Raw genomic sequence first — 57671 nt, forward strand, 5'->3', positions numbered from 1 at the left:
CTCGGTGAGTAGCTGGCCGGAGGCGTAAAACGCCACCGCCTGCGGCCCCCAGGTGTCGATAATCGCCCGCAGCCGCTCGCCGGCCGCGCTTAACGCCTGCGGCCAGTCCACCTCCAGCCCGTCCACCACCGGGTGCAACAGCCGCCCCTGCAGGCCCGTGGTTTCACCTAACGCCGCGCCTTTGACGCACAGCCGTCCAAAACTGGCGGGATGGCGTTCATCGCCGCGCACCGTGACCTTGTCGCCCTCAACCCGGGCCACCACGCCGCAACCGACGCCGCAGTACGGGCAGGTTGTTCGGGTTTCATTCATGATGCCTCCGCACGGACCAGCAACGCGTCGTTCCCCACCCACACCTTGCCGTTTTCGATTTTCACCGGCCAGGCGCGCACCGCAGGCTCACCGTTATCCACCTGGCAGCCGTCGCGCAGGCGAATACGCTGTTTATAGAGCGGCGAGATGACCACCGGCTCACCCGCCGCATCGCCAAGAATACCGCGTGACAGTACGTTCGCATCGCTGCCTGGCTCCTGATCGTCAAGGGCATAGACCGATTTGCCAAAACGGAACAGCGCGATCGGCTTACGCCCCAGCCGGGCGCCGATCCCCGCCTGCTCCGGGATCTCATCCAGACCGCAAATTTCCTGCCAGCGTTTGTTCTCTTCCGTCGCCGGACCGTTCACCGCCGTGCGGAACAGCGCCAGACGGTTCGGATCGTTAAGTGTGGTCTGCCATTCACACTGATACGTTTCCACCACACGGGCCATCTCCTGCTCAAGCTCCTGCGCAATACCGAGGCTATCGTCGAGGATCACCTCCCGCAGATAGTCGAGACCGCCTTCAAGGTTGTCCATCCAGGTGCTGGTCCGCTGCAGGCGATCCGCCGTGCGAATGTAGAACATCAGAAAACGGTCGACGGTACGGATCAGCGTCTCTTCATCCAGATCGCTGGCGAAGAGATCCGCGTGTCGCGGCTTCATGCCGCCGTTGCCGCATAGATAGAGATTCCAGCCCTTGTCCGTGGCGATCACGCCGACATCTTTGCTTTGCGCCTCGGCACACTCGCGGGTACAGCCGGACACCGCCATTTTGATTTTGTGCGGCGCGCGCAGCCCCTTGTAACGGTGCTCCAGTTTGACCGCAAGGCCGGTGGAGTCCTGCACGCCATAGCGGCACCAGGTTGACCCGACGCAGGATTTCACGGTCCGCAGGGATTTACCGTACGCATGCCCGGTTTCAAATCCGGCCTCCACCAGCGCCTGCCAGATCTCCGGCAGTTGCTCCAGCGTGGCACCAAACAGGTCAATACGCTGGCCGCCGGTGATCTTGCTGTACAGCCCGTAGCGCTTTGCGATCTGCCCGATAGCAATCAGCCCGTCGGCCGTTACTTCCCCGGCGGGCATGCGCGGAACGATGGAGTACGTTCCGTCCTTCTGAATATTGGCAAAGTAGCGGTCGTTGGTGTCCTGCAACGGCAAATGCGCCGGTTTCAGCAGGTATTCGTTCCAGCAGGAGGCCAGCACTGACCCCACCAGCGGTTTACAGATCTCACAGCCGTGCCCTTGCCCGTAGCGGCTAATCAGCTGGTCGAAGGTACGAATATGGTTGACGCGCACCAGGTGGTATATCTCCTGACGCGAGTACGGGAAGTGCTCACAGATATCTTTTTTCACCTCCACGCCCTGCTCAGCCAGCTGGAACTCCATCACCTGTTTCACCAGCGCGCTGCACCCACCGCAGCCGGTCGCCGCTTTGGTGCACTGCTTGATGGCGCCGATCTCCGTCGCACCGGCGCTCACTGCCTGGCAGATATCGCCTTTGCTGACGTTATGACAGGAGCAGATCTGCGCGCTGTCCGGCAGCGCCGCCACCCCCAGCGCTTTTGGCGCGCTACCGGAGAAGGCTGGCAAGATGAGCGTTTCAGGCTCTTTTGGCAGACTGATTCCGTTAAGCATCATCTGCACCAGCGTGGCGTATTCGCTGGCATCCCCCACCAGCACGCCGCCGAGCAGGGTTTTGTTGTCATGGCTGACGACAATTTTTTTATAGATTTGCTGCGGGCCGTGGGTCCACTGGTAGCTCAATGCTCCCGGCGTACGGCCATGGGCATCCCCAAACGAGGCCACGTCCACGCCCAGCAGCTTAAGTTTGGTGCTCATATCCGCGCCGGTGAAGGATTTCTCCTCACCCGCCAGCGTGGCCGCCGCCACGCGTGCCATCTGGTAACCCGGCGCCACCAGACCGAAGATTTTACCTTCCCACAGCGCGCACTCCCCGATGGCGAAGATGTCCTTATCTGAGGTCTGGCAGGCGGTATCAATGCAGATCCCGCCACGCTCGCCGATCGCCAGGCCGCTGCTGCGCGCCAGCGCATCCTGCGGGCGGATCCCGGCAGAGAAGACCACCATATCGGTGTCCAGCTGTTCACCGTCGGCAAAACGCAGGACCAGTCCGTCGTCAGCGGCCGCAATTTCAGTGGTGGCTTTGCTGGTGTGAACCCCGACGCCGAGCGCTTCAATTTTTTTACGCAGCATCGCCGCACCGTCGTTGTCGAGCTGTACCGCCATCAGGTTGGGGGCGAATTCCACCACGTGGGTTTCTAGCCCCAGCTGTTTGAGGGCGTTGGCCGCCTCCAGCCCGAGCAGGCCACCGCCTATGACCACGCCGCGTCGGGATCCCTTCGCATGCGCGGCAATGTTATCGAGATCGTCCAGCGTACGGTAGACAAAGCAACCCGGCAGCGTGTTGCCCGGCACCGGCGGCACAAACGGATACGAGCCGGTCGCCAGCACCAGTTTGTCCCAGTGGATTTCGTGACCGCTGGCGGTACGTACCACGTGCGCGTCGCGATCGATGGCGATAATTTGCTGCGACAAACGCAACTCTATGCCGTGTCTGGCAAAGAAATCGCCCTCCACCAGCGAGAGGGACTCCGCGCTGCGGCCGCCAAAATACTCTGAGAGATGTACGCGGTCGTAAGCGGCATAACGCTCTTCGCCAAAGACGACAATCTGGTATTGCTGATGCAGATTGCGGTTTACGCAGTCTTCAAGAAAATGGTGGCCGACCATACCGTGCCCAACCACCACCAGAGTAGGTTTTGTCATAGCGTTCTGTCCTGCAACCTGCGGTTGCGTCGTAGTGAATCGATCGAACAGCCAGTCCACGTGTGCGGGCGCAGCCGTTGCCAGTAAATCGGTAAATGTTGCCGCGCTGCGGCAATCTCCCATCAGCAGTACGCCAGCCAGCGCACCGCGATGAATCAGTAAGCGACGGTAGTGACGGGTCAGCGGATCCCACGCGTCCCAGACCGTATCCTCCGGTTGCGCCGTTACGCGCCCAGCGCTGAAGAGCTCCACACCGGTGACCTTCAGGCGCATCCCGCTGTCGGTATGGGCAAAAGGCACAGGGGCGTCCCCTGCCAGCCGGGCGGCGAGAATGTCCGCCTGTGCCAGGCAGGGGGCAACCAGGCCAAACGTCTGACCGTCGATTTCGCAGCACTCCCCAATGGCGCTAATAGCCGGGACGGAGGTCTTCATCTGCTGGTCGACCACAATGCCACGGGCGCAGCGAATACCGCTGGCGCTTGCAAGGGCGATGTTGGGCTGTACGCCAGTGGCCAGCACCACGCGCGCGGCGCTAACCTGGCGTCCGTTGTGTAGCGTCACTGAATCCGGCGCGATTGCCGCGATCCCGGACGACAGCTCGCAGCGCACGCCGCGCTCCGCCAGCGCAGCCTCCAGCAGCAGCCCCGCCTGCCGATCCAGCTGTTGTTCCATCAACCACGGTCCGCGATGCACCAGCGTGACATTGTCACAAGTTTGTGCCAGCGCCGCTGCCGTCTCAACGCCCAGCACGCCACCGCCCAACACCACCGCTGGCCCCGGGATCTGCGCAATGGCTCGCGTATCCTCAAGGCGGCGGAAGGTAAAGACGTGTGGCGCATCGCCCCCGGGGATCGGCGGCACGAACGGTATCGACCCGGTGGCGAAGACCAGTTCATCCCACGCCAGCGTGGTCTGCGCGGTACGGATTTCCCGTTTCGCCACGTCCACGGCTAGCACCTTTTGCCCCCTGAGCACCGTGACGCCGCGCTCGCGGTACCAGTCATCGTCCTGCAGGCGGATCTGTTCCGGACGTTTTTCCCCACCCAACACCGGCGAAAGCTGGATGCGGTTGTACGCATGCTCAGGCTCCTCACCCAACACGGTGATCGCGAAGCGGCCAGGCGCACGCCCGGTCAGCGAGGCAATCAGCCGTGTTGCTGCCATTCCATTGCCGATAATGACCAGTCGCATCGTGGTGCCCCCACTACGCCGCTTTGGGCTGTTTTTCATAGAGGAAATGGAGGATCTGCTGGCGCATGTGGTGGTAGCGGCTGTCGTCCGCCAGCTGCACCCGGTTACGCGGACGCGGCAGGTCAACCTCCAGGATTTCGCCGACGGTCGCCGCCGGGCCGTTGGTCATCATCAGCACGCGGTCAGAGAGCAGCACCGCTTCGTCCACGTCGTGGGTGATGAGCACAATGGTGGTGTTGAGCACCTGCTGGATTTGCATCACGGAGTCCTGCAGATGGGCACGCGTCAGGGCATCCAGCGCGCCAAACGGTTCATCCATCAGCAACACTTTCGGCTTCATCGCCAGCGCACGGGCAATGCCCACGCGCTGCTTCATACCGCCTGAGATCTCCCCCGGGCGTTTATGCAGGGCGTGCCCCATCTGCACGCGATCGAGGTTGTGTTCAATCCACTCACGACGCTCCGCCTTGCTCATGGTGTGGCGGAACACCTGATCGACCGCCAGCGCAACGTTGTCGAAACAGGTCAGCCACGGCAGCAGGGAGTGGTTCTGAAAGACCACCGCACGCTCCGGTCCCGGACCCGCAATTTCACGGTTGTCACAAATCAGTCCCCCTTCCGTCGGCAGGGTGATCCCGGCGATCAAGTTCAGCAGCGTTGATTTGCCGCAGCCGGAGTGGCCAATCAGGCTCACGGTTTCCTTTTCGTGGATATCAAACGAGACGTTCTGCAGCGCCAGAAATTCACCGCTGGCGGTAGAAAAACGCTGGCTTACGGCCTGGACCTGAATGATTGGTTTCATGTTCGCTCCTTATTTTTCCTGCCAGCTAAAGCGACGGGCGATCAGCATCAGCCCCTGCTCCAGCAGTAACCCGACCACGCCAATGATGACGATGGCGATGAGAATGTTTTCGACGTTGAGGTTGTTCCACTCATTCCAGATCCAGAAACCGATCCCTAAGCCGCCTGTCAGCATTTCGGCGGCGACAATCACCAGCCAGGCGATACCGATGGAAAGACGTACCCCGGTCAACACCGCCGGCAGCACCGCCGGGAAGAGGATCCGACGCAGAATGGTCCACTCAGAAAGCTGCAACACGCGGGCGACGTTGAGGTAATCCTGCGGAATACGGCGTACCCCTTCGGCGGTGTTAATCACCATTGGCCAGATCGAACAGATAAAAATGGTCCAGCTGGAAGCCGGCTCTGCTTTCTGGAACAGCAGCAGGCCGATAGGCAGCCAGGCCAATGGGCTGACCGGGCGCAGCAGCGCAATCAGCGGGCTGAACATGCGTGAGAAAAAGGTGAAACGGCCAATCAGAAAACCGAGCGGGATACCGACTAACGCGGCCAGGCCAAAGCCCACCGCCACGCGCTGCAGGGAGGCAAGCACGTTCCAGCCGATCCCCATGTCGTTTGGCCCGTCGCGATAAAACGGATCGGCAAACAGGGTGATGGCAGAATCCAGCGTGCTCAGCGGCGTCGGGAAGCCTTTGCTGTTGATTGCCGCCAGTTGCCAGAGCACCACCAGCAGCCCCAGCCCCAGCAGCGCCGGAATGATACGCTGGAGCACGTCGTTAATCCGGCGGGCAATCGCCGGAGGACGACGGCGAACCTGAACCGGTGGCAGGGTAATCACCTCGCCACTCACCGGCGTCTCGTGTTTTGCTTTCGTGCTGTGCAGATGCTGCATAATCAGGCCCCTTTACGGTGAATAGCGAAGCGGTTGGCATAGCCTTCAGGATCGGTACCGTTCCAGACGGTGCCGTCCATCAGGGTGCTACTGCGTAGTGGTGAAGTCGGTGTGGTAATGCCCCCCACCGCGGTGGCGGCATCCTGCCAGACCGCGGTCTGGTTAATGCGCTGCGCGATGCCCGCGTAGTCCGGCGCGGCTTTGAGCAAACCCCAGCGGCGGAACTGGGTTAAGAACCACATGCCGTCGGAGAGATACGGGTAGCTGACGGCGCCGTCGTTGAAGAAACGAATCGGATGCGCGTCCTGCCAGCGCGTGCCCACCCCGTTGTCGTACTCACCCAGCATCCGTCCGGTGAGGTACTGCTCTTTGGTGTTCAGCCATGCGCGACGCGAGAGGATCTGCGCCGTTTCACGTTTGTTTTCCGGTGAAGCGTCGATCCAGCGCGCGGCTTCCAGTACTGCGCTCACCAGCGCCCGCGCGGTGTGCGGATTTTTCTCCACCCAGTCGCGACGGGTACCGAGGATTTTTTCCGGGTGGTCAGCCCAGATAGACTGCGACGTTGCAGCGGTAAAACCGATGCGATCGTTAATGGCCCGGGCATTCCACGGCTCGCCGACGCAAAAGCCGACCATATTGCCAATGCGCATGTTCATCACCATCTGCGGCGGCGGTACCACCACGGTGCGAACATCGTCAAACGGGTTAATGCCCGCACTGGCCAGCCAGTAGTAGAGCCACATGGCGTGCGTGCCCGTCGGGAAGGTATGCGCGAAGGTGTACGTGCCCGGTGCCTGCTGACCAATCAGTTTCTTCAGCCCGTCGAGATCGCGAACGCCCTTCTCTGCCAGATCGGCAGAGAGCGTAATCGCCTGGCCGTTCTGGTTGAGGGTCATCAGATTCGCCATCTGCTGTGGCTTACCGGCGATCCCCAGTTCCAGTCCGTACAGCAGACCGTAAAGAATGTGCGCCGCGTCCAGCTCCCCCGCGACTAACTTGTCGCGCACGGCCGCCCAACTCGCCTCTTTGGTGGGCACGATGGTAATGCCATGCTTTTTATCGAACCCTTTCAGCGCCGCGATGACCACCGGAGCGCAGTCGGTCAGCGGGATAAACCCGATGCGCACCGTCTCCTGCTCGGGTTTATCCGAGCCTGCCGCCCACGCGGCCTGCATGACACCCGGTAACAACATTGCACTGCTCGCCAACACGCTGGCCTGCAAAAAACGCCGTCTCGACAAATCCGCCATGACCACTCCTGAAAAAAAGACAAAAAAAAGCGCCCGACAGTGCCGAAGCACCGCTGGACGCCTTTATCCCGAAGACTGATGCACCGCCGTTGGCGCACCGTCAAAATTGGTTACTGAAATAATGCAAAGCGAATGCCAGGTTTTAATGCCTTGTTTTTATGGCTTTTGCCCCACTGGCTCTGCAAAAACGCACCTCAATCAGGCACAACGTGCCCACTGATTGTGCAGCTACTCCTTAGGGGTTAGCTGCCACAATCGCTTCACGGTAAGCAGCGCGCGGGCGATATCCACCATGCGCTGGTTCTTGTCCATCGCCATTTTGCGCAGCGCCGTCCACGCCTGTTCCTCACTCATGTTGTGGTGGGTCATCAGCACGCTTTTGGCTTTATCAATGGTCTTGCGCTCTTCCAGCGTATCGCGCAGCGTCGCGAGCTGGCGGGAAAGCTGTTCTATTTCACGAGCCTGCTGGCGAACCAGCGGCAGCAAAGGTTTGTCCGGATAAAGCGCGAGCGGATCGTCATTCTCATCGGCACTTACCGGATGTTGAGGGTCATGATGGATACGCTCATCAACCGCCAGCATCAGGTCGGCGATAACCATCTCCTCCAGGGTACGCAGGTGCTCAAGACGCGACGTTTGCAGGGCGAACCAGTTCAGCGCCGTGTCGCCATTATCCGCAGCAGGCTGGCGGGTACAGGCCACACGCCGGAGTTGCTCCGTCTCGCGGTCGGGCTGGCAGTTCCGGGAAAAGGTGCTCTGCACATCCGCCGGGCTGTGGCTTAAAAAGATCTCAAAACAGGCCTGCTGCCCGTCAATGCGATCCACCAGCCTCTGGCGGGTGACATCATCAAAAAAACCCTGCGTGAAGCCAATGGCCCCCAGCGCCCGCTCTTGTCCCGCCAGCTCTTTGCCCTGCATCAGGCTGTACAGGGCAACAAAACGCCCCGCCAGTTGCGGATCGTCAATGCTGTCGTTGAGCTGCGGCACGATACTGAGCAGATGGCGAAGCATGCGACAATAATGCTCCATCGCCTGCGGGGCGGTAACGGTTTGTTGATTCACCCCTTCTCGCAGGGCGCGGAGTGATTCAAGGCTCTGCAACGCAGCGGCGATGCGCTCACATACGGCGCTGCCCGGCACTGGGGAGTGTTTATCCAGAATGCCATACAGTATGGTGAGATTTTCATCCACCAGCGCCCGGCTGGCTTTGCATTCGGGGGCATAGAGCTTACCCTGTGAGCAGAGCCAGACGTTTGATGCACCGCGCTCGCACTGTAGCATATGCACCAGTTGACTAATGCCATTCACCAGTACGCCCAGCTGTGCCAGCTTGCTGAGCTGCTCCTGACGCAACGCTTTTGCGCGCTGGAGCCATTCGGTTGCACCCGACGAATTGCCAGCCATTAATGTCATGCTTACTCTCCCGGATAACCCTACCTGGGAGAATGAAGCAATATTCGTGCCTTAATATAAACAGGAGTTAACATGCAGAAGATTGTGATCGTCGCCAACGGGGCGGCCTACGGCAGCGAATCCCTTTTTAACAGCCTGCGTCTGGCCATAGCATTGCGCGATAACGCGAGCGAGCTGGATCTGCGGATCTTTTTGATGTCCGACGCGGTCACCGCCGGTCTGAAAGGCCAAAAACCGGCAGAGGGCTACAACATTCAGCAGATGCTGGAGATCCTGACGGCGCAAAACGTGCCGGTTAAGCCCTGCAAAACCTGCACTGACGGGCGCGGTATCACCGGGCTGCCGCTGATTGAGGGCGTGGAAATTGGCACACTTGTCGAGCTGGCCGAGTGGACGTTAGACGCCGATAAAGTATTAACTTTTTAATAATAAAGCCGTAAAAATATTATTTTCTTATGGACGCGGTTTCAGCATCAAGTTTACCTGCGGGGTTGCCGATAGGCATGGAAACAACACAGCAGGTATTTCACTTATGTTCAGATCGATTCGTGCTCGCATCATTGCCGCGACGACAGGCTGTCTGGTCGTCGCCCTTCTTCTCAATACCGTCATTAATTTCCAGGTCACGCGCCAGGATAATCAGCAGTCGCAGCGTGACATTCTGACCAGCACCAGCGCCAGCCATAACATGGCGATTGCCGACTGGGTGAAAAGCAAAATGACGGTCATTACCTCCGCCCAGAGCGTGGCGCTGAGTGACGACCCGGTACCGGTCTTTAAACAACTCGCCCAGGCGGGAGGCTTCACCAACGTCTATGTGGGCTATGCCACTAAAACGGCGAAATTCTCTGAGCCTGCGGGCGTGCCTGCGGATTATGACCCGACCATTCGCCCCTGGTATCAGCAGGTGGTCAGCCAGGACGGACCGGTGGTGACCGCGCCTTACGTGGACGCCGGAACCGGAAAACTGGTGGTAACTTTTGCGGTGCCGGTAAAAGAAAACGGGACCCTGAAAGCAGTGGTGGCGGGCGATGTGGCCATGGATAGCGTGGTGGCTAACGTGCGCGGCATTCACCCGACCCCGGCCAGCAGCGGGTTACTTCTGAACAGCGACGGCAGCGTTATCGCCGCCAACGATCCGGCCCTGACGTTAAAACCGTTTGCTGAGACCATTACCGGCACCGATTTAGCGACCCTGAAAAGCGGTGAACCGGTTGATGGCACATTTGACGGCGGTGATAAAACCCTCGTCGCCACGGCCGTTCCGGGAACAAACTGGATGCTGGTGGTCGCGCTCGACAATAACGACGCCACCTCCGGCATGCGCTCGCTGCTGAAAGCCTCGGCACTCTCGCTGGTGATCCTCGCCCTGCTGAGCGGCGCGCTTGTCCACATCCTGATAGCCCGCCTGCTCAAGCGGTTGTCCGATATCCGCGACGCGATGCATAACATCGCCAACGGTACCAACGACCTCTCCCAGCGCCTGCCGGAGAGCGGTAACGACGAAGTGGCGCAAATCGCCCAGGCGTTTAACGCCTTTAGCGATAAGCTCTCGGTGGTGATGATCCAACTGCGTGATGCCAGCGCCTCGGTGAAAAATGCCGCCCAGGAGATTGCGGCTGGCAACCAGGATCTCTCCGGGCGCACCGAGCAGGCAGCCTCCAGCCTGCGTGAAACCGCCAGCGCCGTAGAGCAGATCACCGCGTCGGTGACTCAGTCAAATGAGTCCGCGGCAGAAGCGAATGAACAGGCCAGTAAAGCCTCCGCTGCGGCCTCACGCGGCGGTGAGGTCGTCTCTCAGGCCATCAGCACCATGCAATCCATTGAAGTGGCTTCGGCAAAAATTGGCGATATCACCAGCGTGATTGATGGCATCGCCTTCCAGACCAATATCCTGGCGCTGAACGCCTCGGTGGAAGCGGCGCGCGCCGGTGAGCAGGGCCGCGGGTTTGCCGTGGTGGCAGGCGAAGTGCGTAACCTGGCAAGCCGCAGCGCCCAGGCGGCGAAGGAGATCAAATCGCTTATCGACTCCACCACCGACAGCGTGGCAACCGGCTCCCGCTATGTACACCTGGCCGGGGAAAGCATGGATGAGATCCGCGCCAGCATCGGCAGCGTCTCGGGTATCATGCGTGAAATTTCCATCGCCACCAGCGAGCAGATGAAAGGCATCCATGAGATCAACCATGCTGTCACGCACCTCGACAGAATGGTGCAGCAGAACGCTGAACTGGTGGTGCAATCCGCCGCAGCCGCCAGCGCCCTGCAGAGCCAGGCGGGCGACCTTGCTGAAACTGCCGGACATTTCCGCATTTAATTTTCTTCTGGCGCGCCTTCACCGTGTAAATGCGCGCCAGCTGAATGCTTTCAGGTATTTTGTCATTTTTGTTTAAACGTTATGCCATTTTTTGATCAAAATCAGCATCCCGACGCTCCCCCTTTGGTGTTATGCCATGAGTGAATTGTGAACAACATCACGCTCGGAAATGGCAGCAGGGAGAGCGTTGTTTAAGACTACGGGGTAAATAAATGGCACTGGTAAAAACAAGTTTGAAACTGTTTGGCGGGGATACGGTAGTGGTGCGTTGTTCAGAGCGCTGCCGTATTCATTTGATGAGTGCGAAGGCACAAAAACAATCGCAGGCAGATATCCTGACCGTGCAGGATGATAAGGCGTGGCTAACCGTCCCTTATACCGGCACATGGGATGTCCTGATTGACAGCCATAGTCAGTCACTCGAACACTCAGTCAGCTACGTGGCCGCTTAAAAACAGACGCCCGGTCTGCACTCTCGCAGCCGGGCGTATTATCAGGCAAAACCCGGACGCAGCGGGTTATTCAGCGGATTTCCTTCCAGCAGCGCTTTCACCTTCGCTACCAGCTCATTCAGACACTCGTCCTGCATGCCGAGGCGCGTCAGTTCCTGATCGAGTGAAAACAGATACTGCGCGTTTGTACCGAGCGGTCCGCTGGCCGCCGCAATCAACGGCGCGATCACCTGCGTGCGGGTATCCGCTTCATACAGGGGATGGCGCGGATCCATAATAAACACCAGCGCGTTGACGGTGCGTCCGTCATCAAGTTCCAGCTTGCACCAGCTTGGCATATAGCAGCCGGTGATCATCTCGCGCTTCCAGAGCAGCGTCAGCTCCTCTTCGAGGGTGGCATCCGGCAGGCGATACGCCACCCCCGTGGTGCGTCCGCCCTCTTTCAGTGCAAGCATACGTCCCGGCTGACAGGCACTTCCGCGTCCGGCGGTTAATCGCAGACAAAATGCGCGATGCCACCCCGGGAGCGTACCTGTCGCCGATTCGACAAATTCCAGAGCCGGGTTCCACATCAGCGAACCGTAGCCAAAAATCCATACCGGGCCATCATCCGGGCGGCAGGCAAGCGTGGCAGCGAGCGACGCCGCACGTTGTTCAGCTGACCAGAGAAGCGATTCCTCAATAGCACCAAATGCCGTCTTACAATCTGCCTTCATTAAGAAATCACGCGTTAACAGTTTACACCTCCGCCACTGCATGCTTCCTTGCGACATCTGTAATTCACCTTCCCGGCATTATCTACTGGTCATTTTGCCAGCAGTTGAATAACGATAAGCAATTCGCGGGCCAGTTGCAATACAACGGCAGTTCAACCGCCTGAAAAGTCAAAATGAAGGCAGCTTATTATTTTACGGCTATTTCTTTTTATGCCATTTATCATCGTCTCCTTTCTCGTAGTCATGTTTTACTGCCGCCCAGGCCACTTTATGCGCCGTCTCTTCCCGGCTGGCATCGTCCCGACGATCGTCTTTATCTTTGTATTGATCCCAGGCGCTGTTAAACGCCTCTTTATAGATATCCTGCGCATGTGCGGGCAGTACGTTTTGCACGTTATCGGGTAAATCGCGTTTCGTTTTATATGGCATCACTAACCTCTATTTTGCTTAAAAAGATAAGTGTGGACGACGATGCTGCAAGCTGCCAGTCGCGGATCAATTTTGAAGAATTAATGAAGTTAATTACATGTTATTTAATATGTATTAATCAAAAAGATGGCATTATGAATGTCAGGAGACTTAAAACAGGATTAGGGTAAAATTAAGTAAAAAATAAAGGGTATTTAACAGAGATCTGTTAATGTAATGACCTCAAAATTCTATCTATAATTACAAGCACCTGCATTGATGGAGAAACACATGACAGCAGCACACGAGGCGGTAAAAACCCGCCACAAGGAGACGTCGCTCATTTTCCCGGTTCTGGCACTGGCTGTGCTGCTCTTCTGGGGAAGCAGTCAGTCACTGCCAGTGGTGGTTGGTATCAATATTCTTGCGCTGGTAGGGATTTTAACCAGTGCCTTTAGCGTGGTTCGCCATGCCGATGTCCTGGCCCACCGTCTGGGCGAGCCGTATGGATCGTTAATTCTCAGCCTTTCCGTTGTGATTCTTGAGGTCAGCCTCATTTCCGCGCTGATGGCGACCGGCGACGCCGCGCCAACCCTGATGCGCGATACGCTCTATTCCATCATTATGATTGTGACCGGTGGTCTGGTGGGCTTTTCACTGTTGCTGGGCGGCCGTAAGTTCGCCACTCAGTACATGAACCTGTTTGGCATTAAACAGTATTTGATCGCCCTGTTCCCGCTGGCGATTATCGTGCTGGTCTTCCCGATGGCGCTGCCGGGAGCAAACTTCTCTACCGGTCAGGCGCTGCTGGTCGCATTGATTTCCGCCGCCATGTATGGCGTGTTCCTGTTGATTCAGACCAAAACGCACCAGAGTCTGTTTGTGTATGAGCATGAAGATGACAGCGACGACGATGACCCGCACCATGGCAAACCGTCCGCCCACAGCAGCGCGTGGCACACGGTTTGGCTGATCGTACATCTGATTGCGGTTATCGCCGTCACCAAGATGAACGCCAACCCGCTGGAGACACTGTTAACCGAGATGAATGCCCCGGTGGCGTTTACCGGCTTCCTGGTGGCGCTGCTGATCCTCTCGCCGGAAGGGCTGGGCGCGCTGAAAGCGGTGCTGAACAATCAGGTACAGCGCGCCATGAACCTGTTCTTCGGCTCGGTACTGGCGACCATTTCGCTTACCGTTCCGGTGGTGACGCTGATTGCCTTTATGACCGGTAACGAGCTGCAGTTTGCGCTGGGCGCGCCGGAGATGATTGTAATGGTAGCGTCACTGCTGCTGTGTCAGATTTCGTTCTCAACCGGGCGCACCAATGTACTCAACGGCGCGGCGCATATGGCGCTTTTTGTGGCGTACTTAATGACAATTTTTGCGTAGCCTTTTTGCCCAGCGGCGCTTCGCTTGCAGGGCCTACGGGTTTTGTAGGCCGGGTAAGCGCAGCGCCACCCGGCAATATGTCCCATAAAAAACCCGCCGAAGCGGGTTTTTTATTAGTTGCTGGTATCCAGCTCGTCGAAGCTCTTCACCAGATCGTCAATCGCTTTGATCTGTTTCAGGAACGGCTCCAGTTTGTCCAGCGGCAGCGCGGATGGACCGTCGCATTTCGCATTCGCCGGATCCGGGTGCGCTTCAATGAACAGACCCGCCAGGCCGGTCGCCATACCGGCGCGCGCCAGTTCGGTCACCTGCGCACGACGGCCACCAGACGCGGCACCAAACGGGTCGCGGCACTGCAGAGAGTGGGTCACGTCAAAGATCACCGGAGACTGGTTAGAGACGTTTTTCATCACGGTGAAGCCCAGCATATCCACAACCAGGTTGTCGTAACCGAAGTTGGAACCACGGTCGCACAGGATCACCTTGTCGTTACCGCCTTCGATAAACTTATCGACGATGTTCCCCATCTGGCCTGGGCTCACGAACTGCGGCTTCTTCACGTTGATGACCGCACCGGTTTTGGCCATCGCTTCCACCAGGTCAGTCTGACGAGCCAGGAACGCTGGCAACTGAATAACGTCAACCACGTCAGCCACAGGCTGCGCCTGAGATGCCTCGTGAACGTCGGTGATCACTTTCACGCCAAAGGTCTGCTTCAGCTCCTGGAAAATTTTCATCCCCTCTTCCAGGCCCGGGCCACGGTAGGAGTGAATGGAAGAGCGGTTGGCTTTGTCAAAAGAGGCTTTAAACACGTACGGGATGCCCAGCTTCTGGGTCACGGTCACGTAGTGCTCGCAAATACGCATGGCGAGATCGCGGGATTCCAGCACGTTCATACCGCCAAACAGCACGAACGGCAGGTCGTTTGCCACGTTGATATCACCAATGCTAACCACTTTTTGTTTCATAGGATCGCCTTATTCAGGTGTGAATCGGATTTAAGATTAATGCAGTGTAATTTGTTTGTGCGAGATCGCGTTGATCTGCGCGCGAATCATTTCGCTGATCGGGTCTTCCGGGCATTGCTCGACGAAATAGCTTAAATCGTTCAGCGCCACATGCTCGCAGTCGAGCTGGGCATAAATCAGCCCGCGGTCGCGAATTTCGTACGGGTCTTCCGGATTAAACTGCAGCAGCACTTCGCTGGCGCGCAAGGCCAGCTCCATCTGCCGCTCTTCCATCAGTGCAGATTTCAGCGTATCCAGCAGCTTGCGGATCACTTCGGCGTTATCGGCTTCGTCGAGATCTTCGTTAAAGAGCTCGGCCACCGGGCTGATATTACCTTTCAGCCAGACATCCAGCGTATGTTCATCCAGCGTATCGCCGTTAAACGGATTGATTAACCACATCTCCCCGTCCAGCCACTCGGCACGCAGGATCATCTGCGTCGGGAAAATGACCGGCACCAGTGGAATATCCAGACGGTGCGCGATCCACAGCAAAATAGAGCCCAGCGCAACGGCGCTGCCCTGACGATTTTTTAAGACCTGGTCCAGCCATAATGCGTCAGACAGGCGATACACGCCACGCGTGTCGCAGAAACCCCACTCGCCGTAGAAAAGCTCCAGCAGCTTTTCCAGTTGCCAGTCCTGCGGACGCGCCTGATTGATCTCTTCGCGCGCCAGGCTGACCAGACTTTCCAGCTCATCGTAGACATACTGCGACGTGAAATCGTCGCGAATCATCTCCGAAATCAGGATCATGCCATCGCAGAGCGGCACTTTATTAAATTCGAAATCGGCTAAGGACCTCATGACTTACCCCAGTAACGGTATTCTAGTGGTGGCGAGTTTAATGATGATGTACAGCACCACCAGACCCAGCAGAAAGGCGATAAACCCGACCTGCTGGCTGCGCGGACGACGACGTCCAGGCGCGATAAAACCCAAAACGATATATACCCATCATACTTCAAGCTGCATGCGCGTTGGCTGCGCTCGCTCACCTCAGTCACATAGTTAACTATGCTCCTGAGGACTCGCTCTCTTGCCGCCTTCATGCAACTCGAATTATTTTGGGTATAGATGATAACGCCAAACAGCTTTTCAGTCAGCCATGCGCCTTTATCAGTAAATGGCAGATAACCTGTTTTCACTGCCACTGCCCCAGCGTCAGACGCTCGTTACCGCCGTAGTCGCGGCAGGTCTCGACAGCAGCATAACCCGTCTGCCTGAAGAGCCCACGCACCGCCTCCCCCTGCGTCCAGCCATGCTCCACCAGCAGCCAGCCGCCGGGCAGGAGATGTTGTCGTGACGTTGTCACAATGTGTTCCAGATCGGCCAGCCCTGCATTACCTGCGACCAGCGCCGTCAGCGGTTCAAAGCGAACATCCCCCTGCGCAAGATGCGGGTCATGTTCGTCAATATAGGGCGGATTACTGACAATCATCGCGAACGTCTGCTTCTCCAGCGCACTGAACCAGCTGCTTTGCTGCACGGTCACATTAGTCACGCCCAGTCGCTCAACGTTACGCTGCGCAAGTGCCACCGCGTCGGGCATCACATCGACCGCCGTTACCGCGCAATCGGGCCGCTCGGTGGCGAGCGCCAGCGCGATTGCGCCAGTGCCCGTTCCAAGATCGAGAATGCGGCTGGCCGCTGCGGGTAACCGCGCCAGCGCCTGCTCCACCAGACATTCGGTGTCAGGACGCGGGATCAGCGTCGCTGCTGAGACTAACAAGGGTAACGACCAGAACTCGCGCTCCCCGACCAGATGCGCCACCGGCTCGCCGGTTTTACGGCGGGCGAGCAGCGCGGCCAGTTGCGCCTCCTGCTCTACGGTCAGTTCGGTTTCACCGAAGGCCAGCAGATACGTGCGGGCTTTTCCCGTCACATATCCCAGCAAAATTTCGGCGTCGCGCTTCGGGCTTTCACTGTCAGAGAGCGCGCCGGTGGCCTGGCGTAACCAGCTCTGAAAATCCATTATTCCTGCTCGGACAATGCCGCCAGCTGGTCGGCCTGGTATTCCTGCACGATAGGCTCAATCAGCATATCGAGCTTGCCTTCCATCACCTCATCCAGACGGTATAACGTCAGGTTGATGCGGTGGTCGGTCACGCGGCCCTGCGGGAAGTTGTAGGTACGGTTACGGTCGCTACGATCGCCGCTGCCCAGCAGGTTACGACGGGTTGACGCTTCCGCCTGCTGACGTTTGGCCATTTCCGCCGCGTGAATACGCGCACCCAGCACGGACAGCGCTTTGGCTTTGTTTTTGTGCTGAGAACGTTCGTCCTGACACTCCACCACAATGCCGGTTGGCAGGTGGGTAATACGGATGGCGGAGTCGGTGGTGTTAACGTGCTGACCCCCCGCCCCGGAAGAACGGAAGGTATCAATACGCAGATCGGCCGGGTTAATGTCCGGCAGTTCCGCTTCCGGCAGCTCTGGCATCACCGCAACCGTGCAGGCTGAAGTGTGAATACGGCCCTGCGACTCGGTCGCCGGTACACGCTGCACGCGATGGCCGCCGGACTCAAACTTGAGACGGCCGTACACGCCGTCACCGCTGATTTTGGCGATCACCTCTTTAAAACCGCCGTGCTCGCCTTCGTTGGCGCTCATGATCTCCACGCGCCAGCGACGCGATTCGGCGTAACGGCTGTACATGCGGAACAGGTCTCCGGCGAACAGTGCCGCCTCATCACCGCCCGTTCCGGCGCGGACTTCCACAAACGCATTACGCTCGTCGTCTGGATCTTTCGGTAGCAGAAGCACCTGCAGCTGTTGCTCCATCTCTTCTGAGCGCGCTTTGGCATCCTGCAGCTCTTCCTGCGCCATTTCGCGCATTTCAGGATCGTCGAGCATCATTTGCGCGGTTTCGATATCTTCCTGAACCTGTTGCCAGTCGGTAAAGCATTTTGAAACATCACTTAACTGCGCATATTCACGCGACAGTGCGCGAAAACGTTCCTGGTCCGCAATGGTCCCGGCATCGCCGAGCAGCGCCTGGACTTCTTCATGGCGCTCGTGCAGAGCTTCCAGTTTAGCGACGATAGAAGGCTTCATAGGCGTAAGTGCACCTTGTAATAGAAAATGGGTATAGGGCGCTATTCCAGCCCGAGGCTGTTGCGCAGAATAGTCAGGCGTTCATCGTCCCCGTCACGGGCAGCCTGCTGGAGTGATTTGGTTGGTGCATGGATCAAGCGATTGGTCAGTTTCCAGGCCAGATCCTGCATAATAGCGTTTGCGTCGCCGCCCTGTTCCAGAGCTGCTAACGCTTTGGCAGTCAGGTCATCACGCACCTGCTCCGCCTGACCGCGGTATTCGCGGATGGTCTCGCTGACGCTTTGCGCGCGCAGCCAGGCCATAAATTCACTGGTTTCCTGCTCGACAATGGTTTCCGCCTGCACCGCTGCCGCTTTACGCTGGGCAAGGTTGTGCGAAATGATGCTTTGCAGATCATCCACGCTGTAGAGATAGGCGTTGGCCAGTTTGCCGACCTCCGGTTCGACATCACGCGGAACGGCGATATCCACCAGCAGCATTGGCTGATTACGACGGGATTTCAGCGCGCGCTCTACCATCCCTTTACCGATAATCGGCAGCGGGCTGGCCGTCGAGCTAATGATGATGTCCGCCTCTTTCAGACGTTCGTCGATCTCGCTCAGCGCAATCACCTCGGCCCCGACTTCGTCTGCCAGCACCTGCGCACGCTCGCGGGTACGGTTGGCGATAACCATCTTTTTCACTTTATGTTCGCGCAGATGGCGCGCCACAAGCTCAATGGTTTCGCCCGCGCCGACCAGCATGACGGTGACGGTCGACAGGGATTCGAAGATTTGACGTGCAAGGGTACAGGCCGCGAACGCAACAGAAACCGCACTGGCACCAATGTCGGTTTCGGTTCGCACACGCTTCGCCACGGAGAATGACTTCTGGAACATACGCTCCAGCTCGCTGGCTTTGAGATGCCCTTTTTGCGAATCCGCAAACGCTTTTTTTACCTGACCGAGAATTTGCGGCTCGCCCAGCACCAGCGAATCCAGACCGCTCGCGACACGCATAAGATGGCTCACCGCATCGTTATCCTGATGCCAGTACAGGCTCTTACGCAGCTCGTCTTCGTTGAGATTGTGGTAGTCGCATAACCAGCGGATCAGCGCTTCATGCAGGTTATCCTGCTCTTCCACGCTTAAGTAAAGCTCGGTACGGTTGCACGTCGAGAGCACCACCCCGCCCTGCACCATCGGTTGTGCAAGCAGGCTATCCAGCGCCAGGTCAAGCGTATCCGGCGAAAACGTGACGCGTTCTCGCAGCGAAACCGGGGCGGTTTTGTGATTGATGCCGAGTGCTAATAGGGTCATGTTGAGCGGGAGTAGTACCAGCGTTAATAAGGTTAGCAAGACGCATCATACAGGATGCGCGAGATCAATAAAAGAGACTGCCCCCTTTCGGAGTAATAGGTTACTCAACGCTTTGAGATAATTTGAACGTAGACGGTGACACCCTTCAACGCTAGCATTAACAGTTATAACTGCAACGTATCTCAAGGATTTGTCCTCATCATGACCCGACTGATTCGCCTGCTGCCGCTGGCAGCACTGGTTCTGACCGCATGTTCTGTCACTCAACCAAAAGGCCCGGGCAAAAGCCCTGACTCACCACAGTGGCGTCAGCACCAGCAGGACGTACGTAATTTAAGTCAGTACCAGACCCGCGGCGCGTTTGCTTATCTCTCTGACGAACAAAAGGTTTATGCCCGCTTCTTCTGGCAACAAACGGGGCAGGATAACTACCGCCTGCTGCTGCTGAACCCGTTGGGCAGTACCGAGCTGGAGCTTAACGCTAAGCCGGGTGAAGCGCAGATCACGGATAACAAAGGCCAGCACTACACCGCCACCGACGCGGAAGAGATGATTGGCAAACTGACCGGAATGCCTATCCCGCTGAACAGCCTGCGCCAGTGGATCCTGGGCCTGCCGGGTGACGCCACCGACTACACCCTGGACGATCAGTACCGTCTGAGCCAGGTGAACTACACGCAGAACGGTAAAACCTGGAAGGTGGTGTACAGCGCCTATGACAGCAACAGTAAACCGTCGCTGCCGTCGAATATGGAGCTGACGCAGGGTAGCCAGCGCATCAAGCTGAAAATGGACAACTGGATCGTTAAATGATGACCCACTGGCCCTCTCCGGCAAAACTTAACCTGTTTTTATATATCACCGGCCAACGTGCTGACGGGTATCACACCCTGCAGACGCTGTTTCAGTTTATCGATTATGGCGACACGCTCTCGATTGAGCTGCGTCAGGACGGGCAGATCTGTCTGCTGACGCCGGTGGAAGGCGTAGCGCATGAGGATAACCTGATCGTGCGCGCCGCGCGTCTGCTGATGAACGCAGCGGCTGACACCGGGCGCTTGCCCGCCGGGAGCGGTGCGGATATTCGCATTGAGAAGCGTCTGCCGATGGGCGGTGGGCTGGGTGGCGGTTCATCCAATGCCGCGACCGTCCTGGTCGCCCTGAATCATCTCTGGGGCTGCGGATTGTCAACGGATGAACTGGCCGCGTTAGGGTTAACGCTGGGGGCGGATGTCCCGGTGTTTGTGCGCGGTCATGCAGCATTTGCTGAAGGGGTGGGTGAAATCCTCTCCCCGGTTGAACCGCCGGAAAAATGGTACCTCGTAGCCCATCCAGGCGTCAGCATTCCGACTCCGGTCATCTTCAAAGATCCTGAGCTGCCACGCAATACCCCGGCGCGGTCAATAGAAACGTTATTAAATTGTGAATTCAGCAACGATTGCGAGGTTATCGCAAGAAAACGTTTTCGCGAGGTTGATGCGGCGCTTTCCTGGCTGTTAGAATACGCGCCGTCGCGCCTGACTGGTACAGGGGCCTGTGTCTTTGCTGAATTTGACACCGAATCCGCCGCTCGTCAGGTGCTTGAGCAAGCGCCGGATTGGCTGCATGGTTTTGTAGCGCGCGGGATGAACACCTCCCCCCTACAGCAGGCCATTCTGGCGCAGACTGAGTTTCGGTGACAACGTCACCCTGTTCCAGACGTTGCATCGCGCTCTTTAATACACCGCCTGGATAGCATTTCGCCTGGCCCCGCACAGTTTGCGGCGAACGCTATCCACCACTGGACGCATGCCTGAGGTTCTTCTCGTGCCTGATATGAAGCTTTTTGCTGGTAACGCCACCCCGGAACTAGCACAACGTATTGCCAACCGCCTGTACACTTCCCTCGGCGACGCCGCTGTAGGTCGCTTTAGCGACGGCGAAGTCAGCGTACAAATTAACGAAAATGTACGCGGTGGTGATATTTTCATCATCCAGTCCACCTGTGCTCCAACGAATGACAACCTGATGGAATTGGTTGTTATGGTCGATGCCCTGCGTCGCGCTTCTGCAGGCCGTATCACTGCTGTAATCCCTTACTTTGGCTATGCCCGCCAGGACCGTCGCGTCCGTTCCGCGCGTGTGCCAATCACCGCTAAAGTTGTCGCGGACTTCCTCTCCAGCGTTGGCGTTGACCGCGTACTGACCGTTGACCTGCACGCAGAGCAGATTCAGGGCTTCTTCGACGTCCCGGTTGATAACGTATTCGGCAGCCCAATCCTGCTGGAAGATATGCTGCAGCTGAACCTGGACAACCCAATTGTGGTGTCTCCGGACATCGGCGGCGTGGTACGTGCCCGAGCTATCGCTAAGCTGCTGAACGATACCGACATGGCAATCATCGACAAACGCCGTCCGCGCGCTAACGTTTCTCAGGTGATGCACATCATCGGTGACGTTGCTGGCCGTGACTGCGTGCTGGTTGACGACATGATCGATACCGGCGGTACGCTGTGTAAAGCCGCTGAAGCGTTGAAAGAGCGTGGTGCCAAGCGCGTGTTCGCGTACGCGACTCACCCGATCTTCTCCGGTAATGCGGTAAACAACCTCCGTAACTCCGTCATTGACGAAGTTGTGGTATGCGATACCATCCCACTGAGTGACGAGATCAAGGCACTGCCAAACGTACGTACCCTGACCCTGTCCGGGATGCTGGCCGAAGCGATTCGTCGTATCAGCAACGAAGAATCCATCTCTGCAATGTTCGAACACTAATCGAACACGGCCGAAAAACCCGCTGCGGCGGGTTTTTTTGTCTCTGGGTTTTATTTGTATGATTAATGCCTCCTTCACCTGCCATTGATATGACAGATGATGCGCATACGGATGATAGATAATTGTGAAAAACATCACTTCCTCACATGTTCTGCCCTTTCGCGCCCTCATCGACGCATGCTGGAAAGAGAAATACACCTCGTCACGCTTTATCCGTGACCTGATTGCCGGGATCACCGTTGGTATTATCGCCATTCCGCTGGCCATGGCGCTGGCGATTGGCAGCGGCGTGGCTCCACAGTATGGCCTGTATACCTCGGCCGTCGCCGGGATCGTGATTGCCCTCACGGGCGGTTCGCGTTTCAGCGTGTCCGGTCCTACCGCTGCTTTTGTGGTGATCCTCTATCCGGTATCACAGCAGTTTGGTCTGGCAGGCCTACTGGTTGCCACGCTCATGTCTGGCCTCTTTTTGATTCTCTTTGGCCTGGCCCGCTTTGGCCGGCTGATTGAATATATTCCCCTTTCCGTAACGCTGGGATTCACCTCCGGGATCGGCATCACCATCGGAACGATGCAAATTAAAGATTTCCTGGGGCTGCAGATGCCTCACGTTCCTGAGCACTATCTGCAGAAAGTGGGGGCATTGTTTATGGCACTGCCCACGGCCAACATGGGCGATGCCGCCATCGGGATCGTTACGCTGGGTACGCTCATCGTCTGGCCGCGCTTAGGCATTCGTCTGCCTGGCCACCTGCCTGCGTTGCTGCTGGGCTGTGCGGTAATGGCCATCGTCAACATGTTAGGTGGTCATGTCGCCACCATCGGCTCGCAGTTCCACTATGTTCTGGCGGACGGTTCTCAGGGCAGCGGTATTCCTCAACTGTTACCACAGCTGGTTCTTCCCTGGGATATGCCCGGCTCCAGCTTTACCTTAAGCTGGGATTCGCTGCGTGCACTGCTGCCCGCCGCCTTTTCAATGGCGATGCTGGGGGCGATTGAATCTCTGCTCTGCGCCGTAGTGCTCGATGGCATGACCGGTACCAAGCACAAAGCCAACAGCGAACTGGTCGGCCAGGGCTTAGGTAACCTCATCGCTCCGTTCTTCGGCGGTATTACAGCCACCGCGGCTATCGCCCGTTCTGCGGCCAACGTGCGCGCGGGTGCAACCTCACCGGTTTCAGCGGTTATCCACTCTCTGCTGGTGATCCTCGCGTTGCTGATCCTCGCGCCGCTGCTCTCCTGGCTGCCGCTCTCCGCCATGGCTGCCCTGCTGCTGATGGTGGCCTGGAACATGAGCGAAGCGCATAAGGTGGTGAACCTGCTGCGTCGCGCACCGAAAGACGACATCATCGTCATGCTGATCTGTATGTCGCTGACCGTGCTGTTCGATATGGTGATCGCCATCAGCGTCGGCATCGTGCTGGCCTCCCTGCTGTTTATGCGCCGGATCGCGCAGATGACGCGCCTTTCCCCGGTAAACGTGGAGGTGCCTGATGATGTGCTGGTGTTGCGGGTAATCGGTCCGCTGTTCTTCGCTGCGGCGGAAGGCCTGTTCAGCGATCTGGAATCCCGCATTGCGGGCAAACGGATTGTGGTGCTGAAATGGGATGCCGTACCGGTGCTGGACGCCGGTGGGCTGGACGCCTTCCAGCGCTTTGTAAAACGTCTTCCGGAAGGCTGTGAGCTGCGGGTGAGTAATCTGGAATTTCAGCCGCTGCGCACTATGGCGCGCGCTGGCGTGCAGCCGATCCCTGGCCGCCTTGCCTTCTATCCCAACCGCGACGCCGCGTTAGCGGATCTGTGATTCATCTGATGCGGAGAAACGTCTCTGCATCATTATCCCTATCGCCTGCTGGAGCCATTCAAGCACAGCAGGCGTCATCCACGTCCCTTTCATCAGATGCGGCTCCTGCTGCATAGCAGCGCGAAACTTTTGCTGCGTCTCAGGGTTTGTTCCTGCGTATGACTGGAACAACGCCAGCCAGGTTTCAGCCAGCTTTTGCGCCTCGTCAGAGGCGGGGTCGAGATTTTCCCGCTGCGCCTGGTGCAGCTTCGCCACTAGCGGCGGCCACTCCATCATGCGGTCAAAGTAGTGTTTCCGGGTAAAAGCCATCTCATCGGCAGAGAGATACTTTTCCCAGATGGTCAGCTTCGATTCGGCAAACGCCCGCGTGATGTAGTCGGTCATCTCTGCGGGGATGCCCGTTTGCTCACGCATTTGCGGTTCGACGCTGTGCATCTCGTTCAGCCGGGTGAGAAACTCCGGCTTGCCGGCAGTGTCCTGCTCCAGGCGCTCCATCCAGCGCGTCGCGAGATCCATCGCCCGCGGGTCAGAAACGGGTATGTGCTGTTCCAGCAGCGTGTTGGCCTCGGTAACCAGCCCTGACCAGACAGCCGCCAGCGCATCTTTCTGCACCGCAAACGGCAGTTGCTGTAACTCTTCTTTGCTAAACCAACGATCGTACATATTCATTAACTCCAGAGTCTGTAGCCAGGATTCCAGATCGGGCGTTTCATCGCCGGTAAGCCCGGTGCGCAAGTCCACCAGCCTGTCACGCAGCGTGTTAATGCTGCGCAGCTGTTTATCCAGCAAACAGATTTGCGCATCGAGGAGTTCCGTTAACGAAAGCGACTCCTGCTCCAGAAAATCCCTGATTTCAGCAAGCTCCAGCCCCGCTTTTGCCAGTGCCTGAATCATATGCAAGCGCTGTACATCCGCCAGATTATAAAGCCGGTAGCCTGCCGCGCTTCTGGCAGAAGGTAGCAATAACCCTGTTTGCTCATAGTGATGCAATGTGCGCACGGTGATCCCAGCGCGTTTTGCCAGTTCACCCACCTGAATCAACATAACTGCTCCTTTTATTTTGCCAGTGACGCCACTCTGGTGCCTTACGTTACGTGAGGGTCAACCCCTCAGGCAAAAAAAAACGACTCCATCTGGAGTCGTTTCAGTGTTCTTTATTCTATGCGCACTAGCTGTGCTTATGCTGGTCGCGGCGGCAGCGTTTGTCGTAATGGCGCACCCACCAGTATTTATCACACACTTCCTCATGACCGCTCACACGCGCCCCGGCGAGCCACAGTACCGCCCCCAGGAAGATGCTCAATACCGCACCATGCGCGAAGTATTGTGGGAGATCAAGCTGCGGCAATTGGTTTAAAATTGAATAACCCACACCGGCTACCATCACGAACAGCCCCAACCCCATCAGCACGTTACCGAGTAACGAAGCGTTTTTGCGTTTCATATGTCACCTCCGGAACTTTGGGTTGTAGGGAATAAGTCCCTATTCCTTGTGTGTAAAGTATAGACAACGCCCCTTTTATGAGTTGCGTCAATGATCACAATTACAGATTACTCCCAAACAAAAATTTACAAATAACGCATTGAACAGCTTGAAATTCTAATTGTTCAAATAAGTAATTATTCGTATTTCGCTGTTAAGGTCGCAGAATTTTGTCAAGCGGCGCGCCAGACAGTAAACTACGCGCCAGATCTGGAACCCATTAGGAATTGAATCGTGACGATTAAACTGATTGTCGGCCTCGCCAACCCAGGCGCAGAGTACGCTGCAACCCGCCACAATGCCGGGGCCTGGTACGTTGATCTGCTGGCCGAACGGTTACGTGCTCCCCTGCGTGAAGAACCAAAATTCTACGGGTATACCTCACGTATCAATCTCGCCGGTGCGGATGTGCGCCTGCTGGTGCCTACCACCTTTATGAACCTGAGCGGCAAGGCCGTGGCGGCAATGGCAACGTTTTATCGCATCAATCCGGATGAGATTCTGGTTGCTCACGATGAGCTGGACCTGCCGCCAGGCGTGGCAAAGTTTAAACTGGGCGGCGGCCATGGCGGACACAACGGTCTGAAAGATATCATCAGTAAGCTGGGTAATAACCCGAATTTTCACCGTTTGCGCGTAGGAATCGGCCATCCGGGCGATAAAAACAAAGTTGTTGGTTTTGTGCTGGGTAAGCCCCCGGTTTCTGAGCAGAAACTGATTGATGAGGCGGTAGACGAAGCGGCGCGCTGCACTGAAATCTGGCTCAAAGATGGGTTAACCAAAGCGACAAACCGCTTACATGCTTTCAAAGCGCAATAATCTGCCCGATACGGCATTTTTACCGCGCGGTAGGCGGGTTACGTGTATAATAGGCGTAGTTATTTACTTTTCATCAGTCGCTTATCGTTAACGGATTGATTATCAAGATATTAAGGTGATTTAGAAATGGGATTCAAATGCGGTATCGTCGGTCTGCCAAACGTGGGCAAATCCACCCTGTTTAACGCGCTTACCAAAGCGGGTATCGAAGCGGCGAACTTCCCGTTCTGTACCATCGAACCTAACACCGGCGTTGTGCCAATGCCCGACCCGCGTCTGGACCAGCTCGCGGAAATCGTGAAGCCGCAGCGCATTCTGCCAACCACCATGGAGTTCGTGGACATCGCGGGCCTGGTGAAAGGTGCATCCAAAGGTGAAGGTCTGGGTAACCAGTTCCTGACCAACATCCGTGAAACCGAAGCGATCGGCCACGTGGTGCGTTGCTTCGAGAACGACAACATTATCCACGTAGCGGGCAAAGTAAACCCGGCGGAAGATATTGATGTCATCAACACCGAGCTGGCGCTGTCGGATCTGGATACCTGCGAACGTGCGATCCACCGTATCTCCAAGAAAGCCAAAGGTGGCGATAAAGACGCCAAAGCCGAATTAGCGGTGCTGGAAAAATGTCTGCCGCAGCTGGAAAACGCAGGCATGCTGCGCTCTCTGGACCTGAGCAAAGACGAGAAAGAGCTTATCCGCTACCTGAGCTTCCTGACGCTGAAACCAACCATGTACATTGCCAACGTGAACGAAGACGGTTTTGAAAATAACCCGTACCTCGATCAGGTTCGTGCTATCGCCGAGAAAGAAGGTTCTGTCGTTGTTCCGGTTTGCGCCGCTGTAGAAGCCGATATCGCCGAGCTGGATGACGAAGAGCGAGACGAGTTCATGGCCGAGCTGGGTCTGGAAGAGCCAGGTCTGAACCGCGTTATCCGTGCAGGTTATGCCCTGCTCAACCTGCAGACCTACTTCACCGCTGGGGTGAAAGAAGTGCGTGCGTGGACTATCCCTGTTGGCGCAACGGCTCCACAGGCTGCGGGCAAGATCCACACCGATTTCGAGAAAGGCTTCATCCGTGCGCAGACTATCGCGTTTGAAGACTTCATCACCTACAAGGGTGAGCAAGGCGCGAAAGAAGCCGGCAAGATGCGTGCTGAAGGGAAAGACTACATCGTTAAAGATGGCGATGTGATGAACTTCCTGTTTAACGTCTGAGTCGGTATGAATGAAAAAAATCCACGCTTTGGCGTGGATTTTTTTATTATTAGAAGTAATCGGCGGAATTATCTTTATATTATGGCTTTAGCGCCTAAATACACGGCACGGGAGAATAACCGTACTATGTTGTATTTATAAAAAAGTATCCTCGGGTGCCCTATCGAACAATTCACCTGCCATTTGGAAAATTCTATCGTGCTGGACCAGCTTGTTTTTCCACTCCAGCGGAATACCGGAATAACCATACAACGCACCTGCTATTTGTCCCGCCGTCGCCGCAACGCTGTCAGCGTCATCGGCAAGATTGGCAGCCAGCAGAATCGCATCCCGGAAATTATCAGTATTCCATACGGACCACATCGCGGCCTCAAGCGTATCGATTACATAACCACTTGAACGAATCTGATCGCGTTTTTTTTGCTTATACTCACCTGCGTTGATAATCATTACACGTGGTTGAAGCGGCATAACGTGCGGAGAAAAAACAAAATTTTTGTTGCTACCGTTAATCATATGCACAAGTAAATAACTTAAATACTGTGTGCTATTTATTGCTTCCGCGGCACCGTGTGTTGCGATACTTTGTTTTTTAGCTTCATAAAACGCTTTGCTTAATGATTTTCTAAAAAAAATAGAGACAGGTGCTTGTCTGATAATGGAAGCATTACCTGCAGTTTCTGGCGCAGTATTACCGCTCCACCCCGGACCAACAGTTAAATATTGCTCTAAAGCAAATCGAGTTGTATTACCTATATCAAAACAGATGCCATTTGAACTGTTATAACCATGCTGATACCATCCCAGAAGCTTATTCCTGAAGCATATAGTATCAGCATCACCTTTCTCAAGTAGAGTTTCCGCAAGACATAATGCCATGGATGTATCATCCGTCCATTCGCCTGCGCGGAGTCGAAATGGCCCACCACCTATCATATCCTTAACGTGTGCTCTGTCACGTGGTAGAAATTCAAGTGTGGTACCTACAGCATCTCCAACCGCAAGACCAATAAGCGCACCGACAGCACGATCCCGTGATGCCGCTAGTGAGATGTTACATGATGGGGTTAAGTCCCATTGTTGTTGTGCATCGCATTCAAAAGATGATTCTAATGGTTTATCATTATTATATACATACTGCATCTTCCGCTGGACTGAAGGGCTGTTAATAGGTAAGTACTTACGATATTTATCAACATATTTTAACAACACATTCAAATTAGCATGTAAATCAATCACCATTCACCCATAATAAAAATATATTTAATATCCACTCCTAAAACTCATCAGGATACTTCATCTTGAGATATTCTTGCTTTGTTCTGTAACTGGCATTAACCTCATGCGGCAGCCTAACTTTTAACCCTCGGCGGATTTGATCCACAATAAACCAAGCATCCGACAATCTTTCAAAAAACAACTCATCAGAATTGTCAAACTCCTTCACTGCATACATACCGAACGTCATTTCCCATAATTTCGCTTTATCCTTTTCCTTGCCTTCGATTAAATCTCGTAGAAATAATAATTGTTGTACTATAGAGTCGTACATTTGCAAAAGAGGTGCATGGGGATTGAGACTCTTAACCTCAGCATATCTCTTTTTTGCTAAAGTTAATGCTTTTTCAACATAATTTAGAGCTGTCATGTCATTCATTATAGGGAGTCCAAATATCACGCTTAGTGGTAAACCATTGTATCCCACCGCCTTCTGTCTGGAAAGGTTTGTCTGGTACAGACCACGTGTCCAAGGCTGGTGCGGCACTACTTCGTAGCATTTCTACTTTTTGTTGCGCCTGATAAGCTTTTACTTCTTTAGGAACAATTAATCCCGTATCCCTAACCTCTCCATTTGGATTAATTCCAAGTTTTGTGGGAGGGGTCGATTCGTCAAGTGAATACCAGTTTCCTTGCCAATTCCCAGGGGATTGATTCTGATAAGCTATTTTCCCTTTATTAATTGTTTCAATTGTCACTCTCTGCTCAAGATCTATACCGGTGAGATAAGATGATATTTTTCCTTCTTCAACACCCTGAGAACGCATAAAATCACCAACAATTTTTTGATTTGCACGGATATTAATATCTCTATTGAGATCGCCCGTGCGTCCAAATTTTTTATTAAGTTCAGCTCTTCGGGCCGAAACAATTGGCTTAACAGGTTTGAGAACAGGCTTACCAGCACGCCACGCATCAAATCGTGCCCCGCCCTTCATGCCAGCCCCGCCGCCGATAACGGAGCCGATTAGCATCCCCCATTTCTGACCGTCGCTACCTTCGCCAAAAAGCATCCCACCCGCGTAGCTACCAATAGTTCCACCGCCCATTGCACCGAGAGTGCTCAGAAGTGCGATTGCCGGACTGGCCAGCACCGCCACCGCTCCGGCACCAACGGCGAGCATCGTCCAGTTTACCCATTCAGGAATTTCAGGACTTATTTCATCGGTCTGGACCTTGCCTCCACCAATGATAACATTACGCGAACCCTGGCTAATCTCAGCGCTGCATGTCAGCTTATCGCCAGTGCGAGAAGCAGGAAAGTTGTTGATGTAAACCTTTATCGAACCTTCTGCAACCCGTTGCAGGCTGCCGCTGTGTTCGTCACACTCTCCGGCCGATAGATGAGCGCGGATAGCCTTTCGGCTGTTGATAAAAACATTGGGCGAACCTTCTTTCAACGTACCCGTAGTGTGACGCGGTGCCCATGACATACTTCCCAGGACCTCACCCAAACCACCGGCAGCACACGCCCCTGCGGCGACAGCAGAAACGGCTACCAGAGCGGTCCCACCGGTAACAACAACGGCAGCTGCTCCCAGAATTGCCCCACCTACAAGCCCAGCGATCATCCATCCTTTTGAGGCTGTATGAGCAATCTCGTCATCTACACGTGCGGCCAGACATTCGGACATGACTATTCGGCTCTCTGCGCCATCAGATACTTGCGGATCTGATCTGTTGAGTTGAGGTCGTCAGAACCTGAGACCTGGCGGCAAACAGAAAGCTGTGAAATTAAGTGGTGGGATTTTTCTGCAGAAAGAGTCCACAGCGCGTAACGAAGAGGCTGACTGCCCGGGACAGGCGCAATACTTAAAGGAGCCCCCTGCTTGTCAAAAAGTAAATAGTGTCCCTCTTTCGCCCGCTGAAGCGAAAGATGCCCGTAAAGCTCCTGAATGTTTTTAAACACGCTGAGTATCTTACTCTCGCTATCAAGTGCAAAAAATGGCCCCTCTGTGTTGGCCTCAAGCATGTCTCTGGTTTCGGTCGGAGCTGGCTTATGGAACTTGATACTGCGGATAATTGCTTGATATTGATTGTGATAATAATCGCTAAACTCACCAGGACAGGTACCGATGTAACACACCATTTTTCGCCCAGCGGGATGCTCGTCCATTAAAATAATGGTCTGCTTCTGAAAAACGGTCGTACCATCATTTTTAAAATGATAAAAAAGCTCCGCAGCCGCGTGATTATCAACAGTGGTCATATGCGAGGACGTCAGGTTAAAATCTGGTACGGTAATTTCTAACTCACGCACCAGACGAGTTGCCACATCATGCACACTCTCATCTTTTTTTACACTGGCACGAGAAACAACGAAGGTAAACTCACTGGCACCATTTTCGCTCAGGGTAAATAAATTCATGGTTCTGTCTTTATATACATCTGGTAACGCCAGGGTAGCTTCCTGGAGAATATATTCAGCCATTTGAGTTACTCTTATTTATTGGCATTAATAACAAAAAAACCATCCACTTCCTGCTGGATTGCCGTCTGGTGGGATGCCCCTGGCGCATCGATGGCATTGCTGCCATCAGCAGGGTTAAGATGCAGTTCCCCGGAAAGCGTGTTTATTTGCGCACTCTGTTTTGCGGTAAAGTTAAAGTTATTGCCAATGATATTCACGCTCCCGTCTTTTGATAATTCGATAGCGCTTTCACCACACTCCAGCCTCAACGTATTGCCCGCTGAAATAATAAAGTTATTAACAACTTTATCGCTGCGGCTGTTGCCCGTCAGGCAGACCACATCCCCTTTAACCCCTGCCTTCTGATTTTTTGCCACCCGTAAGGTTTCATCCTCTCCCACATATTGGGTTCGATTTTTTTCCGTGGCATGCGATTCATCATTTTTGACGTTGATATCGAGATTGCGCTCGGCCTGGATCCACACCTGTTCCGCACCCGCCTTGTCCTCAAACCGCAGGGCGTTGGCATTATCCACGGAGCCATCTTTCGTGCGGCTCATAAAGCCCATCTGCGTCGCCGCTGCCGGCAGCGCCCACGGTGGCATGCTGGCATCGTTGTACACGCGCCCGGTGATAATCGGACGGTCCGGATCACCGTTGATAAAGTCCACCACCACCTCATCGCCCACGCGCGGGATCTGCACCCCGCCGTAACCCTGGCCCGCCCAGGCGCTCGACACACGCACCCAGCAGGAGCTGGTGTCGTCCCCTTTTGCCAGACGGTCCCAGTGGAATTTCACCTTCACGCGGCCGTATTTGTCCGTCCAGATGCTCTCTCCCTGGGGCCCGACAACCTTCGCCGTCTGCGGGCCGTAGGTACGCGGCCACGCCGTGGACTGCGCCGGACGGAACGACACCGACGCCGGGATAACCGTGAAATCGATACGGTGGATGGTCTCCCCTTCGCCGCTGGCATAGCGGTTCTCTTCCAGATGATACCCGGCCGCCGTCACCAGATAGTCACCGTTATCGCTGAAGAACGGTGCGTTGGTCAGGGTGAAGGTGTGGCCCGGCGCAATACCCGCTGCCGTGGCCGTGGCCTGAATCTGCTGATGCTCCACCTGCCAGCGCTCCTGGCGAATGCGGGCGTAGAACTCTGCATGCCCGGTCTCCACAAAGCGCCCAGGCCAGTCGTACACGTCGATGCTGCCCGGTTTCGGCGACGCCGGGTTCTGCTGCGCCTGGAACAACCACGCGTTCGGCTTTCGGAAGTCGTAGTCGTCGAGGCTGTAAATGCCCGGCGTGACGCTGTCCTCCAGCGCCCACTGGCTGATGCCCTCTTCGTCCGTGCTGCCGCCGGACGGCGTCTGGTGATAGGGGATGACCTCGTAGCCGCTGAATGGCTGATGCTGCGTCGCGGCATCGGTGAGCACCAGGGTGTGTTTGTCGGCCTCGTGGCTGAAGTAATACGCTATCCCCTCCAGCTCCATCAGGCGGCTGATGAAGTCCAGGCTCGACTCCTGATACTGGACACAGTAGTCCCACACCCGGTAGCTGCCGGTGAGCTTATCTTCCACGTTGACCTGATGCTCGCCCAGCAGGGTTTTCACAATCTGCGGCACCGTCTGCCCCTGGAAGATACGCAGGTTACGGTCGCGCTTCATCGGCCACAGGTCCGGCTCCACCGTCAGCTGATACACCGCATAGCGTGTACCCGTCAGCTCAACGGCGCTCACCGCCACGCGCGTGACTTTGCCGTTGATGTAGCGCGGGGTAAGCAGGTTCTGGGTCGGGATGGTCACCGTGACCGGCTGGCCCAGCAGTTTGCTGCGGTCGATACGCGCATCCGTGCCGAGCAGGGTCAGCGTCAGGGCGAACGACTCGGACATCGCCTCGCGGCCGGAGAGTTTCCAGAAAAGCAGCCCCTCGACGGGGAGCTGGGCGGTAATTCGGTTGAGCATAATCGTTATTCCATATGGCTTATGCGACACAAATGATTACGTCAGTAGATCTGACATGCTGAATACTATTCTGATTCAGCCGACTTATTTATGGCGGGTTGACTTTTTATGAGATAAATAAGTGAACCTATCTTTACTATTTCAGACAGGACAAGAAGAGAGATATTTACTTTTAATCCGCCCCATCCTAATCCACCTGCAATCATAGGGAAAAAAGGTACTGAGCTTCGTAAAGTGATAATGCGCAAAACCTCAAGCGACAATGAAAACTTAACAGCATAATGCTTTTTCTTGAAAAAAAACCACGCAGAAAAAAGCAACACCAGCGGTATCAACACATAAACAAGGTAATACGTCCCCTGCAACGTATCATCTACCCCTCCGAACCATGTCATGTACACTAGCAAAGCCAGATTCACTAATGCTGAAACCCAATCTCCACCCAGAAAACCCCAGGAATCAATGGCGTAATACACAGCCCCAATGACATCCATGACACCCCAAAAGTAGAATATTTTTTCTCTCGCAGTCATACTGGGCACCAACGTAATTTAAATTTCGCAAAGAAAATTTATTTTCAGCAATCAACGCGAGTCATTTAAACTACGTTCTGTTTTCCTGTTGCTCATCAAATAGAGCATAGAATATAATTTCAGACACTCAGATAAAACAAACAACCCTAAATTCAGCCAAGTGCTTGATATTCCAGACACGGTTACTAACAGAGGAAATAGCGTTACTGAACATCTGAAAGAAATAAACCGCAAAACCTCTTGGATAATCGCAAACTTAATCGCATATGTTTTTCTTTTAAAGAAGAACCAGGCAGAAGCAAATAGCGAAAGTAAGAGAGCTAAATCCAAAATAAAAAAAAGAAATACCAGAACGCTATAACCACCGCTTGCAACATCGCTGGAAAGGCCACTAAACGCCACGATATCAGAAATAAATGGAATTCTACCCTGCCGAATTGTATTCACAAAATAAAGCATGACTGCCAGGACATCCATACATCCCCAGAAATACCATAATTTATTTTTTAAATTCATAATCTTCTTCTCTGACTCCCGGTATCCATTGCCATGATTTACCACTTACAGCCCAGGCATCATCCCCTTCCTGATACTTTTGATAAATCGATCGTGCTTCACCATATCGCCTGATTACAGACTTTTCCGATATTAAGGCACGAGAAACACTATCTAAATCATCAGGTAAAGGCGTCCAATGTTGAATTTTATCACGTGACGTATTCATATAATCTTTGCCGTCAGATCCAAAAACTCGCCCCTCATCCCCCATACTTGTCAGTCGGTTTATCGCCATAATCAGAACATTTTTTGTGCCATGATAATCATTGTCTACCGTCTTCCAATATCCAGGCCCATATTGAGCCGTGGCGGGAACAAACGTATCTCTCGTTGGAGAAGGTTTTCCGAACAGAGCCACATTATGGCGATAGCGCTCGATGATGTAATTTACAAAAGCCGAGTTGTACATCGTCGGATCAACACAAAATAAATCACCCGATTCAGCGATGAAAAAAGGGTAAGTGGATTTTGTACGTTGGCGTTGAGCAATTAAAACCACTTCCCCTGAGTCAATTAATCGCTCAATCTTATTCAGGTTCTGAGCATATAGCGGATCGAATACCGCATTAGGGTTAAATTCGAAGCGATGTCGTATACTCAGGCCGTCTATGCTGTGAAATGGATTAGATACTCCACGAACCACGACAAATTCACGACCTACATCGCTCCGTGCATACACAGGAGAGACAATCTTTTCGAATTCCTTTGGATGAAGTCTTTGGCTTCTAAGATCGTACACTTCCATAAGATCTCCTGTTTATATTCCTACGGATTCACCAGCCAGGTGCCAGGCTTCACGATATCCAGCGTCTGGCTACGGGTTCTGCCGTTGCCCTGCAGTTCAATGCTCACCTCACCCGCTGGCAGCTTGAGCGATGCATAGCCGTTGTTCGCCGGACGCAGCGCTTTCGGCTCGCCGTTCACTTTCAACGTCTCGCCGTCAAGGATGCGAATGTAGACCAGAGCAATCGGGCTGGCTTCAACCGGTGGCGGCGTCGGTTGCGCTGTCGCAGGCGTTGCCGCTTGTTCGCTCACCTTCGCGGTCTCCGGTTTGACATCTGGCGCGTTCGATGCGGTTTCCGTCGTGCGGGATGCTTCCGGCGCTTGCGTAGCCTGCTCTGGCGCATCGTGGCCGCCGCTGAACAGCATCGCGCCAGCGACCACCCCGACCAGCACACCCGCGGCAACCATCCCGGGGATCTTGTAACGACGCCAGTCAAACGCCGAAGCCGGTGCCTCTTCTTCCACCGGCACCAGCATGGTGCCCGGTTTTTTAGCAGTCAACACGTCATCGATACCGGCGACCGGCATCTCGATTAACGCCGCGAACTCATCAATAGACTGCGGACGGTCTTCCATGTGCAACGCCAGGGCACGGTCGATAGCCTGCAACAGCGACAGGGAGTACCCCTGCGGCTGGATTTCCGCCAGCGGTTTGCAGGTATCCTGAATGGAACGCACCACGCTGACCGGCGGCGGTGAGCCCACGATCAGGGTGCGCAGCACCGCGCCGAGCGCGTAGATATCCGTCCACGGTCCCTGCTCGCTTTCGTTGTCGTCGGTGTACTGCTCGATAGGCGCAAAGCCCGGACGCAGCATGGTCTCGGTTTCGTCAGAGAGGTTACCGATGGTGCGACGCGCGGAGCCGAAGTCCAGCAGCACCGGCAGGCCGTTATCCTGGATCTGAATGTTATCCAGCGAAATATCGCGGTGCAGATAGCCCTCATCATGGATGGTCTTGATTGCGCCAAACAGCATCGGCAGCGTACGACGGATCCATGCCTCGTTAATCAGCTCCGGCTTCTCTTCGCGCAGGCGAGAAAGCGTGGTGCCGCTGTAAAACAGCGTCCCCATGTAGGCCGTATCGTTTTGCACCCAGAAGCGCAACACGTGCAGCAGGTTCGGGTGGTTGAAGCGCGCCAGCAGGCGGGCTTCCTGAATGAAGCTGTTCAGCCCCGCCGAAAACGCTTTGCCAAAGCGTTCGCTGCGCAGTACCAGCGTCATGTCGTCGCCGCGCACGGCGAGCGAGGAAGGCATAAATTCTTTGATAGCGATAGTGCGTTCGAGCTGGTGATCCCAGGCGCGATAGACGATGCCGAATCCGCCGCCGCCAATCACCTCTTTAATTTCAAACTCGTTGAAGCGATACCCGACCGGGAGCGCGTTTGGGACAGTCCGATTGTTATCATTATCCGTCATCTTTTACAGTTCTCTTGATGATTATTACGCGGCAAACTGACAGTGAAACTCGCCCTGCTCGCAGGTGACATGCAGACGTCGGTACTGCTCGTCGCTGCGGCTGGCGGTAAGTAATATCTGACTCATCTGAGGCAGCAAGGTGTTGGTCAGGATCGCATCCACCATACGTCCACCTGATTCCACCTCGGTACAGCGCTGAACAATCTGTTCTACAACGCTGTCATCAAACTCGGAAATAATATTGTGATTCTCTTCCAGCCGACGCTGAATGCGTTTGAGCTGCAGGCGAACAATCTGCCCCAGCATCGCGTCGCTCAGCGGATAGTACGGCACCACCAGCAGACGGCCCAGCAGCGCCGGTGGGAACACCTCCAGCAGCGGCTGGCGCAGCGCCCCGCTTAACGCCTCCGGCTCCGGCATCAGTTCCGGATCGGCACACATGGCGCTGATAAGCTCGGTCCCGACGTTAGACGTCAGAATAATAATCGTATTACGGAAATCAATGTGACGACCTTCGCCATCCTCCATCCAGCCTTTGTCGAAGACCTGGAAGAAGATCTCATGTACGTCCGGGTGCGCTTTTTCGATTTCGTCCAGCAGCACCACGCTGTAAGGACGGCGACGGACGGCCTCGGTTAACACCCCGCCTTCACCATACCCGACGTATCCCGGGGGTGCACCTTTTAAGGTGGAAACGGTGTGCGCTTCCTGGAATTCACTCATGTTGATGGTGATGACGTTCTGCTCCCCACCGTACAGCGACTCCGCCAGCGCCAGCGCGGTTTCGGTTTTCCCCACGCCGGACGGGCCACAGAGCATAAACACGCCAACCGGCTTGTTCGGATCGTCGAGTTTTGCCCGGGAGGTTTTCACCCGGCGGGCAATCAGATCCAGACCGTGACGCTGGCCAATCACCCGCTGGTTCAGCGTGTCGGCGAGGTTCAGTACCGCATCAATCTCGTTTTTCACCATCCGGCCCAGCGGGATGCCGGTCCAGTCAGAGACTACGGCCGCCACCACGTTTTCATCCACAGCGGCAAACAGCAACGGTTCATCACCCTGTAAGGCGTTCAGCGCCTGCTGCTGCTCTGCCAGTTGGCTGCGCAGCTCAGCGGTATCCTCATCACCCGCCGCAAACAGTGCGGCACGCAGGCGAATGATCTCCTGCACCAGGCTACGCTCCTCTTCCCAGCGCCGGGCCAGGGCCTCACGTTTGGCTTCATACGCGTCACGCTCTGCGGTTAATGCCGTGACGCGCTCAGATTCCCCTGCACCGACGCGCGCTTCGCGCTCCGCTATCTCAATTTCTACGTCCAGCGCCGCAAGATGGCGCAGGCAATCTTCCAGCTGCGCCGGAGGTGCACTCTGGCTCACCGCCACGCGGGCGCAGGCCGTATCCAGCAGCGCAACGGCTTTATCCGGCAGCTGACGGGCCGGAATGTAGCGATGCGAAAGCTTCACGGCTGCGCTAACCGCTTCGTCGAGCAGTAAGACCTTGTGGTGGGTCTCCAGCGGCGACACGGTGCTGCGCAGCATCAGAACCGCTTTGGCCTCATCGGGTTCATGCACCTGCACCGTCTGGAAGCGACGGGTCAGCGCCGGATCTTTCTCGATGTATTTTTTGTATTCCGCCCAGGTAGTGGCGCCAATGGTACGCAGTTGTCCACGCGCCAGCGCTGGCTTCAGCAGGTTGGCGGCATCACCGGTGCCCTGCTGACCGCCCGCACCGATCAGGGTATGGATTTCATCGATAAACAGAATGACTGGCGTGGCGCTGGACTGTACTTCATTGATTAATGCCTGCAGACGGGCTTCGAACTCGCCTTTCATCCCGGCACCGGCCTGCAGCATGCCGATATCCAGCAGCCACAGCTGAATGTTTTGCAGCGGCTCCGGCACATCGCCGTCGGCGATGCGCAATGCCAGCCCTTCCACCACCGCCGTTTTTCCGACGCCGGCTTCCCCGGTCAGCAGCGGGTTGTTCTGGCGGCGACGCATCAGGATATCGACCATCTGGCGGATCTCTTCATCGCGCCCAACCACCGGGTCAATTTTGCCTTCACGGGCACGGGCGGTCAGGTCCTGACCATACTGGGCCAGCGTTCCCTGCGCAGCAGGCACCGAACCGGCTGGCGCATCCACTGCGGCAGCGGCCTGCTGCGTCTCTTTGCTGTTGGCGCAGAGGGTATCGAACTGCTCAATCAGCACCTCGACGTTAAGACGGGTAAACTGCGCCGAGATGCTCTTCAGCACGTTCGCCAGATTCCAGGTTTTCAGAATGCCGATCAGCAGATGGCCGCCGCGGATACGGCTGACGCCAAACTTCAGCGATCCATAGACCCAGGCGCGCTCGACGGCGCTGTCGATATGTTCGGAGAGATCGGAAACGGAACTGGCTCCGCGCGGCAGGGCATCGAGCGCCGCCACGATATCGCGCGTCAGCTGCTGTTCGTCAAGGGCAAAATGACGGATCACCTGTTGCAGATCGCCATCCTGCTGCTGCATCAACTGATGCAGCCAGTGCACCAGCTCGACGTAGGGGTTGCCGCGCAGCTTGCAGAACGCGGTGGCGCTTTCCAGAGAGGTAAATAACAGCGTATCCAGTTTGCCGAAAAGCACGGCACGGCTAATTTCTGACATGTTAGTTTCCATTAACAATGATTCGGTATACGGAAGGATTACCGCTCTGCGCGATACACCAGATCGCCACGCGGGACAGGCTGTGGCTGAAGGCCCAGCCAGGTGTTGTACCCCAATCGCCCGGTGCTGCCGAGCGTGGCGCCCTGCACGGCGTCAGCGCGCAGGATCACCCGTGTTTCCCATTCAAATTCCACCCCTGCGTACTGGCGTACCCAGTCCCGCAGTTCGGTTACCCATGCTTCTCCGGGCAAAAACCGGTTGTACGCTTCCGCGCTGAGTGGGCCAATCTCGATGCGAAATTTATGCTGCACGTCGCGGACCGCCACGCCCAGAAACGCAGATTCGCCCATCCGCGGCACGCGGCGTCCTGCTCCCAGCTGCGCCTGCTCGCGCGGTGAAAGCGGCATCCACTGCGGTACGTTGGCGATCAGTTTGACCGGGGCTTTAAAATAGTTACGCAGGATTTTTTCCAGACCCTCAGGATCCCGTCCGTGGCGGGTCAGGTGTCCGGCGTGGGTAAAGCGGGCATGGGCGCTCAGGCTGCCTTTGTCCATCTGGCCGGGCTGCCCCATACCAATCAACGACGCCAGATATCCCTCAAAACGTTTATTGTCGGCGCGGTCGAGGGAGACGGCAGGCTGCGCATCGGCCCAGGCGCGATAAAACAGCAGCGTCAGACGATGATGGAACAGATCGGCAAACGCGCTCAGGCTGGTGTCCTGATGATGATGGATCCGCTCGCGGGCGTACTCGGTCATGTGAACCGGCAGCGGCCCGTTAGGACCAAACAGGCCGAAGCTCAGAATGGAGACCTCGTGCAGCCCGTTGCCTTCGCGCTGGCGTACCTGCGCCACCGTCGACGGTGCAAAACTCATCGACGGCTGCTGGCCCAGGCGTAGCGGCTCAAATTTTGGCAGCGGCGCACGCCCCAGCGGGTAGCGTTCCCCGCCCTGAGCATCAATGCGCCTTAACAGCTGGAACAGATCGTAGCGCCATGGCGTCTCGCGAACCCCGCGCCAGAAACTGTCCGGCAGCGGCGTCAGACGATGGACCTTCAGTGGCGCAGTGACAACGTCGCTCATACCAGTGCCCTTTTGCCCATACGCGGCGCCCAGTAGCCGATCTCGCCGCGCTGCTGACTTTTCAGGGTGAATTCCGTGAAGCTGTTGATCGACACCAGACGGGCAAACAGCCGCTCCAGCACGCTACCGAAAAGCCAGGGACTGGCACCGGAAAACGCACGTTCATCCACCGTCAGGGTAATGCCGATGCCACGGGCGAAGACGACCGGTCCCGGCTCGGGCACGCGGCGGTGAACCGGCTCCAGCACGCAGTGACGAACCCCTTCTACCTGACGCGCAACCGGCGTCTCCGCGAGATTAGCGTACAGCCCTAACAGCTGACGCAGCGCGGCGGCGCCCTCTTCGTTTTCACTGTCCATCAGGCTGAGGTAGTTCATCTGTAGCTGGCTGATCAACCGCCAGGTGCTGAACCCTTCTGCCAGCGCCGGACGCGGCGGCGTCGGCCCCTTACGCAAGGTCAGCGACTTCACCGGCATGGAGTCAGCCATAATGAACTGTCCCAGCTCCTGCTGCAGCATCAGCGGCAGATCCCGGCTGGTGCACAGCACCTCGGCGGAGATATAGCGCAGGTTCTCCTGCCAGGGTGCATGCTGCTCATCCACCAGCGAGACAAAGACCTCCGAGCCAATGTAGCCGGTGCGGGTGCCGTAACGCAGGGCGTGCTCAGAGAGCACGCGTTGTTCCCGGCGCAGGGAAAAGTAGGCCCCGTAGTTGCCCGCATCCCCGCTCCAGGTGCTCCAGAACGGACGAAACGTCTGGTCGTCGCGCTGACCATCCGCGCTGCCGTATATCTTGTTCACCGCGTAAATTTCGTAATCCAGCGGGCGGATGTTATCCACCACCAGATGGTATTCATGCTGGCCTTCGCTCAGCTTCTGACGCGCCGCTACCTTCGGGAACAGGTTGATCACTGGCGTGCAGTGCAGGGCCAGATGGCTGGCATCGACAACGCGCTCCAGCTGTTCATCGGTTTTATCCAGCAGAATGAAGATATCGAAGGCTTTTTCGTTTTCGCAGCGCTGGATCAGTTTGCTCAGCCCGCTCAGGCTGATGAAGCGGAAACGGGCCGGAAAAGCAAAGTACTCCTGCAGCAGACGGTAGCCGTCAAAGTTGCGCAGATCGTCCGGGAGTAGCGACTGATCCGCGTCAAACCCTTCCTGACGCAGGGCATCAGACGCCAGCACATCACGCTGCGGATGTTTGCTGACGGTCTGGCAGACCACCCCGACATGGTGCTCCATTACCAGCTCCAGCAGCTTTAACGCCTCGATATCCGGGCCGCTAAGGAAAAACTCCAGCCGGTCAAAATCAAGGTGGCCGAGGTTTTGCGGACCGTCGCAGGCAATGCGGATCCGTAAGGCGCTGCTGATCCCCTGCTGGCCCAGACCAAGCTGTGTCAGGGGCAGGTCGGCAGGCACACCGCCCAGCTCAACCTTGTCGATTTTCAGCGGCAGCAGGTTCACCTCATGCGCCGTGGTGTAGCTGCAGGTCACGCCGGTTTTCTTCAGCGCCAGGCTGTCCATCATTGTGCCGCGTGGCACGATAAAACCGTTGCTCAAATCGCCACGGCTGCTGTCAGGCTGAATTTCAGCAATCGCCATGGAGGGGGTGGGCGCGAGATAGTTCGGCGCAATCATCTCCAGCAAACGCTGGGAGAAGCGCGGAAACTCCGCGTCCATTTTCATCTGCACGCGCGAGGTCAGAAAGGCAAAGCCCTCCATCAGTCGTTCGGTGTACGGATCCGCCACTTCGATGCCGCGCATGCCCAGCCGTCCGGCCACTTTGGGATAGCGCTCGGCAAATTCGGCGCCCATCTCACGCAGATAGGCCAGCTCACGGTTGTAATATTCGAGCAGTTTACTTTCCACGATCACCCCGCATCTTTCAGTTCAAAGTGGCCGTTTTCCAGATCGACATCGGTACGAAACAGAAACTCCAGCGGGTACGGCACACACCACAAACGCCCTTTTATCTCGATGGAGAGCACGTTGTGCAGATCCAGCGAGGAGGTGTCCGACACACAGCGGACCTGCAGCCCCTGGGGCAAAATGCGTGGTTCAAAGTTGACAATGGCCTCGGTGAGTTTGCGCTGAATGTCGTGCCATTCGATATCCGACATGCGCTTTCCGGCCAGCGGCGCAACGCCAAAATTCACTACCGAACGGCTTACGTGTGGCAGCATGCTCAAATCGCCGGAGGCGTCGTGATTGATGGTATTAAACAGCCACTGCAGATCCCGCAGCACGTTGCGACGCAGCGCGGCATGGGTGATCAGGTTGCTGTTGGCCGACTCGCGCTTTTTCTCCGGGTCGTTATCGGTGAGGCGATCGAGCAGCGAGGGCTGCATTTTATCGCGCGCCCCCACCTTCTCCTGCTTACTGCGGGCTTGCCAGCCGCTGCGCAGCAGATCGCCTTCGCCAGCAGGATTACTCATGGGCTCCATCCGTTGCAAAAGTAACGAGACTCAGCGGCAGCAGCGGGCTTTCGCTTTGCTCGCTGAGCCAGGCTTTCTGCCCCAACCCTTCATACAGAGTGCCGTCATCATCGAGCGGCAGCCACTCGGTGGTGCGTGCGAGTTTAACGGCGTCAGAGGCATCGGCGGCAAAAGGATAACGCGCCGGGATCTGACACACCTGTTCCGTCCCATCGGTCAAACGCACCAGCGCATGACGCCAGACCAGATCGGTGACGCTTGCGGGTGCCTGGAAACGGATCTCCGCGATAGCGCTAAACGGCAGCCAGAAGTAACGGCCGTTAACAAGGGTTTCGCACACCGGCCCCAGACGGGCATCGCCGTCCATCAGCCATTCAAAGGTCTGCGTCTCATCATTCTCAAGCGTCCATTGCCCCGCGCTCGCCTGCGCCTGTTCAAGGGCTTCCAGACGCAGCGCGTGAGCGCGTTCATCGCTCTCGCTCAGCGCGGCGGCAAGGGTGGTCAGCCATGGCCACTGGGCTTCCGGCATGGCCGGACGACGTTCTCCCGCCATCACCTGCGCGCGCTGCAGTTCTCCCTGAATGCACTGCTCCAGCAGGGTGACGGTGGGTTTCGCCTGCGGCTTAAGCGCCAGCCAGCTTTTCAGCTGGGTCAGCGCGCGTGTCCAGTTACCGCTGAGGGTGAGAAACTGCACAAACGCGGCACGGAGATCGGCATCCGCCGGACGGGCTTTAATCTCGTTTTCAAGACGCACCAGCGCGTCGCTGAGCGACTCGCCCGCCAGATGTTGATAGAGCGTATTCATAGCCATTCCTTAGTTTGCCGCGCGCCAGGCGCCCACTGCCGGGTCACGCAGCTGAGGACGCAGGGTATCAATCAGGACAATATTCAGCGTGGTGCCAGGGGTAACCCAGGCGCTCCAGACCTTCTTCACTGCAGCAATACGCGCCTGCAGTTTTGCATCGTCGCTGGCGGTTTCACGCGAGATCTCCACGGCCACCGTGCCGTTGCTTTTCCAGCCGTTCAGGGCGCTGTCGTAAGGCAGGATCATCCAGCTCTGGTCGCTGTTCGGGGTGCTGAAGACCATACGCTCTTTGTTGACGGAGGTGATCAGGGCATGTTCCGGGTCGACGCTTTGATTCAGCCCCATCACCGGGAAGCCGTGAATGTAGGTCACCGCTATCTCTTTTTGACCGCCGCTGCGGGTCTGCGAGATAACCGTGTGGCCGCTCAGCCAGCTGCCGTTGCCGCAGCGGGTCGTGTCGGAATCCGGGATAAACAGCGCCGGCGCGGAAGATCCCCCTTCCCAGAAGGTGCGCAGATGGCAGCCGTCCTGGAGAGTAAACTCCTGCCACGGTGTGCGGTCAGCGGCCACCGTGTTGGTTTCAGCGTTCTGGTCAGGGGGCAGTAACGCGCCGCTGGTCTGGGTCGCAACGGGTGCCGTTTGCTGCTGTTTCACCACCAGCTTCCACTCCTGAGCTTTGTCTGCCGTTCCCTGCGCAAGCGTAGTCCCTGCCGGATCGTTAAGGGCCCAGCTCAGCTTATTCACTTTGCTGCACTGGTGTTCCAGCAGCGAGCCGAGACGCGGAACAAAGTTTTCCAGCACTGAAACGTCTTTATTGCCGTTCGCCACAATGCGCAGCGCAATCTCTGATTTACACCAGCTCTGCGGGGTGTTGTCTTTGATGTTGTCGATCCAGATATCCAGCTTCTGCGCAGGAGACTGCACGATGCGGAAATTTTCAGCCTGGGCGGTGGAGGCCACCGCCAGAAGTGCCAAACCCGATAGCCAAAGTTTCATATCGTTCCTTGTGTGTCTAGTCAGTTCCGCAGGGAAGAAATTGTGCTGCGTCAGAGAGCGTATGCAGCAAAGTGGTGTCCTGAGGGTTGCCCATCCATACCGCCAGCGCCGTATAGTTATCCTGAGCATTCCCCTCCTGTTCAGCATTCTTTTGAATGATTTGGTTCATTAAGGTCAGCCACTCCTGTGGGGTGTTGACCATATGCAGCGACTGTTTCATCTGCTCTTCGCTGACGCCGTGCCAGAAACCGTCGGTGCAGAGTAAAAAGGCATCGCCGTCTTCAACCTGCACCACGTCGCTGTAACTCGCTTCCGGGCCACCGTTTTCAATACCCAGCGCCAGATACAACAGGTTGCTGTTGAGGTTATCGGTCTGGTGACCGGCATCTTTCATCTGCTGAACCAGGCTGTGGTCGGTGGTGACATGCCACAGCCAGCCGCGACGAAACAGGTACAGACGGCTGTCCCCGGCGTGTGCCCAGTAGGCCAGACGGTAATCCCGGTCGATAAACAGGCTGACCAGCGTGGTACCCATCCGGCGATAGTCCTGCACCGCCTGCTGTTCGCTGAGAATGGTGCGATTCGCGGTTTGCACATAGTCACGAATATGCTGCGCGTTAAGGTGTTTGTCGCCATCAAAACGGGAGATGATGCTGTTGCGGGCCAGTTCAGCGGCCACCTCACCGCCCGGCAGACCAGCGATGCCGTCACAGACGACAAAGCAGGCTGAACGTTCCCCTATGGTTTCTCCCGTCTGGTCCTGATTGCTGGCGCGCGTTCCCTGGCGGGAGAGAGAAGCCGTTGCGATATTCATTTTTCTTCCGATCCGCTCTGTGAGTCTTTGTACTGATTGACCTCCATGTCATAAGCATGAAGGAACGCTTCGCCAAACAGGGTGTGGAAGTCATCCTCAATCTCACCGGCCGTCTCGCCATAGCTGCGAACAAAGTAGTCCCACAGCGCGGCTTTGCGGCTGCCCGGCAGCGCCAGACGAGAGGTCATGCCGTTCTGCTTCGCCTGCTCTTCCAGTTGCTCCGGGTTAAAGGACTGCAGCATCGCGGCGATGATGGCGCGGATACCGGAGATCATCCCCAGCTGATGCGCCTGCAGATCGATTAGCGCGTCACGCACTGATTTGGTGGGTGGCATAAAGCCCGGCATCGGCGTACCGAACATCTGAATCAGGACCGTTTTCCCGGTCGGCAGCAGCTTGAACGGGTTGTTGGCATCGTCCAGCACCATGGTCATATCGGCTTTTACGCCGCGCTTGAGGATAGAGCGCGAAGAGAGCAACGCCACGGTGCCCTGCGAGAACATGCCGAGGATCTGGCCCAGCTGACGCATATTTTCACGGTCAAACTGCGGCACCGGCTGCATTTCGCTCAGGCCCATCCCCTCCAGCAGCGCCTCCAGCAGCTCGCCCTGCAGCACCTCGCCTTTCTCACCGTTTTGCGCCGTAGCGCTTGGCGCTGCCGCGTTTTTGACCGGGTCGATACGCAGACGTCCCTTCGGCGTCTGTGCGCTGCTGCGTGCGACGGCCTGCGGCGTAGGCATGGTAAAGCCTGCGTAATCGGTACGTACCGGCTCTTCCTCTTCCGCACGCGGTGGATCCTGTGGATCAGGGGCAAACAGCGGAGAATCCGCCAGCGGATCGTCCTGCGGTACGGCCTCTGGCTCTGGCGCGGGTGCAGATGGCTCAGGCACGATCTCATCCGGATGGGTTAACGGCGCCCCGCCCATCAGCCCGAGCGGATCATCGTTACGCGCGGCTGGCGCGCTGGCCGAACCACCAAACAGGGCCAGCGGGTCGAGTTCATCCGTCGCCTCTTCTGCAGGCGCAGGTTTGCTCTCTACCGGCGGCACCAGCGTTGAAGGGGTGACATCGTCAAAAATGCTCTCTTTTTTGAACAATGCTTCATCGCTGAACAGCGTGTCGGGATCGACATTCTTACGCTCAAGCTTCGGCTCGCTGTCGTTGAACATTGCCAGCGGGTCTTCAGCGTTACGCTCGGGTGCCGCGGGTTGCGAGAAGGGATCGTGGGACGCCGCAGGCTGCGGTTTCGCGCGGTTGCTGGAGATGCTGTCAGAGATAGAGAACTCCTGCATCAGGCTATCCCAGATTTCCGACGGCACGGCCGTTGGTTCCGCCTTGCCGCGCGGTGCGGCACTGGCTGGCTTCGGCTGCGGAACAGGTGTCGACGCCACTGTCGGGCGAGCCTGCTGCTGCATACTGGCGGCCATGCGGCTCACCGGCTGCGTGTCGTGGATAAGTTCCGTCACTTCGATGCGGTAGTCATCAATACCGAGAATATCCCCGTCCTGCAGCTCTACCTGACGCCCCCGCTCCAGCGGGATGTCGTTCAAAACCACGCGGGTGACGCTGCCACGGTTGGTCACGCGGCATTCGCCCTGGGCGTCAACGTGAACAATAGCCTGCAGGCGCGAGATGGTGCGGTCATTGTCCGGCAGTACCAGATTGTTATCCGTACCGCGCCCAATAGTGCCCCCGGGGGCATAAAAATCACAACTGCTCTGCGGCGGCTGATGACCGGGTTTCGTAGAAATAATCGTGAATCGCATGGCGTATTCCTGCTGGTATGATTAGCGCTCAAACGCTGCCGCTCTCAGGGATGAGAACGGCGGCGTTTGGGGCCGATTTCATCTTTACTACTTTGAGGATTTGAGTGGCCGAATAGCGTCACTATTAGCGATCAAGGTGCACTTCAATATCTGATAATGACCTGGCTCGGTACCACCTACCTTCTGTTTCAGTAAAGAAACAATCACCTCATCAGCTTTTTCAAAATTCTCAGCAGGCAGATTGCTTGCTTCCAGCCATGCCGCGGCGCTGGCATCAGCATCTTCTTTCAGGCTTTTACTGTCCGCAATCTTACCGATGCATCGATTCTGCACCCAGTTTTCGAAGATTTGTTGTTGAGAAAAAGTACTGATATCAGGCAACGTCTGGGCATTTGCGGCGGAGGCAACGAAGGCTAAGACAAAGAGCAATGGCTTTTTCATTTCAGGCTCCAGAAGGTTGCGTTAGTAGGGATAAATGAACCATTACCCGGTGAGCCAAGGAAATGACAATCATCCGAACAAATATTTCCGTTCCAGAGTGTTACATGCCCGGTTGCATCAAGCCAGCCATGCCCGGTAAAAATAATAATACCTTGCTTGCCCGCAAATTGTGCTGGGGTTGGAGAAGAAACAGATATGTCAGCTTTTCCCAATACCGTGGGTAAAAAAGCAATCATATCTTTAACACGGAACATATATCGCTTCTTGTCGCTCCCGGTCACAGTTGCATATTTACTATTAGAAGGAACTGGAATGCCACAATAATTTAAAACATAGCTCATACGAATGGGGCAGGCATTTTTAAAAATACCAGCATCTATATTATGCTGAACTTTCCCCCCTAATAATTTGCCAACCTGTTCTACGTTGACGTTCACTTCTTTAAATCGGTTCCAGGCGGCACCAAAAGCAGGACGCATATGAGACATCTTGTTTCTCCTTGAAAAGAAGCTCAGGGAAAAGTGGGCCCTTTCGGACCCACTACTATTATGCTTCTTTGTTTTCTTTGATGTTCCAGCCAGCGCTGCTTTCAGCACCTTTACCACCAGAGGTGGTCTGCTCCCAGTACTGCTGTTTCACTTTCGCAGCCTGGAATGCATAGGTCACACCAACGGTATCGCCGTTGTCTGCACCGGTGTACTGAACAGACGTTACCAGAACGTCTTCCAGGGTAATGCGAGAGTATTCCACCTGCTGGCCACCGGCTTTACAGACGGACAGCTCAACTTTGGTCAGGTGTTTACCGCTGGCGCAGTGTTTCAGGATTGCTGTGGTGGATTTGTCGATCAGAGCGTTAACGTGCAGATCGTTAAAGTTAACTTTACCGGCACCGCCGCCACCGCCAACGCTCATATTACCTGGCTGGGAAGCGCCCCAGGAGAAGGAGGTAATATCAGTCCAGCCGGTGTGGTTAGAATCTTTAGATTCGCCCGTAACACCCTCGACCTTCAGAAACATATCAATAGCCATAATATCTACTCTTCGTGGATGAACAATATTGCTTTCGAAAAAGCACTTATATGGCAAACAGGAAAGCATGGGGCTGAATAAAACCGTCCATATTTTACCTCTGCCTCACATCAAATGACCCGTGTCATTTGACAGTCTTACATTCCCTCCCGAATAAAAGGAAAGAATGAGAAGTCTTTTACTACCGAACGTTATTCCGGACCCTCTCAGGACCAATCTTTCTTGCCGGGTGGCGCTTTGCTTACCCGGCCTACATGGTGCAGCGATATCAATATATTTCACGTTGCATTGTAGGCCCGTGCAAGCGTAGCGCCGCCGGGCGAAACTCACAAAAATTACGCGTCTTTCGTCTTCAGCGACGGCAGTTTAGATACCAGACGCAGAGAAACGGTCAGACCTTCCAGCTGGTAGTGCGGACGCAGGAAGAACTTCGCGGCGTAGTAGCCCGGGTTGTCTTCAATCTCCTGCACCTGGACTTCTGCAGCGGCCAGTGGCTTGCGGGACTTGGTTTCCTGAGAGGAGTTGGCCGGGTCACCGTCCACGTAGTTCATGACCCAGTCGTTCAGCCAGCGTTCCATCTCTTCGCGCTCGCGGAAGGAGCCGATTTTGTCACGCACGATGCACTTCAGGTAATGCGCAAAGCGGCAGCAGGCGAACAGGTACGGCAGACGGGAGGCCAGACGCGCGTTGGCGGTGGCATCCGGGTCGTGGTACTCGGCCGGTTTTTGCAGCGACTGCGCGCCAATGAAGGCAGCAAAGTCGGAGTTTTTGCGGTGAACCAGCGGCATAAAGCCGTTTTTCGCCAGCTCGGCTTCGCGACGGTCGCTGATAGCGATCTCGGTCGGACATTTCATGTCCACGCCGCCGTCGTCGCTCGGGAAGGTATGGCACGGCAGGTTTTCAACCGCCCCGCCGGACTCCACGCCGCGAATTGAGGTGCACCAGCCGTACTCTTTGAAAGAGCGGTTGATGTTGGCCGCCATCGCGTAAGCGGCATTCGCCCAGGCGTAGCTGTTGTGGTTCGCGCCGTCGGTCTGCTCTTCAAAGTCAAAGCTGTCGACCGGGTTAGTACGAATGCCATAAGGCAGGCGCGACAGGAAGCGCGGCATCACCAGGCCCAGATAGCGGGCATCTTCCGATTCACGCAGTGAACGCCAGGCGGCGTATTCGGTGTTCTGGAAGATTTTGGTCAGATCGCGTGGGTTAGCCAGCTCCTGCCAGGACTCCATCTGCATCACGCCCGGTGCAGTACCGGTGATGAACGGACAGTGAGCCGCAGAGCCGATACGCGCCATTTCACCCAGCAGTTCAACGTCCTGCGGGCTGTGGTCAAAGTAGTAGTCGCCGACGATGCAGCCAAACGGCTCACCACCAAACTGACCGTACTCCTGCTCATAGATTTTCTTGAAGATCGGGCTCTGATCCCAGCCCACACCCTTGTAGCGTTTCAGGGTACGACCCAGCTCCTGCTTGGAGATGCTCATAAAGCGGATCTTCAGCATCTCGTCGGTTTCAGTGTTGTTCACCAGATAGCTCAGACCGCGCCAGGCGCTCTCCAGCTTCTGAAACTCTTCGTGGTGAATGATCTGATTCACCTGCTGAGAGAGCTGTTCGTCGATACCCGCAATCAGGTTCTGGATGGTGCGATAGGTGTCGTTGGAGAAGGTAACGGTGTTTTCCAGCGCCTGCTGCGCCAGAGTTTTTACCGCGCTCTCGACGGCGGAACGCGCCTGGTCAGTTTTAGGACGGAACTCTTTGTTCAGCAGTGCGCTGAACTCGTCCTGACTGAACGCCTGACCTGCCTGCTGCTCGTGTTGTTGAGTCTGGTTGCTCATCGATTACTCCTCGCTACCTTTCGCACTTTCGTCATTTTTCGGCAACTGGCTCAGGGATTTGAGCAGCGTCGGATCCTGCAGAATTTTAGCGATCAGCTCTTCCGCGCCGTTTTTACCGTCCATGTAGGTCAGCAGATTGGAAAGCTGAGTACGCGCTTCCAGCAGCTTGTTCAGCGGTTCAACCTTGCGGGCCACCGCATCCGGCAGGAAGTCGTCCATGCTGTCGAAGGTCAGATCGACGTTGAGCTTGCCTTCGCCGGTCAGGGTGTTATCCACCTGGAACGCCACGCGTGGCTTAAGCGCCTTCATGCGTTCGTCAAAGTTATCGATGTCGATTTCGAGGAATTTACGCTCATCGACGGCCGGCAGATTTTCCACCGGTTTGCCGACCAGATCGGCCATAACGCCCATCACGAACGGCAGCTGAATTTTACGTTCTGCACCGTAGATCTCTACGTCATACTCGATCTGCACGCGGGGGGCACGGTTACGTGCGATAAATTTCTGCCCACTGTTACTCATTGCCATGATGTTCTCCATCAAAGATGCGCGGTGAAGGTGAAACGACAAGCTCCGTGCCTGTCGTCATAATGCCTGGACGCGTTATTCGCGGCGTCCAAAGATGTTTTCCAGTTGGTTAACGCCGTCTGGCGCCAGGTCGCGAATAATGTCCATAAAGTTAAGTTCTGACAGCCGCTGCACCCGTTCAATCATCAGCGGTGCAGGGTGGCTCGGTTCGTACTGCGCAAAATACTGTTTCGCTTTCTCCAGCATCAGCTGGGCGTCGGCGCGACTGGTAACCTGCACGCTGCGCCAGTCGGTGACCTGCTGCACGGGTTGTGTTGCCACCGTCTGCGGCTCAGCGTGGTGTTCGGCCTGTGCATCCCGATTGGGCAGCAGCTTGCTGATGTCAGTCACCTGACAGGCGCTGGCGACCAGCCCCACGGTTTTCAGCAACTGCTCCATTTCTGGTACGCCGCTTTCACCAAGGTAACCGCTAAGCAGATCGCGAATGGCCAGCAGCCTTTCGTTAATCAGGATGACGGCCTCTGTACCTGGCTGGTCGCCGCGCGCCAGTTCGTCAATCAGCCTTGGGCGGCCGCCGGGATAATCCGGGCATTCGGTTTTGCTGCCATCCAGCAATGCCTGCGCGTCACGCAGCGAAATTTCATCGCCGTTTGAGCGCAGCAGCGAGGCGTTTCGCAGCGCGACGGTCAGGTCAGATTTATCGCTCAGCGCGGCAAGGGCGTTAATGCGATAGAACGGGTCCGTTTCGCCATACTCCTCCAGCAGTGGATAAAGCGGCTCCCAGTAGCGGGTGATCGCCTCCTGCACCAGCAGCAGGCCGTCCGCGTAGCCCGGCAGCCCACGACGTCGGGTCCAGGCATGGGTTAACGCCAGCATGACGCGAAGATCTTTGGTGCGCCCCAGCAGGCTGGTGGCGAGCTTTTCTACCGTATTCCAGTCAGCGGGTTCGGCGGGAATGATCGTGTCGCCGAACTGCTGTTCCGCTTTACCCTGGCTTGCCTGTCCCATAGCCTGAAAATCGGCGTCGTACTCAAGGTTGTCGCCGCAGGGTTTTTCGGGGCTTATCGGCGCGAGAAATTCTTCGATATTCATGTGATCCCTGCTTATTCAAACATAGGCGGATAAAGACCGTGACGGCCTGGTCGGGCGCCGCCAGCCGGATCGAACAGCAGCGTAAAGAGCTGCCCGGTGAAGTTTCCGCTGTGGACGTGGGTGTAGAGCGGGTAGCCGTCGCAGCGGTTGGTCCACCAGTAGCTGGTCTGACGAAGCGGGTCAAAACACTCCGCCGCCTGAGGCCAGCCCAGCGTGCTCTGGCCGTCTTCGTCATAACCAATCACATCGAGGATGTCGGAACGCTTTTGCGGCTCGACGGGCTGCGGCGCCGGAATGGACATCAGCATCTCATCCAGCTGCGAGGCGGAAAAACTATTGCGCACCGCATGCAGCCCGAGACGGCCAATCTGCTGATACCAGCTTTCAGCCTGGCTGAGCAGGTTGGTCGACCACTCTGACGGGGCGAAACTGAGCTGAATGCAGATCGGGTACTGTCGGCCCACGCTGTCGCGGCCCGGCAGCAGGCAACCCATCTGAATCATCTGGCTCCCCAGCATCGGCGGGACAACAAAGTTCCACACCGGCGCCTTGTTAAACTGGCGTTCGCCGCTGCGCTGCTCTTCCTGTTGCCAGGCCAGCAGGCCGACCTGAAACCAGTGCGACCACTGACGCTGAAGGGTGTCAGGAAAGCGACGCTGCAAAAAATCTCCGGCGCTGGGTAATTTGCCATACCAGCTGTAGCGGTTCATCGCAGGGGTATTCGTCATACGGCTGTCCTTGCGGTTATGGGCATGTGAAACGAGGAAGCTGGAACGGATTGCGAATGCTGTTCGGCGCAAACTCCAGCGTGACCTGATGGCCATCGACGTTGAACGTGGCCTGACGGCTCAGACTACCTGCCCCAGGGCTGGTGCGCGCTTTATCGAAGAAGCGGTTCAGGGCCCAGGCGCCGTTGGTTACCAGCGTCGCGGTGCTGCCGTTGGCCAGCCCCAGCTGCATACGCACCTGGTTGGTGCCGCCCGGCCCTGGCCAGTTCATGATCTGCACCGCCTGTGGACCGTGGCTGTAACGCAGCAGTTGGCCGTCAACGTCCAGCGTCAGGTTAAGAATGGTGTTATCCATCCTCACGGTACGCACCGTCACCTTGAAAGAGGGGGTCGTCGCACCGTTAGCAAAGAAGGCATCGCGAATGGACTGGGCCTGCTGGAACGGTCGCAGCAGTCCTTCACTTCCCGGCAGCGTTTTCCCGTCGATCCCCGGCATAAAGCGCCAGTTCGCCTGAGTGGTATCCACTTTGTTGGTCAGGTTGTCGCGAAAGAAGGTGTCCATCAGCCCGGTACCCGGCGCAAACATGCGTGCCAGATCGTCCGGCGTCACCTCGGTGCTGGCGCTGCGCACCAGCGGGTAGCGACCGGCAATTGCCTGACGGCAGAAACCACCCACTTCGACGTTAATGCGCTTACGGACGTTTTCCAGATCGCGACGCTGGGTATCACTGCTGGCCCCCACCGCCATGTTGCTGAACATGGTTTGCAGCCCGCCCGGCAGACGCCCGGCGCTGGCCTGCAGACGGCTGATTGCTTCACCACCCGGGGCTGGCATGCCGCTGTTGGCAGCGTCCTGCACCGCGGTCAGGTAACGATACAGCTCATCCACCTGTTTGAGGAAATCATCAAAGACGATGGTCTTGCCGCCCTTCTCCAGCGGCTGAGCCAGCTCGATCATCGGCGCGTAGTGTTCGGTCACCAGCTGTTCAGGTGCCTGCGTCACTACAGCCCCCTGCGTCGGGGCATTGTCGTTATTGCTGAACAGCGCTTCGAGGGTACGGGTGGCGCGGTTACTCTGGTCTTGCGCTTTCCCCGCGTCCTCCGGCGCTGGCGCGTTGCGCGACAGCGTCAGCACCTGGCTCAGGTTCTGCACCAGACGGCGCAGTGGCGAGTTTGCGCCGGAGAGCAGGCGCGCCGTGTTGATGCGCTGCGAGAGATCGGCGCTGTTGTTAAGCTGAATGTCGGCGAGGAAACGATCCCAGTTTGCGATAAAGTCGCGCATGTAGAGCTGACGCACGGCGTTATCGATCTGCTGCTTGTCTTCCCCGGAGGTGGTCGCGCCCAGCACCCAGGCATCATCTTCGTGCAGCGCCGTGGTCACGCTGTCAATCTGGCTGTTAAAGCTCTTCCAGTAGCCGTCCGGGGTGTAGAGCCCCGGCACGCCTTCGCTCACCGGTTTGCCGCTTTTGCGTGAGAACACCAGTTCGCTCTGCGGGCCCCCCAGGTCGGACAGGGAGACCGGCTTCAGGTTGTCGTCATGCTCCAGCAGACGCTTCAGACGCCCATACACGCGGGTGGAGAGCGGCTGCTGGTTGATGAGCGCCCTCTCGCGAGCCACCAGCGCTTCGTCCTGGGCATACGGCGAAGCCTGAATTTTTGGCTCCAGCAGCTGCGTCAGGTGCCACTCCAGCTGTTGCAGCTGCGCCTGCGTCACGTTCTGCGGCAGATTACGCTGCAAATTGAGCATCACCCAGGAATGCAGGAATTTGCCGTCGTAGTGTTTCGGCTGATACAGCATCTGGTAGGCTTTCAGCGCCTCGTAGCTGTATTCCACGTCGCTGCCGTTGTCGTTGCGCAGCCAGGTGGTGATATGCATCGCCACGGCGGGCAGCAGCATCTGATCCAGCGCTTTCTGATACAGCGACTGAGAAGCATCGCTGACGTCATCCCCGCGATAGAGTCCCATACGGCGGGAGACTGGCGGGTCGTTGACATCGAAGGCCTCGCTTTTCGGCAGATCGACCAGGCTGTTCAGCAGCGGCAGGAGCGCGAACAGATCGCGCTGAGGCTGATTCTGTAACGCTTTACTCTGCTGCTCCAGCTGCGGGACTTTAGCGTCCACCTCTTCCAGATAGGCCTTATTTTTGGCATAGCTGGTCAGCCACAATCCGCCGAGGATCACCAGCAGCGCCAGCAGCGCCGCGTATCCGGACCAGATCACCGCGCGGTTGCGCAGTTCCCACCAGCGGTTTTCACCGGCAATACCGGCTTCCTGGAAAATGACGTTTTGCAGCAGGTTTTTAATGAAGAAGCTCTGCCCTTTTGCACCAGGGATAGGCGCCTCTTTACTGACCGAATCCCACTTCTCTGCCTCTGCCCCTTCCGGCAGTGACAGGGCGCGGTTCAGTTCACCCATGACGCGGTCGAACGGCATGCCTTCCTGGGTGCCGCTGGCGAAGTATATTCCGCGTGGGGAGAACTCGGTCTCAAAGTTAGAGCGGGCAAAGACCGTGCTCAGGTAGTCTGCCAGCAGCGGGCGCAGCGCCGCGAACTCCTGCGGGAAGAGATACGCTTCGGCACGGGTTTTGGCGTCATGCTCTTTCAGCATGGTCTCCGGCAGCCCGGCGTCCAGACGCTGCTGCAACAGCGAGAACTCCTGGTGGAAGTTCCCCATCAAGTCGAAATCGGCGTGTTTGGTCTGTTCCCACGGCAGCGTGAAGCCCCAAATCTGGTCGCGCTGCGCTTTGTCGTAGTCAGCAAACCAGGCGCGGAAGCCTTTAAGCAGGTCCGCCTTGGTCACCATCACGTAAACCGGGAAGCGGATACCCAGCTGTTCATGCAGCTCAGACAGCCGCTGGCGCAGGTTGACCGCCTGCTGGCGCGCGGCTTCCGGGGAGAGCGTCAGCAGATCGGAAATGCTGATGGTGATAATGACGCCGTTAATTGGCTGGCGACGGCGATACTTACGCAGCAGGCCGATAAATTCCAGCCACTCCCCGGCATCCTGAACCTGCTCGCTCTCCTGAGTGGTGTAGCGCCCAGCGGTGTCCAGCAGGACGGCTTCATTAGTGAACCACCAGTCGCAGTTGCGGGTGCCGCCAATGCCGCGCAGAGCGGTTTTACCGAAGCGATCCGCCAGCGGGAATTGCAGGCCGGAATTGACCAGCGCCGTGGTTTTACCGGCGCCCGGTGCGCCGATAATGACGTACCACGGCAGCTGGTAAAGATATTGCGTACTGAAGCGCTGCGTCCACTGGGCACCGTGTCCCGCTTTGCTGAAGTGGGCTTTTTTCAGCATTTGCGCCGCTTCATCAAAACGTCCGGCGAGGATCTGCTCCTCGCTGTTCAGCCGCTTCTGGGGATCGGCCGCGTCCGGTTTGGCGGTGTTTTCATTGAGCTTGTCCATCAGCTTGCGATTCAGCCAGGCGTTGTAGAGCCGCGGCAGAATATGCCCCTGCGCCCAGAGCAGATAAACCACCGCAATACTGATGATGCGGTTTTGTTCAGATTCGAGCGGGCGGGTATCCACGATGGATAACAGCGGACCAATCATCCAGATCACCGCCGACAGCGCGGTAACGCCCAGGAAGCTCCACAGAATGCGATTGGTCAGTATGGAAAGAAGAGTCGTCAGCATCCTTAGTTTCCTTGCGGCAATCCGTTCAGCTCAGCCTGCGTATTTTCAGGCGACACCAGCAGAGTTATTTCCACACGGCGGTTACGGGCGCGGTTTTCAGGCGTATTGTTTGGCGCCACAGGATTGATCTCTCCCCGCCCTTCCGCTTTCACGCGGTCAGGCTGCGAGAGGCTTCCCTGCAACATTTTTTGCACGGACCGGGCGCGATCCAAAGAGAGTTCATAGTTGGAGGCGAAGCGCGCGCTGCGAATTGGCACGTTATCGCTGTAGCCCACCACCAGAATTTTGCCGCTGACGTTGTTCATCGCCTGGGCAATCCGGTTGATAACCGGCTCATAGCGGTCACGCACCACGGTAGAGGCTGAAGCGAACAGCCCGTCTCCTTTCAGGATCACCACGCTGCGATCCGCTTCATCCTTCACCGCCACCAGACCGGCGTCGATTTCCGGCTTCAGGAAGCCACGCAGGTTGAGCACAGCAGGCAGTTGACGCGCAGGTTGCTGAATGGTGGTTTCAGGCAACTGAGACTGGTAAATCTTCGCCAGTACCGGGTTGGTGTTGTCGCCAAGACGCCAGTTGAGAATGATGTAGAACAGGCAGGCGATAAACCCGGCCAGCGCGACACAAGCCCACAGCGGGACCATCGGCCGCCACAGCTTGCGCAGCACGGGACGATCTTCCGGGTGTGGAGAGAGCGGTGCCGGATAGCTGCCGCGCACGCCACGGATCATCTGCCACAGCCGCTGCTTGATGGTTTCCAGCTGGGTGCGGCCATTATCCAGAACCCGATAGCGCCCTTCGAAACCGAGCAGCAGGCAGTAGTTGATCATCTCCAGCAGGAGGATATGTTCACGGGGGTTCTGCGACAGACGCGCCAGCAGCTGGAAGAACTTTTCGCCGCCCCAGGTTTCGTTATGAAACGTGACCAGCAGACCATTGCTTGACCAGACACCGCTGCTGCCCCAGGGGGTCAGCGCCGCGGCTTCATCCAGCGCCGTGCAGAGGCAATAGCGCGCCCCGACGATCACCTCATACGCCAGCCCTGCCTGCTGGCAGCGGACTTCAAAACGGCGAATCTCGTCGATCAGACGCTGGCGCAGTGCCACCTGATCGTCATGAGACACCGAATGACGGATTTGCGGAATCGCGTTGAGCAGCGGATTGGCGGCCGCCACCAGCTGATTGTTGCTACTGGCTCCGGTAAACGCGGCATCACTGCCGGTATCCTGTCGTTCCTGCATATTAAGCGCTCGCTTTATTATTCAGTCGGGCTACGGATGGCCCAAAACTCCATATCAAGACCCGGGAACTCCCCTGCGAGATGCAGGGCGAATGCACCGGACTTATCCATCTCGTGCCACAGCTCGCTGCCCTTCTCCAGCTCAAAGTAGCTGTAGCCCGCATGCCATGGGATTTGCGGCGGCGCAACCGGCATGGCGCGCAGCATGATGCCCGGCAGCTGTAACTGAACCAGATCGCGGATTTTCGACACCGGCGCGACTTTCATCTGGGCAGGGAAATGGGTT

52 protein-coding genes and 2 pseudogenes (2 of these 54 running past the window's edge) are annotated in these 57671 nt (G+C 56.6%); 10 read left to right on the forward strand and 44 right to left on the reverse strand.

Annotation, left to right across the window (positions count from 1 at the left end; genetic code table 11):
- The 6 genes from AC2FAK_RS03295 to nasR form a co-directional block, all read right to left on the reverse strand.
- Window positions 1-312 carry the start of a nitrate reductase gene (locus AC2FAK_RS03295; RefSeq protein WP_095454521.1) on the reverse strand. It extends 2166 nt beyond the left edge of the window, so only the first 312 of its 2478 coding nucleotides appear in the window; its start codon is at window positions 310-312; its stop codon lies off the left edge, out of view.
- On the reverse strand, window positions 309-4298 hold the full coding sequence (gene nirB / locus AC2FAK_RS03300) for a nitrite reductase large subunit NirB (protein ID WP_072207595.1): 3990 nt from the start codon (window positions 4296-4298) through the stop codon (window positions 309-311). Before nirB ends, AC2FAK_RS03295 begins: the two co-directional genes overlap by 4 nt.
- A 13-nt stretch (window positions 4299-4311) precedes the next feature.
- Window positions 4312-5100 (reverse strand): ABC transporter ATP-binding protein, encoded by a 789-nt coding sequence (locus tag AC2FAK_RS03305; RefSeq protein ID WP_095454522.1) that lies wholly within the window; start codon window positions 5098-5100, stop codon window positions 4312-4314.
- A gap of 9 nt (window positions 5101-5109) precedes the next feature.
- Complete coding sequence (gene ntrB / locus AC2FAK_RS03310; RefSeq protein ID WP_013096249.1) at window positions 5110-5991, reverse strand: nitrate ABC transporter permease; 882 nt, start codon at window positions 5989-5991, stop codon at window positions 5110-5112.
- Between the two features lie 2 nt (window positions 5992-5993).
- Window positions 5994-7241: a CmpA/NrtA family ABC transporter substrate-binding protein gene (locus AC2FAK_RS03315; protein WP_095454523.1), complete on the reverse strand. Its 1248-nt coding sequence runs from the start codon at window positions 7239-7241 to the stop codon at window positions 5994-5996.
- A 228-nt stretch (window positions 7242-7469) separates the two neighbouring features.
- Window positions 7470-8654, reverse strand: coding sequence for a nitrate regulatory protein NasR (gene nasR / locus AC2FAK_RS03320; RefSeq protein WP_040022161.1), 1185 nt, complete (start codon window positions 8652-8654; stop codon window positions 7470-7472).
- Window positions 8655-8726: 72 nt separating this feature from the next.
- Here nasR and AC2FAK_RS03325 point away from each other — a divergent pair, with 72 nt between their 5' ends.
- From AC2FAK_RS03325 to AC2FAK_RS03335, 3 genes are all read left to right on the forward strand, one after another.
- Entirely contained in the window at window positions 8727-9080 is a 354-nt protein-coding gene (locus AC2FAK_RS03325; RefSeq protein WP_485453289.1) for a DsrE/DsrF/TusD sulfur relay family protein, read from the forward strand.
- 106 nt (window positions 9081-9186) lie between these two features.
- The gene (locus tag AC2FAK_RS03330) at window positions 9187-10971 is read left to right on the forward strand and encodes a methyl-accepting chemotaxis protein (RefSeq protein WP_020690904.1); all 1785 of its coding nucleotides are present in this window, start codon (window positions 9187-9189) and stop codon (window positions 10969-10971) included.
- Window positions 10972-11183: 212 nt separating this feature from the next.
- The gene (locus tag AC2FAK_RS03335) at window positions 11184-11423 is read left to right on the forward strand and encodes a DUF1883 domain-containing protein (protein WP_013096243.1); all 240 of its coding nucleotides are present in this window, start codon (window positions 11184-11186) and stop codon (window positions 11421-11423) included.
- 41 nt (window positions 11424-11464) lie between these two features.
- Here the strand turns inward: AC2FAK_RS03335 and AC2FAK_RS03340 are convergent, their stop codons facing one another.
- Together AC2FAK_RS03340 and chaB are read right to left on the reverse strand one after the other, a co-directional pair.
- Window positions 11465-12160, reverse strand: coding sequence for a gamma-glutamylcyclotransferase (locus AC2FAK_RS03340; RefSeq protein ID WP_013096242.1), 696 nt, complete (start codon window positions 12158-12160; stop codon window positions 11465-11467).
- A gap of 177 nt (window positions 12161-12337) precedes the next feature.
- Window positions 12338-12568, reverse strand: a complete 231-nt coding sequence (chaB, locus tag AC2FAK_RS03345) for a putative cation transport regulator ChaB (RefSeq protein WP_013096240.1) — start codon at window positions 12566-12568, stop codon at window positions 12338-12340.
- Between the two features lie 270 nt (window positions 12569-12838).
- On the opposite strand from chaB, the gene chaA reads away from it, so the two are divergent.
- Entirely contained in the window at window positions 12839-13939 is a 1101-nt protein-coding gene (chaA, locus tag AC2FAK_RS03350) for a sodium-potassium/proton antiporter ChaA (protein ID WP_013096238.1), read from the forward strand.
- A gap of 113 nt (window positions 13940-14052) precedes the next feature.
- Here the strand turns inward: chaA and kdsA are convergent, their stop codons facing one another.
- The 7 genes and pseudogenes from kdsA to hemA form a co-directional block, all read right to left on the reverse strand.
- Window positions 14053-14907, reverse strand: coding sequence for a 3-deoxy-8-phosphooctulonate synthase (kdsA, locus tag AC2FAK_RS03355; protein ID WP_013096237.1), 855 nt, complete (start codon window positions 14905-14907; stop codon window positions 14053-14055).
- A 36-nt stretch (window positions 14908-14943) separates the two neighbouring features.
- The gene (gene sirB1, locus AC2FAK_RS03360) at window positions 14944-15753 is read right to left on the reverse strand and encodes an invasion regulator SirB1 (protein WP_013096236.1); all 810 of its coding nucleotides are present in this window, start codon (window positions 15751-15753) and stop codon (window positions 14944-14946) included.
- A 3-nt stretch (window positions 15754-15756) separates the two neighbouring features.
- A pseudogene (locus tag AC2FAK_RS03365) lies at window positions 15757-15899 on the reverse strand (SirB2 family protein); the annotation flags it as partial.
- Window positions 15900-16022: 123 nt separating this feature from the next.
- Window positions 16023-16115 (reverse strand): annotated as a pseudogene (locus AC2FAK_RS03370) (siroheme synthase); the annotation flags it as partial.
- Window positions 16091-16921 (reverse strand): peptide chain release factor N(5)-glutamine methyltransferase, encoded by an 831-nt coding sequence (gene prmC / locus AC2FAK_RS03375; RefSeq protein ID WP_023620824.1) that lies wholly within the window; start codon window positions 16919-16921, stop codon window positions 16091-16093. The gene prmC and the pseudogene AC2FAK_RS03370, both read right to left, overlap by 25 nt.
- Window positions 16921-18003: a peptide chain release factor 1 gene (gene prfA / locus AC2FAK_RS03380; protein WP_013096233.1), complete on the reverse strand. Its 1083-nt coding sequence runs from the start codon at window positions 18001-18003 to the stop codon at window positions 16921-16923. Before prfA ends, prmC begins: the two co-directional genes overlap by 1 nt.
- Window positions 18004-18044: 41 nt before the next feature.
- Window positions 18045-19301 carry a glutamyl-tRNA reductase gene (hemA, locus tag AC2FAK_RS03385; protein WP_047023012.1) on the reverse strand — a complete coding sequence of 419 codons (1257 nt, stop codon included), beginning with the start codon at window positions 19299-19301 and terminating at the stop codon, window positions 18045-18047.
- A gap of 201 nt (window positions 19302-19502) precedes the next feature.
- On the opposite strand from hemA, the gene lolB reads away from it, so the two are divergent.
- The 4 genes from lolB to dauA all read left to right on the forward strand — a co-directional run bounded on the left by lolB (window position 19503) and on the right by dauA (window position 23859).
- Complete coding sequence (gene lolB / locus AC2FAK_RS03390; RefSeq protein ID WP_013096231.1) at window positions 19503-20114, forward strand: lipoprotein insertase outer membrane protein LolB; 612 nt, start codon at window positions 19503-19505, stop codon at window positions 20112-20114.
- Entirely contained in the window at window positions 20111-20980 is an 870-nt protein-coding gene (gene ispE / locus AC2FAK_RS03395) for a 4-(cytidine 5'-diphospho)-2-C-methyl-D-erythritol kinase (RefSeq protein ID WP_020690900.1), read from the forward strand. Before lolB ends, ispE begins: the two co-directional genes overlap by 4 nt.
- A 127-nt stretch (window positions 20981-21107) precedes the next feature.
- A complete protein-coding gene (prs, locus tag AC2FAK_RS03400; RefSeq protein ID WP_003856663.1) occupies window positions 21108-22055 on the forward strand; it encodes a ribose-phosphate diphosphokinase in 948 nt (315 codons plus the stop codon).
- 124 nt (window positions 22056-22179) lie between these two features.
- Window positions 22180-23859 (forward strand): C4-dicarboxylic acid transporter DauA, encoded by a 1680-nt coding sequence (gene dauA, locus AC2FAK_RS03405; RefSeq protein WP_047352464.1) that lies wholly within the window; start codon window positions 22180-22182, stop codon window positions 23857-23859.
- Here dauA and AC2FAK_RS03410 read toward each other — a convergent pair.
- Both AC2FAK_RS03410 and ychH read right to left on the reverse strand, forming a co-directional pair.
- Window positions 23845-24903, reverse strand: coding sequence for a MerR family transcriptional regulator (locus AC2FAK_RS03410; protein ID WP_320736864.1), 1059 nt, complete (start codon window positions 24901-24903; stop codon window positions 23845-23847). The two genes, dauA and AC2FAK_RS03410, sit on opposite strands and share 15 nt — an antisense overlap.
- A 124-nt stretch (window positions 24904-25027) precedes the next feature.
- Window positions 25028-25303: a stress-induced protein YchH gene (ychH, locus tag AC2FAK_RS03415; RefSeq protein ID WP_013096227.1), complete on the reverse strand. Its 276-nt coding sequence runs from the start codon at window positions 25301-25303 to the stop codon at window positions 25028-25030.
- Between the two features lie 273 nt (window positions 25304-25576).
- Here ychH and pth point away from each other — a divergent pair, with 273 nt between their 5' ends.
- Together pth and ychF are read left to right on the forward strand one after the other, a co-directional pair.
- On the forward strand, window positions 25577-26161 hold the full coding sequence (gene pth / locus AC2FAK_RS03420) for an aminoacyl-tRNA hydrolase (RefSeq protein ID WP_013096226.1): 585 nt from the start codon (window positions 25577-25579) through the stop codon (window positions 26159-26161).
- 126 nt (window positions 26162-26287) lie between these two features.
- Window positions 26288-27379, forward strand: a complete 1092-nt coding sequence (gene ychF, locus AC2FAK_RS03425) for a redox-regulated ATPase YchF (protein ID WP_013096225.1) — start codon at window positions 26288-26290, stop codon at window positions 27377-27379.
- A 135-nt stretch (window positions 27380-27514) separates the two neighbouring features.
- On the opposite strand, the gene tri1 is transcribed toward ychF, so the two are convergent.
- The 27 genes from tri1 to tssK form a co-directional block, all read right to left on the reverse strand.
- Window positions 27515-28618, reverse strand: coding sequence for an ADP-ribosylarginine hydrolase Tri1 (gene tri1 / locus AC2FAK_RS03430; protein WP_375714103.1), 1104 nt, complete (start codon window positions 28616-28618; stop codon window positions 27515-27517).
- Between the two features lie 37 nt (window positions 28619-28655).
- On the reverse strand, window positions 28656-29036 hold the full coding sequence (locus AC2FAK_RS03435) for an immunity protein Tsi6 family protein (RefSeq protein WP_095454525.1): 381 nt from the start codon (window positions 29034-29036) through the stop codon (window positions 28656-28658).
- Window positions 29029-30291, reverse strand: coding sequence for a polymorphic toxin type 46 domain-containing protein (locus AC2FAK_RS03440; RefSeq protein ID WP_095454526.1), 1263 nt, complete (start codon window positions 30289-30291; stop codon window positions 29029-29031). The genes AC2FAK_RS03435 and AC2FAK_RS03440 overlap by 8 nt, the downstream gene beginning before the upstream one ends.
- A 2-nt stretch (window positions 30292-30293) precedes the next feature.
- Window positions 30294-31088 (reverse strand): DcrB-related protein, encoded by a 795-nt coding sequence (locus AC2FAK_RS03445; RefSeq protein WP_095454527.1) that lies wholly within the window; start codon window positions 31086-31088, stop codon window positions 30294-30296.
- Between the two features lie 11 nt (window positions 31089-31099).
- Window positions 31100-33028: a type VI secretion system Vgr family protein gene (locus AC2FAK_RS03450; RefSeq protein ID WP_095454528.1), complete on the reverse strand. Its 1929-nt coding sequence runs from the start codon at window positions 33026-33028 to the stop codon at window positions 31100-31102.
- Window positions 33029-33093: 65 nt separating this feature from the next.
- A complete protein-coding gene (locus tag AC2FAK_RS03455; protein ID WP_045903138.1) occupies window positions 33094-33561 on the reverse strand; it encodes a hypothetical protein in 468 nt (155 codons plus the stop codon).
- A gap of 51 nt (window positions 33562-33612) precedes the next feature.
- On the reverse strand, window positions 33613-34077 hold the full coding sequence (locus AC2FAK_RS03460) for a hypothetical protein (RefSeq protein ID WP_095454529.1): 465 nt from the start codon (window positions 34075-34077) through the stop codon (window positions 33613-33615).
- Window positions 34061-34864: a DUF8093 domain-containing protein gene (locus AC2FAK_RS03465; protein WP_095454530.1), complete on the reverse strand. Its 804-nt coding sequence runs from the start codon at window positions 34862-34864 to the stop codon at window positions 34061-34063. Before AC2FAK_RS03465 ends, AC2FAK_RS03460 begins: the two co-directional genes overlap by 17 nt.
- A gap of 20 nt (window positions 34865-34884) precedes the next feature.
- Complete coding sequence (locus tag AC2FAK_RS03470; protein WP_095454531.1) at window positions 34885-36318, reverse strand: serine/threonine protein kinase; 1434 nt, start codon at window positions 36316-36318, stop codon at window positions 34885-34887.
- A 24-nt stretch (window positions 36319-36342) separates the two neighbouring features.
- Window positions 36343-38958 carry a type VI secretion system ATPase TssH gene (gene tssH, locus AC2FAK_RS03475; RefSeq protein WP_095454532.1) on the reverse strand — a complete coding sequence of 872 codons (2616 nt, stop codon included), beginning with the start codon at window positions 38956-38958 and terminating at the stop codon, window positions 36343-36345.
- A 38-nt stretch (window positions 38959-38996) separates the two neighbouring features.
- Window positions 38997-40040 carry a type VI secretion system baseplate subunit TssG gene (tssG, locus tag AC2FAK_RS03480; RefSeq protein WP_095454533.1) on the reverse strand — a complete coding sequence of 348 codons (1044 nt, stop codon included), beginning with the start codon at window positions 40038-40040 and terminating at the stop codon, window positions 38997-38999.
- Window positions 40037-41908 carry a type VI secretion system baseplate subunit TssF gene (gene tssF, locus AC2FAK_RS03485; RefSeq protein ID WP_038420938.1) on the reverse strand — a complete coding sequence of 624 codons (1872 nt, stop codon included), beginning with the start codon at window positions 41906-41908 and terminating at the stop codon, window positions 40037-40039. Before tssF ends, tssG begins: the two co-directional genes overlap by 4 nt.
- A gap of 2 nt (window positions 41909-41910) precedes the next feature.
- Complete coding sequence (tssE, locus tag AC2FAK_RS03490) at window positions 41911-42474, reverse strand: type VI secretion system baseplate subunit TssE (protein WP_013096188.1); 564 nt, start codon at window positions 42472-42474, stop codon at window positions 41911-41913.
- Window positions 42467-43279: a type VI secretion system accessory protein TagJ gene (locus AC2FAK_RS03495; RefSeq protein ID WP_095454534.1), complete on the reverse strand. Its 813-nt coding sequence runs from the start codon at window positions 43277-43279 to the stop codon at window positions 42467-42469. Before AC2FAK_RS03495 ends, tssE begins: the two co-directional genes overlap by 8 nt.
- 9 nt (window positions 43280-43288) lie before the next feature.
- A complete protein-coding gene (locus tag AC2FAK_RS03500) occupies window positions 43289-44275 on the reverse strand; it encodes a hypothetical protein (RefSeq protein WP_063427322.1) in 987 nt (328 codons plus the stop codon).
- Window positions 44276-44291: 16 nt separating this feature from the next.
- The gene (locus tag AC2FAK_RS03505) at window positions 44292-45089 is read right to left on the reverse strand and encodes a PP2C family protein-serine/threonine phosphatase (RefSeq protein ID WP_013096185.1); all 798 of its coding nucleotides are present in this window, start codon (window positions 45087-45089) and stop codon (window positions 44292-44294) included.
- Window positions 45086-46855, reverse strand: a complete 1770-nt coding sequence (gene tagH / locus AC2FAK_RS03510; protein ID WP_095454535.1) for a type VI secretion system-associated FHA domain protein TagH — start codon at window positions 46853-46855, stop codon at window positions 45086-45088. Before tagH ends, AC2FAK_RS03505 begins: the two co-directional genes overlap by 4 nt.
- A gap of 87 nt (window positions 46856-46942) precedes the next feature.
- Entirely contained in the window at window positions 46943-47296 is a 354-nt protein-coding gene (locus tag AC2FAK_RS03515; protein ID WP_013096183.1) for a T6SS amidase immunity protein Tai4 family protein, read from the reverse strand.
- Complete coding sequence (locus AC2FAK_RS03520; RefSeq protein WP_013096182.1) at window positions 47293-47784, reverse strand: type VI secretion system amidase effector protein Tae4; 492 nt, start codon at window positions 47782-47784, stop codon at window positions 47293-47295. The genes AC2FAK_RS03515 and AC2FAK_RS03520 overlap by 4 nt, the downstream gene beginning before the upstream one ends.
- A 58-nt stretch (window positions 47785-47842) precedes the next feature.
- Window positions 47843-48325, reverse strand: a complete 483-nt coding sequence (locus AC2FAK_RS03525; RefSeq protein ID WP_008502640.1) for an Hcp family type VI secretion system effector — start codon at window positions 48323-48325, stop codon at window positions 47843-47845.
- Between the two features lie 335 nt (window positions 48326-48660).
- Window positions 48661-50160, reverse strand: a complete 1500-nt coding sequence (tssC, locus tag AC2FAK_RS03530) for a type VI secretion system contractile sheath large subunit (protein ID WP_013096181.1) — start codon at window positions 50158-50160, stop codon at window positions 48661-48663.
- A 3-nt stretch (window positions 50161-50163) separates the two neighbouring features.
- Window positions 50164-50688 carry a type VI secretion system contractile sheath small subunit gene (tssB, locus tag AC2FAK_RS03535; protein ID WP_008502644.1) on the reverse strand — a complete coding sequence of 175 codons (525 nt, stop codon included), beginning with the start codon at window positions 50686-50688 and terminating at the stop codon, window positions 50164-50166.
- A gap of 75 nt (window positions 50689-50763) precedes the next feature.
- The gene (gene tssA / locus AC2FAK_RS03540; RefSeq protein ID WP_013096180.1) at window positions 50764-51780 is read right to left on the reverse strand and encodes a type VI secretion system protein TssA; all 1017 of its coding nucleotides are present in this window, start codon (window positions 51778-51780) and stop codon (window positions 50764-50766) included.
- A gap of 11 nt (window positions 51781-51791) precedes the next feature.
- Window positions 51792-52508, reverse strand: coding sequence for a type VI secretion system-associated protein TagF (gene tagF / locus AC2FAK_RS03545; RefSeq protein WP_013096179.1), 717 nt, complete (start codon window positions 52506-52508; stop codon window positions 51792-51794).
- A gap of 16 nt (window positions 52509-52524) precedes the next feature.
- Complete coding sequence (gene tssM / locus AC2FAK_RS03550; protein ID WP_095454536.1) at window positions 52525-56145, reverse strand: type VI secretion system membrane subunit TssM; 3621 nt, start codon at window positions 56143-56145, stop codon at window positions 52525-52527.
- 2 nt (window positions 56146-56147) lie between these two features.
- Window positions 56148-57386, reverse strand: coding sequence for a DotU family type VI secretion system protein (locus tag AC2FAK_RS03555; protein ID WP_013096177.1), 1239 nt, complete (start codon window positions 57384-57386; stop codon window positions 56148-56150).
- A gap of 17 nt (window positions 57387-57403) precedes the next feature.
- Window positions 57404-57671: the final stretch of a type VI secretion system baseplate subunit TssK gene (tssK, locus tag AC2FAK_RS03560; RefSeq protein WP_095454537.1), read on the reverse strand. The gene runs 1076 nt beyond the window's last position; only the last 268 of its 1344 coding nucleotides appear in the window; the start codon falls outside the window, past its right edge; the stop codon is at window positions 57404-57406.

Source organism: Enterobacter cloacae complex sp. 394F7 (assembly GCF_057320385.1).

Excerpts from the sequence above, each read along its gene's own strand:
- AC2FAK_RS03500 (WP_063427322.1), bottom strand. The coding sequence starts at position 44,275 with ATGAAACTTTGGCTATCGGGTTTGGCACTTCTGGCGGTGGCCTCCACC.
- prmC (WP_023620824.1), bottom strand. The coding sequence starts at position 16,921 with ATGGATTTTCAGAGCTGGTTACGCCAGGCCACCGGCGCGCTCTCTGAC.
- AC2FAK_RS03410 (WP_320736864.1), bottom strand. The coding sequence starts at position 24,903 with ATGTTGATTCAGGTGGGTGAACTGGCAAAACGCGCTGGGATCACCGTG.
- chaA (WP_013096238.1), top strand. The coding sequence starts at position 12,839 with ATGACAGCAGCACACGAGGCGGTAAAAACCCGCCACAAGGAGACGTCG.
- AC2FAK_RS03325 (WP_485453289.1), top strand. The coding sequence starts at position 8,727 with ATGCAGAAGATTGTGATCGTCGCCAACGGGGCGGCCTACGGCAGCGAA.
- ychF (WP_013096225.1), top strand. The coding sequence starts at position 26,288 with ATGGGATTCAAATGCGGTATCGTCGGTCTGCCAAACGTGGGCAAATCC.
- lolB (WP_013096231.1), top strand. The coding sequence starts at position 19,503 with ATGACCCGACTGATTCGCCTGCTGCCGCTGGCAGCACTGGTTCTGACC.
- ntrB (WP_013096249.1), bottom strand. The coding sequence starts at position 5,991 with ATGCAGCATCTGCACAGCACGAAAGCAAAACACGAGACGCCGGTGAGT.
- hemA (WP_047023012.1), bottom strand. The coding sequence starts at position 19,301 with ATGACCCTATTAGCACTCGGCATCAATCACAAAACCGCCCCGGTTTCG.
- AC2FAK_RS03505 (WP_013096185.1), bottom strand. The coding sequence starts at position 45,089 with ATGAATATCGCAACGGCTTCTCTCTCCCGCCAGGGAACGCGCGCCAGC.
- tssC (WP_013096181.1), bottom strand. The coding sequence starts at position 50,160 with ATGAGCAACCAGACTCAACAACACGAGCAGCAGGCAGGTCAGGCGTTC.
- tssE (WP_013096188.1), bottom strand. The coding sequence starts at position 42,474 with ATGAGTAATCCTGCTGGCGAAGGCGATCTGCTGCGCAGCGGCTGGCAA.
- chaB (WP_013096240.1), bottom strand. The coding sequence starts at position 12,568 with ATGCCATATAAAACGAAACGCGATTTACCCGATAACGTGCAAAACGTA.
- tssH (WP_095454532.1), bottom strand. The coding sequence starts at position 38,958 with ATGTCAGAAATTAGCCGTGCCGTGCTTTTCGGCAAACTGGATACGCTG.
- ispE (WP_020690900.1), top strand. The coding sequence starts at position 20,111 with ATGATGACCCACTGGCCCTCTCCGGCAAAACTTAACCTGTTTTTATAT.
- AC2FAK_RS03525 (WP_008502640.1), bottom strand. The coding sequence starts at position 48,325 with ATGGCTATTGATATGTTTCTGAAGGTCGAGGGTGTTACGGGCGAATCT.
- AC2FAK_RS03460 (WP_095454529.1), bottom strand. The coding sequence starts at position 34,077 with ATGAATTTAAAAAATAAATTATGGTATTTCTGGGGATGTATGGATGTC.
- AC2FAK_RS03465 (WP_095454530.1), bottom strand. The coding sequence starts at position 34,864 with ATGGAAGTGTACGATCTTAGAAGCCAAAGACTTCATCCAAAGGAATTC.
- kdsA (WP_013096237.1), bottom strand. The coding sequence starts at position 14,907 with ATGAAACAAAAAGTGGTTAGCATTGGTGATATCAACGTGGCAAACGAC.
- ychH (WP_013096227.1), bottom strand. The coding sequence starts at position 25,303 with ATGAAACGCAAAAACGCTTCGTTACTCGGTAACGTGCTGATGGGGTTG.
- AC2FAK_RS03450 (WP_095454528.1), bottom strand. The coding sequence starts at position 33,028 with ATGCTCAACCGAATTACCGCCCAGCTCCCCGTCGAGGGGCTGCTTTTC.
- prfA (WP_013096233.1), bottom strand. The coding sequence starts at position 18,003 with ATGAAGCCTTCTATCGTCGCTAAACTGGAAGCTCTGCACGAGCGCCAT.
- nasR (WP_040022161.1), bottom strand. The coding sequence starts at position 8,654 with ATGACATTAATGGCTGGCAATTCGTCGGGTGCAACCGAATGGCTCCAG.
- sirB1 (WP_013096236.1), bottom strand. The coding sequence starts at position 15,753 with ATGAGGTCCTTAGCCGATTTCGAATTTAATAAAGTGCCGCTCTGCGAT.
- tssM (WP_095454536.1), bottom strand. The coding sequence starts at position 56,145 with ATGCTGACGACTCTTCTTTCCATACTGACCAATCGCATTCTGTGGAGC.
- AC2FAK_RS03335 (WP_013096243.1), top strand. The coding sequence starts at position 11,184 with ATGGCACTGGTAAAAACAAGTTTGAAACTGTTTGGCGGGGATACGGTA.
- AC2FAK_RS03520 (WP_013096182.1), bottom strand. The coding sequence starts at position 47,784 with ATGTCTCATATGCGTCCTGCTTTTGGTGCCGCCTGGAACCGATTTAAA.
- tssB (WP_008502644.1), bottom strand. The coding sequence starts at position 50,688 with ATGGCAATGAGTAACAGTGGGCAGAAATTTATCGCACGTAACCGTGCC.
- tagF (WP_013096179.1), bottom strand. The coding sequence starts at position 52,508 with ATGACGAATACCCCTGCGATGAACCGCTACAGCTGGTATGGCAAATTA.
- AC2FAK_RS03455 (WP_045903138.1), bottom strand. The coding sequence starts at position 33,561 with ATGACTGCGAGAGAAAAAATATTCTACTTTTGGGGTGTCATGGATGTC.
- AC2FAK_RS03555 (WP_013096177.1), bottom strand. The coding sequence starts at position 57,386 with ATGCAGGAACGACAGGATACCGGCAGTGATGCCGCGTTTACCGGAGCC.
- tagH (WP_095454535.1), bottom strand. The coding sequence starts at position 46,855 with ATGCGATTCACGATTATTTCTACGAAACCCGGTCATCAGCCGCCGCAG.
- nirB (WP_072207595.1), bottom strand. The coding sequence starts at position 4,298 with ATGCGACTGGTCATTATCGGCAATGGAATGGCAGCAACACGGCTGATT.
- AC2FAK_RS03445 (WP_095454527.1), bottom strand. The coding sequence starts at position 31,088 with ATGGCTGAATATATTCTCCAGGAAGCTACCCTGGCGTTACCAGATGTA.
- AC2FAK_RS03305 (WP_095454522.1), bottom strand. The coding sequence starts at position 5,100 with ATGAAACCAATCATTCAGGTCCAGGCCGTAAGCCAGCGTTTTTCTACC.
- AC2FAK_RS03495 (WP_095454534.1), bottom strand. The coding sequence starts at position 43,279 with ATGAATACGCTCTATCAACATCTGGCGGGCGAGTCGCTCAGCGACGCG.
- AC2FAK_RS03440 (WP_095454526.1), bottom strand. The coding sequence starts at position 30,291 with ATGTCCGAATGTCTGGCCGCACGTGTAGATGACGAGATTGCTCATACA.
- AC2FAK_RS03315 (WP_095454523.1), bottom strand. The coding sequence starts at position 7,241 with ATGGCGGATTTGTCGAGACGGCGTTTTTTGCAGGCCAGCGTGTTGGCG.
- AC2FAK_RS03330 (WP_020690904.1), top strand. The coding sequence starts at position 9,187 with ATGTTCAGATCGATTCGTGCTCGCATCATTGCCGCGACGACAGGCTGT.
- tssG (WP_095454533.1), bottom strand. The coding sequence starts at position 40,040 with ATGAGCGACGTTGTCACTGCGCCACTGAAGGTCCATCGTCTGACGCCG.
- AC2FAK_RS03515 (WP_013096183.1), bottom strand. The coding sequence starts at position 47,296 with ATGAAAAAGCCATTGCTCTTTGTCTTAGCCTTCGTTGCCTCCGCCGCA.
- tssA (WP_013096180.1), bottom strand. The coding sequence starts at position 51,780 with ATGAATATCGAAGAATTTCTCGCGCCGATAAGCCCCGAAAAACCCTGC.
- AC2FAK_RS03435 (WP_095454525.1), bottom strand. The coding sequence starts at position 29,036 with ATGAATGACATGACAGCTCTAAATTATGTTGAAAAAGCATTAACTTTA.
- AC2FAK_RS03470 (WP_095454531.1), bottom strand. The coding sequence starts at position 36,318 with ATGACGGATAATGATAACAATCGGACTGTCCCAAACGCGCTCCCGGTC.